58 protein-coding genes (2 of these 58 cut by a window edge) are annotated in these 55,164 nt (G+C 59.0%); 34 read left to right on the top strand and 24 right to left on the bottom strand.

Annotation, left to right across the window (positions count from 1 at the left end; all coding sequences use genetic code 11):
* A protein-coding gene (gene trpB, locus HGP31_RS01075) for a tryptophan synthase subunit beta (RefSeq protein ID WP_020798081.1) crosses the window boundary here: on the bottom strand, window positions 1-755 show its 5' portion. The gene continues 481 nt to the left of window position 1, outside the view; the window shows 755 of its 1,236 coding nt (coding positions 1-755); it begins with the start codon at window positions 753-755; its stop codon lies off the left edge, out of view.
* Window positions 756-867: 112 nt separating this feature from the next.
* On the opposite strand from trpB, the gene HGP31_RS01070 reads away from it, so the two are divergent.
* Window positions 868-1,785: a LysR family transcriptional regulator gene (locus HGP31_RS01070; protein WP_020798080.1), complete on the top strand. Its 918-nt coding sequence runs from the start codon at window positions 868-870 to the stop codon at window positions 1,783-1,785.
* On the opposite strand, the gene HGP31_RS01065 is transcribed toward HGP31_RS01070, so the two are convergent.
* Window positions 1,758-2,084, bottom strand: coding sequence for an ElaB/YgaM/YqjD family protein (locus tag HGP31_RS01065; RefSeq protein ID WP_020798079.1), 327 nt, complete (start codon window positions 2,082-2,084; stop codon window positions 1,758-1,760). The genes HGP31_RS01070 and HGP31_RS01065 overlap by 28 nt on opposite strands.
* Before the next feature lie 157 nt (window positions 2,085-2,241).
* On the opposite strand from HGP31_RS01065, the gene HGP31_RS01060 reads away from it, so the two are divergent.
* Together HGP31_RS01060 and HGP31_RS01055 are read left to right on the top strand one after the other, a co-directional pair.
* A complete protein-coding gene (locus tag HGP31_RS01060; RefSeq protein WP_007940746.1) occupies window positions 2,242-2,457 on the top strand; it encodes a dodecin in 216 nt (71 codons plus the stop codon).
* A 123-nt stretch (window positions 2,458-2,580) separates the two neighbouring features.
* Window positions 2,581-2,805, top strand: coding sequence for a DUF1161 domain-containing protein (locus HGP31_RS01055; RefSeq protein ID WP_020798078.1), 225 nt, complete (start codon window positions 2,581-2,583; stop codon window positions 2,803-2,805).
* A 78-nt stretch (window positions 2,806-2,883) separates the two neighbouring features.
* Here HGP31_RS01055 and HGP31_RS01050 read toward each other — a convergent pair whose 3' ends face one another.
* Entirely contained in the window at window positions 2,884-3,885 is a 1,002-nt protein-coding gene (locus HGP31_RS01050; protein ID WP_168757039.1) for an LLM class flavin-dependent oxidoreductase, read from the bottom strand.
* 237 nt (window positions 3,886-4,122) lie between these two features.
* On the opposite strand from HGP31_RS01050, the gene HGP31_RS01045 reads away from it, so the two are divergent.
* Complete coding sequence (locus HGP31_RS01045) at window positions 4,123-4,554, top strand: OsmC family protein (protein ID WP_020798076.1); 432 nt, start codon at window positions 4,123-4,125, stop codon at window positions 4,552-4,554.
* A gap of 163 nt (window positions 4,555-4,717) precedes the next feature.
* Window positions 4,718-4,951: a DUF1161 domain-containing protein gene (locus HGP31_RS01040; RefSeq protein WP_020798074.1), complete on the top strand. Its 234-nt coding sequence runs from the start codon at window positions 4,718-4,720 to the stop codon at window positions 4,949-4,951.
* Between the two features lie 6 nt (window positions 4,952-4,957).
* On the opposite strand, the gene HGP31_RS01035 is transcribed toward HGP31_RS01040, so the two are convergent.
* Both HGP31_RS01035 and HGP31_RS01030 read right to left on the bottom strand, forming a co-directional pair.
* Window positions 4,958-5,377, bottom strand: a complete 420-nt coding sequence (locus HGP31_RS01035; protein ID WP_033038895.1) for a PA0061/PA0062 family lipoprotein — start codon at window positions 5,375-5,377, stop codon at window positions 4,958-4,960.
* A 40-nt stretch (window positions 5,378-5,417) separates the two neighbouring features.
* Window positions 5,418-5,840, bottom strand: a complete 423-nt coding sequence (locus HGP31_RS01030; RefSeq protein ID WP_033038893.1) for a PA0061/PA0062 family lipoprotein — start codon at window positions 5,838-5,840, stop codon at window positions 5,418-5,420.
* Window positions 5,841-5,900: 60 nt separating this feature from the next.
* Here HGP31_RS01030 and HGP31_RS01025 point away from each other — a divergent pair, with 60 nt between their 5' ends.
* On the top strand, window positions 5,901-6,968 hold the full coding sequence (locus HGP31_RS01025; protein ID WP_033038890.1) for an aminopeptidase: 1,068 nt from the start codon (window positions 5,901-5,903) through the stop codon (window positions 6,966-6,968).
* Between the two features lie 166 nt (window positions 6,969-7,134).
* Here HGP31_RS01025 and HGP31_RS01020 read toward each other — a convergent pair whose 3' ends face one another.
* Complete coding sequence (locus HGP31_RS01020) at window positions 7,135-7,785, bottom strand: HAD family hydrolase (RefSeq protein WP_020798070.1); 651 nt, start codon at window positions 7,783-7,785, stop codon at window positions 7,135-7,137.
* Between the two features lie 28 nt (window positions 7,786-7,813).
* The gene (locus HGP31_RS01015; protein ID WP_008064772.1) at window positions 7,814-8,359 is read right to left on the bottom strand and encodes a gamma carbonic anhydrase family protein; all 546 of its coding nucleotides are present in this window, start codon (window positions 8,357-8,359) and stop codon (window positions 7,814-7,816) included.
* A gap of 89 nt (window positions 8,360-8,448) precedes the next feature.
* Between HGP31_RS01015 and prlC the strand changes: the two genes are divergently transcribed.
* A complete protein-coding gene (gene prlC / locus HGP31_RS01010; protein ID WP_240963516.1) occupies window positions 8,449-10,500 on the top strand; it encodes an oligopeptidase A in 2,052 nt (683 codons plus the stop codon).
* The gene (locus tag HGP31_RS01005; protein WP_008064765.1) at window positions 10,497-10,784 is read left to right on the top strand and encodes a YheV family putative zinc ribbon protein; all 288 of its coding nucleotides are present in this window, start codon (window positions 10,497-10,499) and stop codon (window positions 10,782-10,784) included. Before prlC ends, HGP31_RS01005 begins: the two co-directional genes overlap by 4 nt.
* A gap of 53 nt (window positions 10,785-10,837) precedes the next feature.
* On the opposite strand, the gene HGP31_RS01000 is transcribed toward HGP31_RS01005, so the two are convergent.
* Entirely contained in the window at window positions 10,838-11,143 is a 306-nt protein-coding gene (locus tag HGP31_RS01000) for a hypothetical protein (protein WP_020798067.1), read from the bottom strand.
* A 190-nt stretch (window positions 11,144-11,333) separates the two neighbouring features.
* On the opposite strand from HGP31_RS01000, the gene HGP31_RS00995 reads away from it, so the two are divergent.
* The 3 genes from HGP31_RS00995 (at window position 11,334) to HGP31_RS00985 (ending at window position 14,981) form a co-directional block, all read left to right on the top strand.
* Window positions 11,334-12,392, top strand: a complete 1,059-nt coding sequence (locus HGP31_RS00995; protein ID WP_033038882.1) for a PA0069 family radical SAM protein — start codon at window positions 11,334-11,336, stop codon at window positions 12,390-12,392.
* A gap of 240 nt (window positions 12,393-12,632) precedes the next feature.
* A complete protein-coding gene (locus HGP31_RS00990) occupies window positions 12,633-13,364 on the top strand; it encodes a carbonic anhydrase (RefSeq protein ID WP_020798065.1) in 732 nt (243 codons plus the stop codon).
* A 90-nt stretch (window positions 13,365-13,454) separates the two neighbouring features.
* Window positions 13,455-14,981 carry a SulP family inorganic anion transporter gene (locus HGP31_RS00985; protein ID WP_033038880.1) on the top strand — a complete coding sequence of 509 codons (1,527 nt, stop codon included), beginning with the start codon at window positions 13,455-13,457 and terminating at the stop codon, window positions 14,979-14,981.
* 124 nt (window positions 14,982-15,105) lie between these two features.
* Here the strand turns inward: HGP31_RS00985 and HGP31_RS00980 are convergent, their stop codons facing one another.
* A complete protein-coding gene (locus HGP31_RS00980; protein WP_020798063.1) occupies window positions 15,106-15,756 on the bottom strand; it encodes a hypothetical protein in 651 nt (216 codons plus the stop codon).
* 369 nt (window positions 15,757-16,125) lie between these two features.
* Here HGP31_RS00980 and coxB point away from each other — a divergent pair, with 369 nt between their 5' ends.
* From coxB to HGP31_RS00960, 4 genes are all read left to right on the top strand, one after another.
* A complete protein-coding gene (gene coxB, locus HGP31_RS00975; RefSeq protein WP_020798062.1) occupies window positions 16,126-17,253 on the top strand; it encodes a cytochrome c oxidase subunit II in 1,128 nt (375 codons plus the stop codon).
* A gap of 82 nt (window positions 17,254-17,335) precedes the next feature.
* Entirely contained in the window at window positions 17,336-18,934 is a 1,599-nt protein-coding gene (gene ctaD / locus HGP31_RS00970; RefSeq protein ID WP_020798060.1) for a cytochrome c oxidase subunit I, read from the top strand.
* 131 nt (window positions 18,935-19,065) lie between these two features.
* Window positions 19,066-19,617, top strand: a complete 552-nt coding sequence (locus HGP31_RS00965) for a cytochrome c oxidase assembly protein (RefSeq protein WP_033038877.1) — start codon at window positions 19,066-19,068, stop codon at window positions 19,615-19,617.
* Window positions 19,618-19,642: 25 nt separating this feature from the next.
* The gene (locus HGP31_RS00960; protein ID WP_020798057.1) at window positions 19,643-20,530 is read left to right on the top strand and encodes a cytochrome c oxidase subunit 3; all 888 of its coding nucleotides are present in this window, start codon (window positions 19,643-19,645) and stop codon (window positions 20,528-20,530) included.
* Window positions 20,531-20,626: 96 nt separating this feature from the next.
* On the opposite strand, the gene HGP31_RS00955 is transcribed toward HGP31_RS00960, so the two are convergent.
* On the bottom strand, window positions 20,627-20,830 hold the full coding sequence (locus HGP31_RS00955; protein WP_083349954.1) for a twin transmembrane helix small protein: 204 nt from the start codon (window positions 20,828-20,830) through the stop codon (window positions 20,627-20,629).
* Between the two features lie 70 nt (window positions 20,831-20,900).
* Between HGP31_RS00955 and HGP31_RS00950 the strand changes: the two genes are divergently transcribed.
* The 5 genes from HGP31_RS00950 to HGP31_RS00930 are packed head-to-tail and all read left to right on the top strand — an operon-like array spanning window position 20,901 to window position 24,803.
* Entirely contained in the window at window positions 20,901-21,641 is a 741-nt protein-coding gene (locus HGP31_RS00950) for an SURF1 family protein (protein WP_020798056.1), read from the top strand.
* On the top strand, window positions 21,607-22,200 hold the full coding sequence (locus HGP31_RS00945) for a hypothetical protein (protein ID WP_020798055.1): 594 nt from the start codon (window positions 21,607-21,609) through the stop codon (window positions 22,198-22,200). Before HGP31_RS00950 ends, HGP31_RS00945 begins: the two co-directional genes overlap by 35 nt.
* A 10-nt stretch (window positions 22,201-22,210) precedes the next feature.
* Window positions 22,211-23,284 (top strand): COX15/CtaA family protein, encoded by a 1,074-nt coding sequence (locus tag HGP31_RS00940; RefSeq protein WP_020798054.1) that lies wholly within the window; start codon window positions 22,211-22,213, stop codon window positions 23,282-23,284.
* Entirely contained in the window at window positions 23,272-24,171 is a 900-nt protein-coding gene (gene cyoE / locus HGP31_RS00935; RefSeq protein WP_020798053.1) for a heme o synthase, read from the top strand. The genes HGP31_RS00940 and cyoE overlap by 13 nt, the downstream gene beginning before the upstream one ends.
* Window positions 24,168-24,803: an SCO family protein gene (locus tag HGP31_RS00930; protein WP_020798052.1), complete on the top strand. Its 636-nt coding sequence runs from the start codon at window positions 24,168-24,170 to the stop codon at window positions 24,801-24,803. Before cyoE ends, HGP31_RS00930 begins: the two co-directional genes overlap by 4 nt.
* An 85-nt stretch (window positions 24,804-24,888) precedes the next feature.
* On the opposite strand, the gene HGP31_RS00925 is transcribed toward HGP31_RS00930, so the two are convergent.
* The 3 genes from HGP31_RS00925 to HGP31_RS00915 all read right to left on the bottom strand — a co-directional run bounded on the left by HGP31_RS00925 (window position 24,889) and on the right by HGP31_RS00915 (window position 27,434).
* Window positions 24,889-25,662: a MetQ/NlpA family ABC transporter substrate-binding protein gene (locus tag HGP31_RS00925; protein ID WP_168757037.1), complete on the bottom strand. Its 774-nt coding sequence runs from the start codon at window positions 25,660-25,662 to the stop codon at window positions 24,889-24,891.
* A 90-nt stretch (window positions 25,663-25,752) separates the two neighbouring features.
* Entirely contained in the window at window positions 25,753-26,427 is a 675-nt protein-coding gene (locus tag HGP31_RS00920; protein ID WP_008002212.1) for a methionine ABC transporter permease, read from the bottom strand.
* Complete coding sequence (locus HGP31_RS00915; protein ID WP_033038874.1) at window positions 26,427-27,434, bottom strand: methionine ABC transporter ATP-binding protein; 1,008 nt, start codon at window positions 27,432-27,434, stop codon at window positions 26,427-26,429. The genes HGP31_RS00920 and HGP31_RS00915 overlap by 1 nt, the downstream gene beginning before the upstream one ends.
* Window positions 27,435-27,623: 189 nt before the next feature.
* Here HGP31_RS00915 and katE point away from each other — a divergent pair, with 189 nt between their 5' ends.
* Window positions 27,624-29,783 (top strand): catalase HPII, encoded by a 2,160-nt coding sequence (katE, locus tag HGP31_RS00910; RefSeq protein WP_277352214.1) that lies wholly within the window; start codon window positions 27,624-27,626, stop codon window positions 29,781-29,783.
* A 120-nt stretch (window positions 29,784-29,903) separates the two neighbouring features.
* Here katE and HGP31_RS00905 read toward each other — a convergent pair whose 3' ends face one another.
* From HGP31_RS00905 to zur, 4 genes are read right to left on the bottom strand one after another with little or no spacing between them, the layout of a single operon-like run.
* Entirely contained in the window at window positions 29,904-30,623 is a 720-nt protein-coding gene (locus tag HGP31_RS00905) for a PA5502 family lipoprotein (RefSeq protein ID WP_151143780.1), read from the bottom strand.
* Window positions 30,624-30,660: 37 nt separating this feature from the next.
* The gene (gene znuB / locus HGP31_RS00900) at window positions 30,661-31,449 is read right to left on the bottom strand and encodes a zinc ABC transporter permease subunit ZnuB (RefSeq protein ID WP_020798047.1); all 789 of its coding nucleotides are present in this window, start codon (window positions 31,447-31,449) and stop codon (window positions 30,661-30,663) included.
* On the bottom strand, window positions 31,442-32,227 hold the full coding sequence (gene znuC, locus HGP31_RS00895; protein WP_020798046.1) for a zinc ABC transporter ATP-binding protein ZnuC: 786 nt from the start codon (window positions 32,225-32,227) through the stop codon (window positions 31,442-31,444). The genes znuB and znuC overlap by 8 nt, the downstream gene beginning before the upstream one ends.
* The gene (gene zur, locus HGP31_RS00890; protein ID WP_033038868.1) at window positions 32,227-32,709 is read right to left on the bottom strand and encodes a zinc uptake transcriptional repressor Zur; all 483 of its coding nucleotides are present in this window, start codon (window positions 32,707-32,709) and stop codon (window positions 32,227-32,229) included. The genes znuC and zur overlap by 1 nt, the downstream gene beginning before the upstream one ends.
* A gap of 66 nt (window positions 32,710-32,775) precedes the next feature.
* Between zur and HGP31_RS00885 the strand changes: the two genes are divergently transcribed.
* Window positions 32,776-33,696, top strand: coding sequence for a zinc ABC transporter substrate-binding protein (locus tag HGP31_RS00885; protein ID WP_151143778.1), 921 nt, complete (start codon window positions 32,776-32,778; stop codon window positions 33,694-33,696).
* A gap of 123 nt (window positions 33,697-33,819) precedes the next feature.
* On the opposite strand, the gene HGP31_RS00880 is transcribed toward HGP31_RS00885, so the two are convergent.
* Complete coding sequence (locus HGP31_RS00880; RefSeq protein WP_033038864.1) at window positions 33,820-34,770, bottom strand: homoserine kinase; 951 nt, start codon at window positions 34,768-34,770, stop codon at window positions 33,820-33,822.
* Window positions 34,771-34,829: 59 nt separating this feature from the next.
* Entirely contained in the window at window positions 34,830-35,120 is a 291-nt protein-coding gene (locus HGP31_RS00875) for a DUF2782 domain-containing protein (protein WP_110748477.1), read from the bottom strand.
* 74 nt (window positions 35,121-35,194) lie between these two features.
* Between HGP31_RS00875 and polA the strand changes: the two genes are divergently transcribed.
* Window positions 35,195-38,014, top strand: coding sequence for a DNA polymerase I (gene polA, locus HGP31_RS00870; RefSeq protein WP_168757036.1), 2,820 nt, complete (start codon window positions 35,195-35,197; stop codon window positions 38,012-38,014).
* Between the two features lie 332 nt (window positions 38,015-38,346).
* On the opposite strand, the gene yihA is transcribed toward polA, so the two are convergent.
* Window positions 38,347-38,991 carry a ribosome biogenesis GTP-binding protein YihA/YsxC gene (gene yihA / locus HGP31_RS00865; RefSeq protein ID WP_020798038.1) on the bottom strand — a complete coding sequence of 215 codons (645 nt, stop codon included), beginning with the start codon at window positions 38,989-38,991 and terminating at the stop codon, window positions 38,347-38,349.
* 191 nt (window positions 38,992-39,182) lie between these two features.
* On the opposite strand from yihA, the gene HGP31_RS00860 reads away from it, so the two are divergent.
* The 7 genes from HGP31_RS00860 to HGP31_RS00830 all read left to right on the top strand — a co-directional run bounded on the left by HGP31_RS00860 (window position 39,183) and on the right by HGP31_RS00830 (window position 46,436).
* Window positions 39,183-39,473, top strand: a complete 291-nt coding sequence (locus HGP31_RS00860; protein WP_168757035.1) for a c-type cytochrome — start codon at window positions 39,183-39,185, stop codon at window positions 39,471-39,473.
* A 43-nt stretch (window positions 39,474-39,516) separates the two neighbouring features.
* On the top strand, window positions 39,517-40,146 hold the full coding sequence (locus tag HGP31_RS00855; RefSeq protein WP_033038853.1) for a c-type cytochrome: 630 nt from the start codon (window positions 39,517-39,519) through the stop codon (window positions 40,144-40,146).
* 199 nt (window positions 40,147-40,345) lie between these two features.
* A complete protein-coding gene (locus HGP31_RS00850; protein ID WP_020798035.1) occupies window positions 40,346-40,987 on the top strand; it encodes a thiol:disulfide interchange protein DsbA/DsbL in 642 nt (213 codons plus the stop codon).
* A gap of 14 nt (window positions 40,988-41,001) precedes the next feature.
* Window positions 41,002-41,880: an endonuclease/exonuclease/phosphatase family protein gene (locus HGP31_RS00845; protein WP_020798034.1), complete on the top strand. Its 879-nt coding sequence runs from the start codon at window positions 41,002-41,004 to the stop codon at window positions 41,878-41,880.
* A complete protein-coding gene (locus tag HGP31_RS00840) occupies window positions 41,877-43,868 on the top strand; it encodes a GGDEF domain-containing protein (protein ID WP_151143774.1) in 1,992 nt (663 codons plus the stop codon). The genes HGP31_RS00845 and HGP31_RS00840 overlap by 4 nt, the downstream gene beginning before the upstream one ends.
* A gap of 102 nt (window positions 43,869-43,970) precedes the next feature.
* A complete protein-coding gene (locus HGP31_RS00835; RefSeq protein WP_033038845.1) occupies window positions 43,971-44,750 on the top strand; it encodes an N-acetylmuramoyl-L-alanine amidase in 780 nt (259 codons plus the stop codon).
* A 75-nt stretch (window positions 44,751-44,825) separates the two neighbouring features.
* Window positions 44,826-46,436 carry an EAL domain-containing protein gene (locus tag HGP31_RS00830; RefSeq protein ID WP_020798031.1) on the top strand — a complete coding sequence of 537 codons (1,611 nt, stop codon included), beginning with the start codon at window positions 44,826-44,828 and terminating at the stop codon, window positions 46,434-46,436.
* 7 nt (window positions 46,437-46,443) lie between these two features.
* Here HGP31_RS00830 and HGP31_RS00825 read toward each other — a convergent pair whose 3' ends face one another.
* Together HGP31_RS00825 and algB are read right to left on the bottom strand one after the other, a co-directional pair.
* Window positions 46,444-48,228: a KinB sensor domain-containing domain gene (locus tag HGP31_RS00825; protein ID WP_168757034.1), complete on the bottom strand. Its 1,785-nt coding sequence runs from the start codon at window positions 48,226-48,228 to the stop codon at window positions 46,444-46,446.
* Window positions 48,229-48,238: 10 nt separating this feature from the next.
* Window positions 48,239-49,585, bottom strand: coding sequence for a sigma-54-dependent response regulator transcription factor AlgB (gene algB / locus HGP31_RS00820; protein WP_020798029.1), 1,347 nt, complete (start codon window positions 49,583-49,585; stop codon window positions 48,239-48,241).
* Window positions 49,586-50,019: 434 nt separating this feature from the next.
* Here algB and HGP31_RS00815 point away from each other — a divergent pair, with 434 nt between their 5' ends.
* The 4 genes from HGP31_RS00815 (at window position 50,020) to HGP31_RS00800 (ending at window position 53,857) form a co-directional block, all read left to right on the top strand.
* Window positions 50,020-50,307 (top strand): hypothetical protein, encoded by a 288-nt coding sequence (locus tag HGP31_RS00815; protein ID WP_083349947.1) that lies wholly within the window; start codon window positions 50,020-50,022, stop codon window positions 50,305-50,307.
* A 71-nt stretch (window positions 50,308-50,378) separates the two neighbouring features.
* Window positions 50,379-50,543, top strand: coding sequence for a DUF1328 domain-containing protein (locus HGP31_RS00810; RefSeq protein ID WP_020798027.1), 165 nt, complete (start codon window positions 50,379-50,381; stop codon window positions 50,541-50,543).
* Between the two features lie 662 nt (window positions 50,544-51,205).
* Complete coding sequence (gene gltP, locus HGP31_RS00805) at window positions 51,206-52,537, top strand: glutamate/aspartate:proton symporter GltP (protein ID WP_020798026.1); 1,332 nt, start codon at window positions 51,206-51,208, stop codon at window positions 52,535-52,537.
* Between the two features lie 90 nt (window positions 52,538-52,627).
* Window positions 52,628-53,857, top strand: coding sequence for a nucleoside recognition domain-containing protein (locus HGP31_RS00800; protein WP_033045657.1), 1,230 nt, complete (start codon window positions 52,628-52,630; stop codon window positions 53,855-53,857).
* Window positions 53,858-53,985: 128 nt separating this feature from the next.
* Here HGP31_RS00800 and HGP31_RS00795 read toward each other — a convergent pair whose 3' ends face one another.
* Both HGP31_RS00795 and HGP31_RS00790 read right to left on the bottom strand, forming a co-directional pair.
* Window positions 53,986-54,612: an ABC-type transport auxiliary lipoprotein family protein gene (locus tag HGP31_RS00795; RefSeq protein ID WP_168757033.1), complete on the bottom strand. Its 627-nt coding sequence runs from the start codon at window positions 54,610-54,612 to the stop codon at window positions 53,986-53,988.
* Window positions 54,609-55,164, bottom strand: the 3' portion of a protein-coding gene (locus tag HGP31_RS00790; protein WP_020798023.1) for an MlaD family protein. The gene runs 383 nt beyond the window's last position; 556 of the gene's 939 nt are visible here — the last part of the coding sequence; its start codon lies off the right edge, out of view — the gene reads right to left on this strand; the stop codon is at window positions 54,609-54,611. Before HGP31_RS00790 ends, HGP31_RS00795 begins: the two co-directional genes overlap by 4 nt.

The following is a 55,164-nucleotide window of genomic DNA, read 5'->3' as shown; positions in this document are numbered from 1 at the left end:
AACGGGTGGAACAGGCCCATGGCATTGGAACCGCCACCGATGCACGCCACCAGGCTGTCCGGCAGGCGGCCTTCCTGGGCTTGCAGCTGGTCACGGGTTTCCTTGCCGATAACGGCCTGGAAGTCGCGGACCATTGCCGGATAAGGGTGTGGACCGGCGACGGTGCCGATCAGGTAGAAGGTGCTGTCGACGTTGGTCACCCAGTCGCGCAGGGCTTCGTTCATCGCATCCTTCAGGGTGCCGGTGCCGGCCACGACCGGGATCACTTCAGCGCCCAACAGCTTCATGCGGAACACGTTGGCCTGCTGGCGTTCGATGTCGGTGGTGCCCATGTAGATCACGCAGTCCAGGCCAAAACGCGCAGCCACGGTGGCGGTCGCCACCCCGTGCATGCCAGCGCCGGTTTCGGCAATGATACGTTTCTTGCCCATGCGTCGCGCCAAAAGGATCTGGCCGATGCAGTTGTTGATCTTGTGCGCGCCAGTGTGGTTCAGCTCTTCGCGCTTGAGATAAATCTTCGCGCCGCCACAGAATTCGGTCAGACGTTCGGCGAAATAGAGCGGGCTCGGACGACCGACGTAGTCGCGCTGGAAGTACGCCAGCTCTTCCTTGAATGCCGGATCTTCCTTGGCCGCTTCGTATTCGCGGGCCAGGTCAAGGATCAGTGGCATCAGGGTTTCAGCGACGTAACGGCCGCCAAACGCGCCGAACAGGCCGTTGGCGTCAGGGCCGTTGCGCAGATTAGTCTGGGTCATGGGGCGCTCCAATTGAATGCGTGATATGACAATGGGCTTAACTCTACCCCTGACGCCAGGCTCTGAAAACCGATAAGATCGCCACAACCTGTCAGGAAAACTCACAGATATCATGAGCCACGATCTGCCACCCCTGAACGCCTTGCGCGCCTTCGAAGCCACTGCCCGCCTGAACAGCGTCAGCCAGGCTGCCGAGCAGCTGCATGTCACCCACGGTGCTGTCAGTCGCCAACTGAAGGTGCTTGAAGAACACCTCGGGGTGAGCCTGTTCACCAAGGAAGGCCGTGGCCTGAAACTCACAGATGCCGGCATGCGTTTACGCGATGCCAGCGCCGACGCCTTCGAACGCCTGCGCACGGTGTGCGCCGAGCTCACGCAAAGCACTGCCGATGCACCGTTCGTCCTGGGCTGCTCAGGAAGCCTGCTGGCACGCTGGTTCATACCGCGCCTGGGCCGACTGAACGCTGATCTGCCTGATTTGCGCCTGCACCTGTCAGCCGGCGAAGGCGATCTCGATCCCCGTCGCCCCGGCCTGGATGCCCTGCTCGTATTTGCCGAACCGCCCTGGCCCGCTGATATGCAGGTCTTCGAACTGGCCAGCGAACGGATCGGCCCGGTCATGAGCCCACGGTTCGCCGGTTATGAGCACCTGGAAACAGCGCCGGCTGCAGCGCTGCTCACTGAACCCTTGCTGCATACCACTTCGCGACCGCAAGCCTGGCCCAGTTGGGCGCAGCAAAGCGGCCTCGACGCCAAAGCGTTGAAGTACGGCCAAGGTTTCGAGCATTTGTATTATTTGCTGGAAGCGGCCGTAGCCGGACTGGGTGTTGCGATTGCTCCCGAGCCGCTGGTGGCCGAGGACCTGAAGGCGGGTCGCCTGGTCGCCCCTTGGGGATTTTGCGAAACACCCGCTCAACTGGCCCTGTGGCTACCCAAGCGCGCCGCGGACGGGCGCGCCAGGCAACTGGCGCAATGGCTCAAGACTGAGCTGCGCCAGACAGATCATTCCCCGCGCTTAAACAGCAAATAGGCCGCCAACAGGCCCAGCGCACCAACGGCAACACCAGCAGTCGTCCAAGGGTGTTCCTGCGCGTAATCCCGAGTGGCAATTCCGGTTTCACGGGTTTTGACCTTGACCTCTTCATAGGCATCCGAGAGCAGATGGCGTGAATGCCTCAGAGCGTTCTCGGCATTGCCTTTAAGCACCTTGAGGGTTTTACGCGACTCGTCCGAGGCGTCGTCCTTCAGGCTTTCCAAGGATTTGAGCAGACTCTCGATCTCCGCTTCCATGCTTTGCAATGAGGCTTTACGTAACGAGCTGTTGGCCATGGTGGCTCTCCTGCATTGTTGATGAGTGGCGTGTGTTGGTTGGGACTTCAGGGACTCGAGAAAGTGCAGTAAATGTGAGTATCAATGTCGCAACGACCGAAGGAAGTAAGACAGAAAATCACTGCTAGGCTGTATTTCACACCCTAAGGAGAACGCCATGACTGACCATCACACCTATAAGAAAGTCGAACTCGTCGGCTCGTCCACCAGTAGTATTGAAGACGCGATCAACAACGCACTGGCCGAGGCCAACAAAAGTCTCAAGTACATGGAATGGTTCGAAGTCACTGAGACCCGTGGCCATATCAAGGATGGCAAGGCTGCGCACTTCCAGGTGACACTCAAGGTCGGGTTCCGGATTGCCAGTAGCTGACGTTGGTTCTAGTCTGTTGAACTTGAGCGCTGGCCGAATGCCATAAGGAATGGCAGTGCGCTAGATGCGTTTCCGGCCAATGGCTGGATGCCTTTTTTTGATCCGACCAGAGAAATGCGACTGATGAAGAAATTTATTTTGGCGGTAGGCTTGTTGAGCCTGGTGGGTACTGCCTTTGCTGATAACGGCAAAAATTGCGAAGAATTGAAAGCCGAAATCGCAGCAAAGCTCGACGCCAAGGGCATTTCCGGCTATTCGCTGGAAATTGTCGACAAAGGCAATGCGTCTGGCGGGAAAATCGTCGGCACCTGCGAGAAGGGCAGCAAGGAAATAGTCTATAAGCGGTAGCACCATAAAACGGTAGCCCCAACCGATTGCCAGCAAAAAGCCGACGCCATCGCGTCAGCTTTTTTGCGGTCAACGTGTTCAGCCCTTCATGACTTGCGCCAGCAGCTCATAGGAATGCAGCCGATCCGCATGTTCGTACAGGTCGCAGGTAAAAATCAGCTCGTCGGCTTGGGTCTGCTCGATCAGCACGTCCAGCTTGGCGCGGATTTTTTGCGGGCTGCCGATCATCGCCAATCCCAGGAAATCGCTGACCGCCTCTTTCTCATGAGGCAACCACAGCCCGTCCATCGTCTTCACCGGCGGGCGCTGCACCAGGCTCTGACCACGCATCAGCGCAAGAATACGCTGGAATACCGAGGTCGCCAGATAATCGGCGTGTTCATCCGTGTCGGCGGCGACCAAAGGCACGCCAAGCATTACGTATGGCTTGTCCAGCACGGCGGAAGGCTTGAAGTGATTGCGGTAGACGCGAATGGCCTCATGCATGAAGCGCGGAGCAAAATGTGACGCGAACGCATAAGGCAAACCGCGCTCCCCTGCCAGCTGCGCACTGAAAAGGCTTGAGCCCAGCAACCAGATCGGCACATTCGTGCCGGTACCCGGCATTGCGATGACGCGCTGGTCCGGGGTACGCGGCCCGAGATAACGCACCAGTTCGGCCACATCTTCCGGGAAGTCGTCGGCACTGCCGGAACGTTCGCGACGCAGCGCACGGGCCGTCATCTGGTCGGAACCGGGCGCACGGCCAAGCCCCAGGTCGATGCGCCCTGGATACAGACTTTCCAGCGTGCCGAATTGTTCGGCGATGACCAGCGGTGCATGGTTTGGCAGCATTACCCCACCGGACCCGACACGGATGGTCGACGTACCACCGGCCAGATAACCAAGCAGCACGGAGGTTGCAGAACTGGCAATACCGTCCATGTTGTGATGTTCAGCCACCCAAAAGCGGTTATAGCCGAACTTCTCGACGTGCTGCGCCAGGTCCAGCGAGTTGCGCAACGACTGGGCGGCGCTGCCGTTTTCGCGCACGGGCACCAGGTCGAGGGTCGAGAACTTGATATCGGACAGTCGTTTCATAATCCTGCTTCTCCAATTGAGGGCGCAGGTTTTTTTACAAACGAAAACCTGCCGAATCCATAAGCGTGTTTCATGCAATGAGGGCATATACCCGAGTTTCAATAGCAAGGCGAAATTTAGCGACAAAAAACCGAACGATCAGATGCGCTGAACTTTGCTCCCCGGTCTACCCTCAGAACCCTAACGACCGAAACCACAACGGCGCGACGCTTCGCGCCGGATCTTGAGGAGACAGGCATGGCTATCACCAAGAAAGCATCGGCCCATTGGGAAGGTGATCTGAAAACCGGCATCGGCTCGATTTCCACCGAAACCGGTGTGCTCAGGGACGCGCCCTATGGCTTCAAGGCCCGCTTTGAGGGCGGAAAGGGCACAAATCCGGAGGAGTTGATCGGTGCGGCCCATGCGGGCTGTTTCTCCATGGCGTTTTCGATGATTCTCGGTGAGGCCGGCCTCAAGGCCGACAGCATCGATACCAACGCCGAAGTGACCCTGGACCAGGTAGAAGGTGGTTTCGCGATCACGGCCGTGAAATTGATCCTCAAGGCAAAAATCCCCGGCGCGAGCCAGGCGCAGTTCGATGAGTTGAGCAACAAGGCCAAAGAGGGTTGTCCGGTCTCCAAGGTGCTGAATGCGAAAATCAGCCTGGATGCGACGCTGGTCAACTAAGTTCGCATGATCGCAGCCTTCGGCAACTCTTGATCCTGTAGGAGTTGCCGCAGGCTGCGATCTTTTTTGATTTGAAACAGATTTGCCCGGTAAAACTGTGGTCGAATAAATGACAGCAGCACAAACGCATGACCTATGCGCGCTGCCTCAAGGAGCTTCAACCATGAAACGTTTTACCTTGGCGATTATCTGCTGCGCCCTGGCCACTTCGGCCCTGGCGGCACCCAAACCTTGTGAAGAGCTCAAGGCCGAAATCGAAGCCAAGATCCAGGCCCGAGGCGTGACGTCCTACACCTTGGAAATCGTTACCAACGACGAAGTGCACGATCAGAACATGGTCGTTGGCTCCTGCGACGGCGGCACCAAGAAAATCATCTACCAGAAGAATGACCGCTGACCTGAATCAAGGCACACAGTTGATCTGGCTCGCTTCGGCGACGATCTCGCGCCTGGCGTTATACAGGCGCGCTTCAGGGGTGAACGCCATGGAACGGGCTTGTAACAGATAACGCTGACCGGCTTCGAAATGATCGTATTTAACGATTATGTAGCATAGCCGCTCCGTAGTACCGCCGAACAAGTCCGAGCTCCCGCCTGGCACTTCAAAATCGAAGCGCACGGTCAGCTCGTGGCTACCGGGAGTGACCTGGAAAAAACGCCCGTCACGCAAGCGCTGGTTATCCAGTCGCTCCGCCATCAGCAATTTATCGTTAGGAAATGGCGTAGAGAAGTCTACCCACGCCATGTGCGGATTGGCCGCCGGCATAGGCGTCGAACAGCCGGCCACGGCACTTGCAGCCAGTAACAGCATCAACCTGCGCATGATAAATATCCCTATGTCAGGATATTCAGGATAGCGCCGATCAGGATCGTTGACAGCCCGCTGGTGTGCCCTGGCCAATCACTTTTCGCTGTTGATCATACAGCTTGGCCCATGGCCGGAAACCAATATTCCCCGCCTGCAGTTGATAGCGCTCGCCTGCATTGAAGTCGTTGAATTTCACATTCATCTGACAGTCTCGCCACAGCGGTTGCGCATCGGGACCGATATTGGTGGGCTGGACGGGGAACTGGTAGCGAACGGTCAACTCATGGCTGCCGGGTTGAACCTCGAAATAGCGCTTGTCGGTTGCCGCTTTGTTGTCCACTTCAAACGCCAGCAGGGCCGTGTCTTCCTGATGTGACTCCAGATCGATCCAGGCTTGCGTCGGATCATGGCGAGGTAATCCGAATCCAGCACATCCGGCCAGCATCAGCAGGCCTCCCGTCAGCATCAACTTGCGCATAGCGGAGCTCCAGTCAAGCGGGATAGTCTTGCGAGCAGACTTTCCAGGGATTTTTTTATTTTGATCAGGCCGCGTCGAAGCCTTGGGTTACTTGATCGCGTTTTACGCATTTTGTTTCCGGGTGTGCTGTTTTTGTTACTCAACGGTTGTTCCAGCGTCAGCTACTACAGCCAGTTGGCCAGTGGTCAACTGCAATTGCTGCGGGCCCGGGAACCCGTTGCCCGCGTCATTGCCGACCCACAGCGCGATCAGAAATTGCGCGCGCACCTGGTCCAATCACAAAAGGCCAGGACCTTTGCCAGCCAGCAACTACACCTGCCGGATAATCAGAGTTACCGCCTGTATGCCGACATTGGCCGTCCCTACGTGGTCTGGAACGTGTTTGTCACACCGGAATTTTCCCTGAAGCCACAAAACCACTGCTTCCCCGTCGCCGGTTGCGTGGCTTATCGCGGCTATTACAGCCAGAGTGCGGCTCGCGGTGAGGCGGCGCTGCAGCGCATGCAAGGCATGGACGTGTCCATCGGTGGAGTAGAGGCCTATTCGACCCTGGGGTGGTTCAACGATCCGATCATGAACTCAATGATGGGCTGGGGCGATGAACGACTGGCCACGCTGATCTTTCATGAACTCGCGCATCAGCGTGTTTATGTGAAGGATGACACTGAGTTCAACGAGTCATTCGCCACCTTTGTCGAGCAGGAAGGCACCCGCCAATGGCGGGCTTACCGTAGCCTTCCACCCGTAAACAGAACACAGGAGAAACAACGGGGCCAATTCATTCAGCTGATTCTGGACACCCGCACCCGGCTTGAAAAGCTATACACCCTGCCGCTGCCGCCCGAACAAATGCGCCAGCGTAAAGCTGAGGCGTTCGAACAGTTGCGCGCCGAATACCGCCAGATGCGTGATGAACAATGGGCCGGGGACAAACGCTACGACGCTTGGATTAATGCGCCGATGAACAATGCACGATTGCTGCCGTTCGGTCTGTATGACCAATGGGTGCCGGCGTTTGCGGCGTTGTTCAGGCAAGTAGGTGGGGATTGGGTGAAGTTTTATGCACAGGTCGAAAAGTTGGGTGCGTTGCCGGTTGAACAGCGTAAAGCGGCGTTGAAGGCGTTGTAGGAGCCAGGCTTGCCGGCGAACCAGGCGCCGCGGTTGTACCTGTTGCACCGCGTTATCGTTCTTCGCGGGCAAGCCTCGCTCCTACAGGCGAATTGGGCGCCGCGCTGTGTCTGTTGCCCCGCGTCATCGTTTTTCGCCGCCAAGTCGGATCGCCGCCCGCTCGCTCCTACTCGCGCAAAAACGCCTGATGCATCTCGTCCAACGTTTCAAAATGATAAGTCGGTGCTTCGGCACTCAACTCCTCCCGACTGCCAAACCCATAACCCACCGCTGCCGCATCCAGCCCGTTACTGCGCGCGCCGATCAGGTCGTGCTTACGGTCGCCGATCATCAGGGTACTCGCCGGGTCGAGGCCTTCTTCGGCCATCAGGTGGGCGATCAGTTCGACCTTGTTGGTCCGGGTGCCGTCCAGTTCGCTGCCATAGATCACCTTGAAGTGTTTGGCGAAGTCGAAATGGCGAGCGATTTCCCGGGCGAAAACCCAGGGTTTAGAGGTCGCGATGTACAGCTGTCGTCCTTGCCCACCCAGGGTTTCGAGCAGCGGTGTAACACCGTCGAATACGCGGTTTTCATAAAGCCCGGTAACCTTGAAGCGTTCCCGATAGAAGTTCACCGCCTCCCAGGCCCTGGGCTCGTCAAAGCTATAAAACTGCATGAAAGCCTGTAACAAGGGCGGACCGATGAAGTGTTCGAGTTTGGTCAGGTCGGGTTCATCGATGCCCAGCTTACCCAGGGCAAACTGGATCGAACGGGTGATGCCTTCGCGCGGGTCGGTCAGGGTGCCATCAAGGTCAAACAGAACGGTTTGGTAATGCATGAAGATTCCTGGGCGATAGCGAGACATTTCAGATCTGGTCGTAGCCTTCGGCCAGATGCAAATCCTTGAGCTTCACGTAGTTCGCCGCGCTGTAGGTGAAAAAGGCTTGTTCCTTGTCAGTCAGTGGCCGGATCTGTTTCACCGGGCTGCCCACATACAGGAAACCGCTTTCCAGGCGTTTACCCGGAGGTACCAGGCTTCCGGCACCAATAATAACGTCGTCGGCGACCACCGCGCCGTCCATGACGATGCTGCCCATGCCGATCAGGACCCGGCTGCCCACAGTGCAGCCATGCAGCATGACTTTGTGGGCGATGGTCACGTCGTCGCCAATAAGTAACGGGAAACCATCCGGATTGAACGGCCCGGCATGGGTGATGTGCAGCACGCAGCCATCCTGCACGCTGGTACGCGCGCCAATGCGGATGCGGTGCATGTCGCCACGGATCACCGTCAATGGCCATACCGAGCTGTCTTCGCCGATTTCAACATCGCCGATCACCACCGCCGAACTGTCGACAAAAGCGCCTTTGCCGAGCAACGGCGTGTGGTTCTGGTACTTGCGAAGGGACACGATAGGTTCTCTCTCTGTCGCTGATAGCTGCGGTGAGTGTCGATTGTAATTAAGATGGCTGCATGTTTCTTCCAGCCAAGGTGCCAACCGTGAGCGTGAACAACCCTCTTTTGCAGTCCTACGACCTGCCGCCGTTCTCCGCGATCCGTGCCGAGCATGTGCAACCGGCCATTGAACAGATCCTGGCTGACAACCGCGCCGCCATTATCGAGATCCTCAAGACCCAGGGCAAACAACCGACCTGGGCCGGCTTGGTGCTGGCCATGGACGAGCTCAATGACCGCCTGGGTGCGGCGTGGAGTCCGGTCAGCCATTTGAATGCCGTGTGCAACAGTGCCGAACTGCGTGAAGCCTATGAGGCTTGCCTGCCTGCATTGAGCGCCTACTCCACGGAAATGGGCCAGAACCGTGAACTGTTCCAGGCGTATGAGGCCTTGGCCAACAGTCCGGAAGCCGCCGGTTTCGACGTAGCGCAGAAAACTATCCTGGAACACGCCCTGCGCGATTTTCGTCTGTCGGGTATCGACCTGCCGGAATCCGAGCAGAAGCGCTACGCCCAAGTGCAGAGCAAACTGTCGGAGCTGGGTAGCCGCTTCTCCAACCAATTGCTGGATGCCACCCAGGCCTGGACCAAGCACATCACCGACGAAGCTGCCCTCGCCGGCCTGACCGATTCGGCCAAGGTGCAAATGGCCGCCGCCGCGCAAGCCAAGGACCTCGATGGCTGGCTGATCACCCTGGAATTCCCGAGCTACTACGCGGTAATGACCTACGCCCACGATCGCGCACTGCGTGAAGAAGTCTACGCTGCGTACTGCACCCGCGCCTCGGACCAGGGCCCGAATGCCGGCCAGAACGACAACGGCCCGGTCATGCAGGAAATCCTTGACCTGCGTCAGGAGCTGGCCAAGCTCCTGGGGTTCGCCAGTTTCTCGGAACTGAGCCTGGCCACCAAAATGGCGGAATCCAGCGATCAGGTGCTGAGCTTCCTGCGCGACCTGGCCAAGCGCAGCAAGCCGTTCGCCGCCCAGGACCTGGAACAGCTCAAGGCCTATGCGGCCGAACAGGGCTGCCCGGACCTGCAAAGCTGGGACAGCGGCTTCTATGGCGAAAAACTTCGCGAACAACGTTACAGCGTTGCCCAGGAAGCCCTGCGTGCCTACTTCCCGATCGATAAAGTACTGGGCGGCCTGTTTGCCATCGTGCAACGCCTGTACGGCATCGAAATCGCCGAGCAGCAAGGCTTCGACACCTGGCACCCGGATGTGCGCCTGTTCGAAATCAAGGAAAACGGCCAGCACGTCGGCCGCTTCTTCTTCGACCTCTACGCCCGCGCCAACAAACGCGGTGGTGCCTGGATGGACGGTGCCCGCGATCGTCGCCGCACCGCCGAAGGGATGCTGCAAAGCCCGGTGGCCAACCTGGTGTGCAACTTCACTCCGGCCGACAGCGGCAAGCCTGCGCTGCTGACCCACGATGAAGTCACCACTCTGTTCCACGAGTTCGGTCATGGCTTGCATCACCTGCTGACCCGCGTCGAACACGCCGGGGTGTCCGGCATCAACGGTGTGGCCTGGGACGCGGTCGAGCTGCCAAGCCAATTCATGGAAAACTGGTGCTGGGAGCCCGAGGGGCTTGCGCTGATCTCCGGTCACTATGAAACCGGCGAACCACTGCCCCAGGACCTGCTACAGAAAATGCTGGCGGCGAAAAACTTCCAGTCCGGCCTGATGATGGTTCGCCAACTGGAGTTCTCGCTGTTCGACTTCGAACTGCACGCCACCCATGGTGACGGTCGCAGCGTATTGCAAGTGCTTGAAGGCGTGCGCGACGAAGTGTCGGTGATGCGTCCTCCGGCCTACAACCGCTTCCCTAACAGCTTCGCGCACATCTTCGCCGGTGGTTACGCGGCGGGTTACTACAGCTACAAATGGGCTGAAGTGCTCTCGGCCGATGCTTTCTCCAAATTCGAGGAAGAGGGCGTGCTCAATGCCGACACCGGCCGGGCATTCCGCGAAGCGATCCTCGCGCGCGGCGGTTCTCAAGAGCCGATGGTGCTGTTCGTCGATTTCCGTGGTCGTGAGCCGTCGATTGACGCACTCTTGCGCCACAGCGGCCTGAGCGAGGGCGCAGCAGCATGAGTGAGAGCCCCGTGATTACCAAACGACGCTTTATCGCCGGCGCGGTTTGTCCAGCCTGCAGCGAGCCGGACAAGTTGATGATGTGGAGCGAAGACGACGTACCGCATCGCGAATGCGTGGCTTGCGGTTACTCCGATACGCTGAATGAACAAGGCCTGTCCGTTCCCAAGGAACTGGGTACCCGGGTCAACACTTCCGCACTCAAGCCTGCGGACACCAAGGTTCAGGCCGTGCAGTTTTTTCCGAATCCGAAGCTGAAGAAAAAGCCTGACGAGCAACACTGAGAGGAAAGCGACACCTCTCACGGCGCAACGCCGTGAGAGGTATTGAGATTCCGTCAAGGCATGGAAATGCTGACGTAGGCTTTGGCCAGCGCCAGCAGTTTCATCATGTCCTCGGCATCAATATCGCCGTCACCATCGACATCTTTTTTGAGGTTACGGATCTTGAATGATTGTCCCCCATCATTTGAGGAGGCGATGAGGGTGGTGGCGTCCAGCAAAGCGGTGCTCGTCGCGAAATTTTTCGTATCCCAAGTCTCTTCTTTCAATGCGAACTGCATCGATACAAGCACTTCATTTGGATCGACGACAGTCGGACCAAGTTTCTGCAAAAAAATACCGCGGCGATTAAACATCGACATAATTAAATCCTTTTAATTAATACTCCAATCAATGCATGGAGCGACCATAACAATACCGGTCGCTGGAGCGTTTCAACCAGACGCGATGTGTATCGTTCAGTGACTTTCGAAACCAAGAGCTGCCCAACGGCACTGGTCACTCGAATCTTTCACGTATACTGTATGGGCATACAGCATGCGAGCCATTCCCATGAACGCGCCATTGCCTCCACGCGGTCGCGGCACCGCCACCAACCCGCATAACCGCTTCGCCCCCCATCGCTCGGTGGCCGAGGACGACGGTTGGTACCAGGAAGCGCCGATGACCCAAGGCACCGAGGTGTCCATCGAGACCGCGAAAACCATCATCACCCGCAATAATTCACCGGACCTGCCCTTCGATCGCTCGATCAACCCTTATCGTGGCTGCGAGCACGGTTGCATCTACTGTTATGCACGGCCCAGTCACGCCTATTGGGACATGTCGCCAGGTCTGGATTTCGAGACGAAGCTGATCGCCAAGACCAATGCAGCGGACATATTGGAAGAACAGCTTTCCAAACGTGGCTATCAATGCGCACCGATTAACCTGGGTTCCAACACCGATCCTTACCAGCCCATCGAGCGCGACTACAAGATCACCCGCCAAACCCTCGAAGTGCTGCTGCGCTATCGTCATCCGGTAACCATCGTGACTAAAGGCTCGTTGATTCTGCGCGATCTGGACCTGCTGGCCGAACTCGCCCGTCAACGGCTGGTGGCGGTGATGATCAGCCTGACCACGTTGGACGACGAGCTCAAGCGCATCCTCGAGCCCCGCGCGGCGGCCCCCAAGGCCCGGCTGCGGGCGATCAGGGTGTTGCGCGAAGCGGGAGTTCCTGTGGGCGTTCTGTGCTCACCCATGATTCCGATGATCAACGACAGCGAAATCGAAAACCTGCTCACAGAAGCCCATGCCGCTGGAGCACAAAGCGCGGCTTACATGATGCTGCGGTTGCCCCTGGAAGTCGCGCCCCTGTTCGAAGAGTGGCTGGCGGCCCACTATCCGCAACGTGCGGCCCATGTCCTCAGCCTGATTCGCCAGAGCCGTGGCGGCGAGTTGTACGACAGTCGCTTTGGCGCACGCATGCGTGGTGAAGGCCCCTTTGCCGATTTGTTGGCACAACGTTTTGCCAAAGCCATTAAACGCCTGGGGCTCAACCATCGGGAAGGTTTCAACCTGGACTGCGATGCCTTCTGTCCCCCGGGTCGCCAAATGTCGTTGATTTGAGGACAATTAGCCTATGGTTGAGTACGAGGATCGCCCTCAACTTTTTCGCCAGTCACGTTTTTTGTGACCTGGAACACAGGTTCTAGAGCGGTCTTTTCAGTTTGAGTTAAGATTCGACGGCTACCTTGTTCATCGAGTGACTGACGGGTCGATCGACGACCTGGATGTTTTTTTAGACAGCCACTGGCTTCACACCGGACAAAACGGGAATATCCCTGACTCCGCCAAAGAGGATGAATCATGAGTGACAAGGATAAACAGCCGTTGGCTGCGTCGGCTTCTGCCCAACCCGGGGCGGAAAGCGCCGATGCAGCGCTGAAGCATATCGTTGACGGCTTTTTGCATTTTCATCATGAGATCTTTCCACAACAGGAAGAACTCTTCAAAAAACTCGCCACGGCCCAGCAGCCACGGGCGATGTTCATTACCTGCGCTGACTCGCGCATCGTCCCCGAGCTCATCACCCACAGCTCGCCGGGCGACCTGTTCGTCACTCGCAATGTCGGCAACGTCGTACCACCGTACGGCCAGATGAACGGTGGTGTGTCCACCGCCATCGAGTACGCAGTGCTGGCACTGGGCGTGCAGCACATCATCATCTGCGGCCACTCCGATTGCGGAGCGATGCGTGCGGTACTCAATCCCGACAGCCTGGAAAAAATGCCTACGGTCAAAGCCTGGCTGCGGCATGCGGAAGTCGCGAAAACCATGGTGCACGACAACTGCAACTGCGCCGACGAAAACGAACGCATGCACGTCCTCACCGATGAAAATGTCATCGCCCAGTTGCAACACTTGCGGACCCATCCCTCGGTCGCCTCGCGCATGGCGAACGGTCAACTGTTCATCCATGGCTGGGTCTATGACATCGAAACCAGCGAAATCAAAGCTTACGACGCGGATCAGGGTCGTTTCCTGCCGCTCGACGGCAGCCATCCGATTCCGGTGGCGACGCCCAAAGCGCGCTTCTAAATCCTCCTAACCATCTGTGTGGTTTGATGCCGGCCGCTGTTGCAGCGGTCCGGCCTTGCCATGCCTGAAGAAAACTTCGGGAGAATCATCATGCGTGCTGCGCAACTTAAAACAGTGCTGCCACGGGAGCTTTTGGCTTCGGTGGTGGTGTTTCTGGTCGCCCTGCCATTGTGCATGGGCATTGCCATTGCTTCGGGACTGCCACCAGCCAAAGGCCTGATCACGGGGATCATCGGTGGACTGGTAGTCGGTTGGCTGGCCGGCTCGCCATTGCAAGTCAGTGGTCCTGCGGCAGGTCTGGCGGTGCTGGTGTTCGAACTGGTACGCCAGCATGGCGTGGTCATGCTCGGGCCGATCCTGCTGTTGGCGGGCTTTTTACAGTTGGTCGCTGGTCGCTTGAAACTCGGCTGCTGGTTTCGCGTGACAGCACCTGCCGTTGTCTACGGCATGCTCGCCGGGATCGGGGTGCTGATCGTCCTGTCACAGCTGCACGTGATGCTGGACGCCACGCCCAAGCCCTCGGGGCTGGATAACCTGGCAGCCTTCCCGGCCGCCGTGGCTCAGGCTTTGCCATCCTTTGGCTGGCAGGCCGGTTTGCTTGGGTTGGGAACGATCGCAGTCATGTGGTTGTGGGAAAAGCTGCGTCCCCATTCCCTGCGCTTCGTTCCCGGCGCGCTACTGGGGGTTGGGATCGCCACCGTCGTCAGCCTGGCCTTGGCGCTGCAAGTCAAACGGGTGGAAGTACCCGCAAACCTGTCCGAAGCCATCGATTGGCTTAAACCTGCCGACTTGCTGAACCTGGCTGACCCTGCGTTGCTGATTGCCGCATTCGCGGTCGCATTCATTGCCAGCGCCGAAACCTTGCTATCCGCTGCCGCAGTCGACCGCATGCACAGTGGTCAACGCTCGGACTTCGACCGCGAGCTGTCCGCCCAAGGCGTTGGCAACATGCTTTGCGGAATGCTCGGCGCGTTGCCGATGACCGGAGTGATCGTACGCAGCTCGGCCAATGTCCAGGCCGGTGCCAGCACGCGTTACTCGACGATTTTCCATGGATTATGGCTGCTGGCGTTCGTAATGTTGTTGTCGAGCGTGCTGCAAAGCATTCCCGTGGCGAGCCTGGCCGGTGTGTTGGTTTACACCGGTTTCAAACTGGTGGATCTCAAGGCTTTTCGCGGTTTGGGTCGATACGGTCGAATGCCGATGTTCACCTACGCCACGACAGCGCTGGCGATCATCTTCACCGACTTGCTGACGGGCGTGCTGGTCGGCTTCGGCTTGACCTTGGTGAAGCTGGCGCTGAAAGCCTCACGACTGAAAATAAGCCTGATCGACCTTCCGCAGGACGGCGAAATGGAGCTGCGTCTGGTGGGGGCGGCGACCTTTCTCAAGGTGCCGGCGTTGACCCGGGTACTGGGTAGCATTCCGGCAGGTGCGACGGTGCATGTGCCACTCAATAACCTGAGCTACATCGACCATTCGTGCCTGGAATTGCTGGAGGAATGGGGACGGGCGAATGCGGCCAAGGGCTCGAAATTGTTGATCGAGTCGCGCGGGTTGAAGCGAAGGCTGGAGGGCCGGGTGCGGACCAATATCGGAATTGGTGCGGCTGGCTGAATAACCCACCTGTAGGAGCGAGCCTGCTCGCGATGGACCAAAGAACACCGCGGGGTGTCAGAATACCCGCGGAATCGTTGTCGACCATCGCGAGCATGCTCGCTCCTACAAGGGTAATGCGAACCTACGCCACCGGCTGTTCCAGCTCCAGGCCCACACCCAGGCGGCGGGACATGCACGGCCAGCGCTTCCATGCGGCGCCGGTGTCCGGGCTGCTGAGTTTCTCGCGGTAGGCTTCGACCGACTCCAGCGCAAAGCTTTCGTCGTTGAGCATCTCGTCCACAGCGTGATGCACCGCCTCGTCCAGTTGGTTGGCGAACTCCTCACCGATCAACTGGTGAGCAATCAGGTTGGCGACAGTCATGTCCAAGGGGATCAGTGGCTGGCCAAGATGCTTGATGTACAGGTCGTTGACCTCTTCGACGAACCGGTGCGCCAGATAGGCTTCGTCCAGCAGGCTGTCGAGCCCGACGTGCCCGGCCATGATCGCCGGCGGCTGGAGGAAGTACTGTTCGGCGATTTTCAGCACCGGTTTTACCTGCGATTCGATACCCGCTTCCCTGGCGACTTCATTGGCTGCATCCAGCAGATCAGGTACTTCCTCAATGTAGGCGGCGACAAAACGTGTCAGGACGCCGTTGGCATCCGCCTCCGGTAATTGGATCGCGCGGTGTAGGTGAGGCAGTTGGTTTTCCAGCTGACGCGTCAGCAGGCCGCTCTCGGCTTCGTGTTGTTGTGCTTTTTGGATCTGCTCGCGCAATGCGGCGGTGTTCATGAAAACTCCAGGAAACAAGGCAATGAAATAGGGAAGACATAACTTAGCTGGCATACGAAAAATGCTAAGACGCATTTGTCATAATTATTTCATCCTTGAGACGCCTCCGTTATATCGGTTTGCCACCACTCGTCTGCATCCTTCTCCATTCGTGCCCTGCAAAGCAAGTTAATGCTGTTTCAGATGATTTACGCCAGCACATTGCGAGGTGGGAGTCGCTGTCTATACTCGGGTTGGAATGGAGTTAGCTGATGACGCCCGACTGCAATGCAGCAAGGCCCGGCGATTCAAGTTCGTAGTCTGATGCAGCCGCTCCCTTGCCGCAGGTGAAAGCCGGCGGGATAACAAGAACGATAAGGGGAACCCGCAATGATGCGACATCCACATGTCTGGATGGGCCTCCTGTTGTGGTCGATTTTCAGTCAGGCACAAGCGGCCTGGACTGTGAATATGGCGCCTGGAGCGACTGAAATCAGTCACGCTGTGTTTGACCTGCACATGACCATTTTCTGGATCTGTGTAGTGATCGGCATCATCGTCTTTGGCGCCATGTTCTGGTCGATGATCTTGCACCGCCGCTCTACCGGGCAGGTGGCGGCAAAATTTCACGAAAGTACCACCGTCGAAATTCTCTGGACCATCGTGCCCTTCATTATTCTGGTGGCCATGGCGGTTCCGGCGACTGCCACCCTGATCAAGATGTACGACGCCAGTGAGCCGGATATCGATATCCAGGTCACCGGCTATCAGTGGAAATGGCATTACAAGTACCTGGGCCAGGACGTTGAGTTCTTCAGCAACCTGGCCACTCCCGCCGATCAGATCCACAACAAGGAAGCCAAGAGCGAGCATTACCTGCTCGAGGTCGACAAGCCCCTGGTGCTTCCGATCGGCGCCAAGGTGCGCTTCCTGGTGACCTCTGCCGACGTGATTCACTCCTGGTGGGTGCCGGCCTTCGCGGTCAAGCGCGATGCGATCCCGGGGTTCGTCAACGAAGCCTGGACCCGTGTCGAAAAGCCCGGTGTCTACCGCGGCCAATGCGCCGAGCTGTGCGGCAAGGATCATGGGTTCATGCCGATCGTGGTTGAGGTCAAGGACAAGCCCGATTACGAAAAGTGGCTGGCTGAACGCAAGGCAGAGGCTGCACAACTCAAGGAGCTGACCAGTAAGGAATGGACCCTCGACGAGCTCAAAGAGCGCGGCGACAAGGTCTATCACACCGCCTGCGTGGCCTGTCACCAGGCCGAAGGCCAGGGCCTGCCGCCCATGTTCCCGGCTCTCAAGGGCTCGAAAATCGCCACCGGCCCCATCAAGGATCACCTGAGCATTGTCTTCCACGGCAAGCCTGGCACCGCCATGGCGGCGTTCGGCAAGCAACTGTCGGAAGTCGATATCGCAGCGGTCGTGACCTACGAGCGTAACGCCTGGGGCAACAACAAGGGCGACATGGTCACCCCCAAAGAAGTGCTGGAGCTGAAACAGGCGGAAAGCAAATGACCCAGTCTATTGCGCACCCAAGGAACCCGTCGGGGCAGCACGCCCCGACCTGCCCAGCCCATCTGCTTGCAGGAGACAGGACATGACTGTTGTAGTCGATGACCATGTTCAGACCGGCACCGCACACGAACATGCCCACGGCCCTGCCAAAGGCCTGATGCGCTGGGTGCTGACGACCAACCACAAGGACATCGGTACGCTGTACCTGTGGTTTGCGTTTTCCATGTTCCTGCTCGGCGGCTCGTTCGCGATGGTGATTCGCGCCGAACTGTTCCAGCCGGGGTTGCAGATCGTCCAGCCGGAATTCTTCAACCAGATGACCACCATGCACGGCCTGGTGATGGTCTTCGGTGCGGTGATGCCGGCCTTCGTCGGCCTCGCCAACTGGATGGTTCCGCTGATGATCGGCGCACCCGACATGGCGCTGCCGCGGATGAACAACTTCAGCTTCTGGCTGTTGCCAGCGGCATTCATCCTGCTGGTTTCGACCCTGTTCACCCCAGGAGGCGGACCCAACTTCGGCTGGACGTTCTACGCGCCGCTGTCGACGACGTACGCGCCGGAAAGCGTGACCTTCTTCATCTTCGCCATCCACTTGATGGGGATCAGTTCGATCATGGGTGCGATCAACGTGATCGCCACCATCCTCAACCTGCGCGCCCCCGGCATGACGCTGATGAAAATGCCGCTGTTCGTCTGGACCTGGCTGATCACCGCGTTCCTGCTGATCGCGGTAATGCCGGTACTGGCCGGTTGCGTGACGATGATGCTGATGGACATCCACTTCGGTACCAGCTTCTTCAGCGCCGCCGGTGGCGGTGACCCGGTGCTGTTCCAGCATGTGTTCTGGTTCTTTGGCCACCCCGAGGTGTACATCATGATCCTGCCGGCCTTTGGTGCCGTCAGCTCGATCATTCCGGCCTTCTCGCGCAAGCCGCTGTTCGGCTACACCTCGATGGTCTACGCCACGGCGAGTATCGCGTTCCTGTCGTTCATCGTCTGGGCGCACCACATGTTCGTGGTCGGTATCCCGCTGGTGGGTGAGCTGTTCTTCATGTATGCCACGTTGTTGATCGCGGTACCCACCGGGGTCAAGGTGTTCAACTGGGCCAGTACCATGTGGCAAGGCTCGCTGACCTTCGAGACGCCGATGCTATTCGCGGTGGCGTTCGTGATCCTGTTCTCCATCGGCGGTTTCTCCGGACTGATGCTGGCCATCGCCCCGGCGGATTTCCAGTACCAGGATACGTATTTTGTGGTCGCGCACTTCCACTACGTGCTGGTGCCGGGTGCAATCTTCGGGATCTTCGCCTCGGCCTATTACTGGATGCCGAAGTGGACCGGCCACATGTACGACGAAACCCTCGGCAAGCTGCATTTCTGGCTGTCGTTCATCGGCATGAACTTGGCTTTCTTCCCAATGCACTTCGTCGGGCTTGCGGGCATGCCTCGACGGATTCCGGACTACAACCTGCAATTCGCCGACTTCAACATGGTGTCGTCGATCGGCGCCTTCATGTTCGGTGCAACGCAGATTTTCTTCCTGTTCATCGTGATCAAGACCATTCGCGGTGGCCCGCCAGCACCGGCCAAACCGTGGGATGGGGCCGAAGGCCTGGAATGGAGCGTTCCCTCACCGGCGCCGTATCACACCTTCACCACGCCGCCGGAAGTGAAATGAAATGAGCGCCATGGCCTTTGTGGGAGCGAGCCTGCTCGCGAAAAACGATGACGCGGTCTACCTGCCAAACCGTGGCGTCTGCTTCGCGAGCAGGCTCGCTCCCACAGGGCTCTCGGCGCAGGTGAGAAATCATGGCTGACTCGATTTCGATGAAGAAACTGGTCACCCGCCTGTTACTGGTGGTGGTAGCGATGTTTGTCTTCGGTTTTGCCCTGGTGCCGATCTACGACGTGATGTGCAAGGCATTCGGCATCAACGGCAAGACCGCCGGGCAGTATGAGGGTGAGCAAACGGTCGATACCTCGCGACAGGTTCGCGTGCAGTTCCTGTCGACCAACTCCGCCGACATGTCCTGGGATTTCTATCCCAAGCATGATGAATTGACGGCCAACCCCGGGGCAGTGAACGAGATGATCTTCATCGCGCACAACCCTACCGATCGCCCGATGAGCGCCCAGGCGGTGCCGAGCATCGCGCCCAGCGCGGCGGCGGCGTACTTCCACAAGACCGAATGCTTCTGCTTCACCCAACAAGTGCTGCAGCCCGGTCAACGAATCGAGATGCCGGTACGTTTCATCGTTGACCGTGACATGCCCAAGGATGTGAAGCACCTGACGCTATCCTACACGCTGTTCGATATCACCGCCCGACATCCACCGGTCGCAGTAAATACTGGCGGTTGAGCGTGCCCGATAAGGAGAACAATAAATGGCAACTCATGAACATTATTACGTTCCGGCCCAGAGCAAATGGCCGATCATCGCTACGGTCGGGATGTTCGTCACGGTGCTCGGCCTGGCCATCTGGTTCAACGATCTGAAAGCGGCGCGGCCGGAATCCCACGGCCCGCTGATCTTTTTCGTCGGTGGCCTGTTGCTGGCCTACATGCTCTTTGGCTGGTTCGGTACGGTGATCAAGGAAAGTCGCGGCGGCTTGTACAGCGCGCAGATGGATCGCTCGTTCCGCTGGGGCATGAGCTGGTTCATTTTCTCAGAGGTGATGTTCTTCATCGCCTTTTTCGGCGCACTGTTTTATGTGCGCCATGTATCCGGTCCCGCCCTGGGTGGCGAAGGCACCAAGGGCCTCGCTCACATGCTGTGGCCTGCCTTCGAGTGGACCTGGCCACTGCTGAACAACCCCGATTCCAAGCTGTTCCCACCACCGAAGGAGGTCATCAGCCCCTGGGGATTGCCGCTGCTCAATACCGTGATACTGGTGACCTCCAGCGTCACGGTGACTATCGCCCACCATGCCTTGAAGAAGGGCCATCGCGGCGCGCTGAAAATCTGGCTGGCGCTCACGGTGCTGCTGGGCGTTGCGTTCCTCGGCTTTCAGGCCGAAGAGTACATGCACGCCTATAACGAACTGGGCTTGACCCTGGGTTCGGGCATCTACGGCGCCACGTTCTTCATGCTCACCGGATTCCACGGCGCCCACGTGACGATCGGCACCATCATCCTGTTCGTGATGCTGATGCGGGTCATGCGTGGGCACTTCGACAGCGAACATCAGTTCGGCTTCGAGGCAGCGAGTTGGTACTGGCACTTCGTGGATGTGGTGTGGATCGGGCTGTTTGTTTTCGTCTATGTGCTGTAGGAGCGAGCATGCTCGCGATGGTATCCAACGATAACGCGGGGAACCTGATACCCCGCGATGCTTTCGAGTTTTTCGCGAGCATGCTCGCTCCTACGGTTACCAGGGTGCGCGAGATACAAGCTGGCCGCTGAAAAAGCCCCAGGCGATCAAGCCGACGGTAATGGCGGCCAGTGCTACACGAACACTCAAGGCAATGACGAGGCGGTTCGAGCTGCTGTCGTCCTTGACCAGAAAAAACAGGCCGCTGAACAGGCTGACAACCGTGGCAATCAGCATCAGGACGATGGCTGCTTTGAGCATGGTGGGACTCCGGGGGACAAGCGATGCATCTGAGTATAGCTATCGCGACGACCGACTTTCTGGCGATGCCATGAAGCGCTTTCGGCCGGGCATCATTCCGACATTGGTGGTTGCGCTGTTGCTGCCCCTGCTGGTGTCGCTTGGGTTCTGGCAATTGAGCCGGGGTGCGGAGAAAAGCGCGCTACTGCAAACCTATACTGAACGCCGGGCTGCAGAACCGATGGCCAGCACCGAGCTGCAACACACGGCAGACCCGGCCTTCAGACGGATTCACCTGCATGGCCAGTTCGATGCCGCGCACAGCCTGTTGCTGGATAACCGTCAGCGTGGCGGAAAAGTCGGGGTCGAGCTGCTGCAACCGTTTCAGGATCAGGCAACTGGGCTGTGGCTGCTGGTCAATCGCGGCTGGCTGCCTTGGCCCGACCGCCGGACGCCGCCGCGATTCACTACACCGACCGATGCCTTGAGTCTCGATGCATGGGTCTACGTTTCACCCGGCGCGACCTTCCAGCTCCACGCCGACCCAAGCACCAGCACTTGGCCAAAACTACTCACGGCCATTGACCCGAATGCACTCTGGGCAGCCCTGGGCCGTGAAGGCTTTGCCTACGAATTACGCGCAGAAACCGGGCCCGCGACGTACCAGGCCGATTGGCCGGTAGTGGCCATGGGGCCGGAAAAACACATCGCTTATGCCGTGCAGTGGTTCGCCATGTCGATCGCCCTGTTCGGTCTTTACCTCTACCTCGGCTGGCACAACGCAAAGGAGAAACACCATGGGAGCGGCCATGAATCCACCCAGCATGTCTGAGGCCAAAACGCCGGTGAACCGGCGCAAGGGACGGTTGCAGTTACTGCTGATTGTGCTCGGGGTGGTCGGTCCGATGATCCTGGCCACCGGCATGTACAAACTGAATTTCTGGGTGCCGGAAGGCCGCAGCTATCACGGCGAACTGATCGGCAACGGACAGAGCCGCGCCGACCTTGGCGTACGGGCGCAGGAAAACCGCTGGCAGTTGCTGGTGACGGCACCGAAAGAGTGCTCGGTGGACTGCCAGCAACTGGTTTATCTGGCGCGCCAAATCCAGATCGGCCTGGGTCGCGATGCCGGTCGCGCCAGTCACGCACTGGCGGCGACACAGCCGCTGAGCAGTGATTACGAGACTAAACTTCAACGCGAGTACCCGCAGTTGCAGCGCTATCCACTGGATTTGCCGACCTACACCAAAGGAGCTCAGAGTAATGACTCTCCACACCTGTGGATCATCGATCCCCACGGCAATCTGGTCTTGCGCTACGACCCGTCAGTCAAGGGCAAGGATCTGCTCAATGACCTGCGGCACCTGCTGAAACTGTCGAACATCGGATAAGGGCATCGTCATGGCCAAGCCTGGATTTCGCCTCGCGCTGTTTGCCACCTTTCTGGCACTGATTGTGGTGTTGCTCGGTGCCTATACCCGCCTGACCCACGCAGGCTTGGGCTGTCCGGACTGGCCTGGCTGCTACGGTTTTATCAGCGTGCCCAAAAGCGAAGCACAACTGGCCCATGCCGAATTGCATTTTCCGGACACGCCTGTAGAAGCCCATAAAGGCTGGAACGAGATGATCCATCGCTACTTCGCCGGCACGCTGGGGCTGCTGATATCGGTGTTGGCCGGTAGGGCCTGGGTCCATCGCCGGCATCCAGGGCAACCGGTGAAGCTGCCGTTGTTCCTGCTGGCAGTGGTGTTTGCCCAAGCCGCGTTCGGCATGTGGACGGTGACACTCAAGCTCTGGCCGCAAGTCGTCACCGGACATCTGCTTGGCGGCTTTGCGACCCTGAGCCTGCTGTTTCTGCTGACCTTGCGCCTGTCCGGCGTACTGCCCGCATTGACGGTGCCGCGACGCCTGCAGTACTGGGCGACGGCGGGGCTGTTGCTGGTCATCGGGCAAATCGCCTTGGGTGGCTGGGTCAGCTCCAACTACGCCGCTGTGGCCTGCATCGACTTTCCGACGTGCCACGGGCAATGGCTGCCGCCTGCGGACTTCGCCAATGGCTTTCACCTGACCCAGCACATCGGCCCGAACTACCTCGGCGGGCAACTGGACAGCGACGCCCGCACCGCGATTCACCTGACACACCGGATCGGCGCGTTGTTGGTGACCCTGGTGTTACTTGGCCTCGCCTGGCAACTGAAAGTCGTTGGCATGACGCGACTCGCCGGGTTGGTGCTGATCGCCCTCGCGGCGCAAATCACCCTGGGCATCAGCAACGTGCTGTTGCACCTGCCGCTACCGATTGCCGTCGCCCATAACGCCGGGGGCGCAGCGCTGTTGCTGACGATGGTGTTGGTCAATTACCACGCCCGGACCAGCCTGGTTCGGGTCAAGCAGCCGACACGCTGGCGTTTCAGCCCGCGTAAACATTCAGCCGGGCCCATAACAATAAAAGGAGAGACGCCATGGCGATTCTGATCGGCGAACGTCACAGCCAGGCAATCTGGCGTGACTACCTGGAGCTGACCAAACCAAAAGTGGTGGTGCTGATGCTCATCACTTCACTGGTAGGGATGTTCCTCGCAACGCGCGCCGGAGTGCCGTGGACCGTGCTGGTGTTCGGCAACCTGGGCATTGCCTTGTGTGCGGGCGGTGCGGCAGCGGTCAACCACGTGGTGGACCGCAGGATCGATGCGGTCATGGCTCGCACCCACAAACGGCCACTGGCCGAAGGCCGGGTGTCTCCGGCCGCCGCGCTGACTTTTGCCCTGGTGCTGGCACTGCTTGGCCAGGCCTTGTTGCTGGCCTTCACCAATCCGCTGACAGCATGGCTGACCCTTGCCTCCCTGCTCGGCTACGCAGTGGTCTACACCGGTTTCCTCAAGCGTGCGACGCCGCAGAATATCGTCATCGGAGGCCTGGCCGGGGCCGCTCCGCCGCTGCTCGGCTGGACCGCCGCCACCGGCCACGTCAGCGCCGAACCGCTGCTGTTGGTGCTGATCATCTTCGCCTGGACCCCGCCACACTTCTGGGCCCTTGCGATCCATCGCAAGGAGGAATATGCCAAGGCTGACATCCCAATGCTGCCGGTGACCCACGGCGAGCACTACACCAAGATCCACATCCTGCTTTACACCTGCGCGCTGCTGGCCGTCAGCCTGATGCCCTACGTGATCCACATGAGCGGCTTGCTCTACCTGGTCTGCGCCATCGGTCTTGGCGCCAGATTCCTGCAATGGGCCGTGGTGCTGTACCGTGGCACTCGGCCGCACGCGGCGATCAACACCTTCAAGTACTCTATTTACTACTTGTTCCTGCTGTTCATCGCCCTGCTCGTTGACCACTACTTATTGTTGAACCTATGACCCGAACCCAGAAAACCGTCTTCATCCTTGTCGCCCTGATCGCGCTGGTCCTGGGCCTGACCATTAACAAAGTGCTCTCCGGCAAAGGCCAGGGCGACCCGACGGCACTGATCGACGCGGGGATCATTCTCCTGCCGCAAAGCCGCAACCTGCCGGATGTGAAGATGACTGATCAGGACGGCAAGCCGGTGGCCATCAACGAGCTCAAAGGCAAGTGGAGCCTGCTGTTCTTCGGCTACACCTTCTGCCCGGATATCTGCCCGACCACCCTCGCCCAACTGCGCCAGATCAAGAGTGAATTGCCGCCGGAGGCTGTGGATAAGTTGCAGATCGTGCTGGTCAGTGTCGATCCGCACCGCGATACGCCCAAGCAGCTCAAGCAGTACCTGGGCTACTTCGATCCGCAGTTTGTCGGCCTAACGGCGACGTCGACCGAGGATCTGCAAAAGATCGCTAATGCCGTGAGCATCCCGTTCATTCCGGCCGATACAAGCAAGCCGAACTACACGGTCGACCACAGCGGTAACCTCGCGGTCATTGGCCCGGACGGAACCCAGCGCGGCTTCATTCGGGCGCCGTTGAACAATGTGAAGCTGGTGGCGCAATTGCCGGTGATGCTCAACCGCAAATAACCACCATACCGCTCCTACGGGAACGATATTTCAGGCACAAAAAAGGGGACGCTTATGGCGTCCCCTTTTTCGTTGCGTCAGCCAATCAGAACGCAGGCACCACCGCGCCTTTGTACTTCTCGAGAATGAAGGCCTTCACTTCCGGGCTGTGCAGGGCAGCAACCAGCTTCTTCATCGCTTCACTGTCCTTGTCGTCCGGACGGGCAACCAGGATGTTCACATAAGGCGAGTCGCTACCTTCAATGACCAGCGCGTCCTTGGACGGATCGAGCTTGGCTTCCAGCGCGTAGTTGGTGTTGATCAGCGCCAGGTCGACCCGGGTCAGCACGCGCGGGATGGTCGCGGCTTCCAGCTCACGGAATTTCAGGTTCTTCGGGTTCTCGGTAATGTCCTTGACCGTCGACAGGATGTTGTTCGAATCCTGCAACTTGATCACACCGGCCTTGGCGAGCAGCAGCAGCGCGCGGCCACCATTGGTGGCGTCGTTCGGGATCACCACGGTGGCGGTGCTTGGCAGCTCTTCCAGGGTCTTGTACTTGCTGGAGTAAGCACCCAGTGGTTCCAGGTGCACGCCGGCCACCGAGACCAGGTTGGTGCCCTTGGCCTTGTTGAACTCATCCAGGTACGGCTGGTGCTGGAAGAAGTTGGCGTCCAGGCGTTTTTCCGCGACCTGCACGTTCGGCTGGATGTAATCGGTGAAGACTTTAACCTTGAGGTCCACGCCTTGCTGGGCCAGGGCCGGTTTAACGAACTCGAGGATTTCCGCGTGCGGAACCGGAGTCGCGGCGACTGTCAGGGTGTCGGCGGCGTGGGCGGAAAAGGCTGCAACAGCAGCGAATGCGACGAGTAGTTTTTTCATTCAGCTAACTCCTTTTGGGTACCCGCTTGAGGCGCCAGTCTTCGGCGCCTCAAGCGAATGGCCGGCTCATTTGTCATGTACGAGAACGTTTTATTTCCGAGAGAAATGCACAACCAGCTTGTCGCCAACGGTTTGCAGGACCTGCACCAGCACCAGCAGCAGCACCACCGTCACCACCATCACGTCAGTCTGGAAACGCTGGTAGCCGAACCGGATCGCCAGGTCACCCAGACCACCGGCACCGACCACACCGGCCATTGCCGTGTAGGACACCAGTGTAATGGCCGTCACCGTAATCGCCGCGAAAATGCCCGGGCGGGCTTCGGGCAGCAAGGCATTGGTGATGATCTGCCGCGTCGTCGCGCCCATGGCCTGGGTCGCTTCGATGATGCCGCGATCCACTTCGCGCAGAGCGGTTTCCACCAGCCGCGCGAAAAACGGCGTGGCACCGACCACCAGCGGCGGGATCGCGCCGGCGACCCCCAGGGAAGTGCCAGTGATCAACACGGTGAACGGAATCATCACGATCAACAGAATGATGAAGGGCAGCGAACGCAGGATGTTCACCACCAGAGACAACATCGCGTAGACGCCTTTGGCTTCCAGCAACTGACGCGGGCTGCAGAGGAACAACAGCACACCCAGCGGCAGGCCCAGCAACACGGTGAACAGCAGCGAACCACCGAGCATCAGCAGCGTATCACCGGTGGCCAGCCAGATTTCGAACCAGTCGATGTTGGCGAAGAAACTAGTCAGGGCTTCCATTAGCGCAGCACCTCCATGTGAACGTCGGCCGCGGTGAAGCGGGCAAAAGCCGCTTCCATGTCACCACCGGTCACGGCCAGGGTCAGTTGCCCGTAAGGGACGTCCTTGATGCGATCGATCCGACCGGCCAGGATGCTGTAGTCCACACCGGTCTCCCGAGCGACGGTTCCCAGTAGGGGCGCGTAGGTCGCTTCGCCCTGGAAGGTCAGACGCACGATGCGGCCTGGCACGTGTGCGAAGTCGTCACGCTGTTCGCTTTCGTCGATGTGCTCGTCTTCTTGCACGAAACGCTTGGTCGTCGGGTGTTTCGGATGCAGGAACACCTCGGCCACCGAACCTTGCTCGACAATCACGCCAGCGTCCATGACGCCGACCTGGTCGCAGACTCGGCGGATCACGTCCATTTCATGGGTGATCAGCACGATGGTCAACTTCAGCTCACGATTGATCTCAGCCAATAATTGCAGGACCGACGCCGTGGTCTGCGGGTCCAGTGCACTGGTGGCTTCGTCGCACAGCAGGATTTTCGGCTTGGTCGCCAAGGCGCGGGCAATGCCGACACGCTGCTTCTGGCCGCCGGACAACTGCGCTGGATACTTGTTGGCGTGATCGGACAAACCGACCCGGGCCAACAACTCGGCCACGCGCAGATCGATCTCGCGGCGGGACAATTCACCGGCCAGCGTCAGCGGCAGCGCAACGTTGTCGGCAACGGTCTTGGACGCCAGCAGGTTGAAGTGCTGGAAAATCATTCCGACCTGCTGACGGAAACGGCGCAGTCCGTTGGCATCGAGCGCAGTGACTTCTTCGCCGTCCACGATGATCTTGCCGCCGCTAGAGTTTTCCAGGCGATTGATCAGACGCAGCAGGGTACTTTTTCCCGCACCGGAATGGCCGATCAGACCAAAGACCTGACCATTCTCTATCGTCAGACTGGTCGGATGCAGGGCGGGGATATCCTTACCGGCGACGCGGTAGGTTTTATGGACGTTTTGAAACTCGATCACGTAGCGAACCTTGTGGGGCGCGTTGGAAAAGGATCAGCGGTTAGCCGGGCGCGCATTTTAGCCTGTCCGTATAGCAGTTCTTAGCATTTATTTCGTATTCAACCAGTCATTTGGCAATAACGCGATCAAAGGTCAGATAAAAGGAACGGCTCGAAACGTCATCAGTCACTAATTAGGCCACTCGAAACAATCCCCGAGGAGTCATGCCTGATGAGCACCAAGAAGCCTGCCGCCCCCAAGAGCGCACTGGCCGGGACCGATACCCTGGACCGCAGCAACACCAATACCAAGCTCGATAGCCTGGAAAAATTCCGTTCCGACGCCACCGGTCAGGCCTTGCGTACCAATCAGGGCGTGAAGGTGGCGGACAATCAGAACACCTTGAAAGCCGGCGCCCGAGGGCCATCGTTGCTGGAAGACTTCATCATGCGTGAAAAAATCACGCACTTTGACCATGAGCGCATCCCCGAGCGTATCGTGCATGCCCGAGGCACGGGTGCCCATGGTTTCTTCCAGACTTACGAGAACCACTCAGTACTGACCAAGGCCGGTTTCCTGCAAGACCCGGCGCAGAAAACGCCGGTGTTCGTGCGTTTTTCCACCGTGCAGGGGCCCCGTGGTTCAGGCGATACCGTGCGGGACGTACGTGGTTTCGCTGTGAAGTTTTTCACCAATGAAGGCAACTTCGACCTGGTGGGCAATAACATGCCGGTGTTTTTCATCCAGGACGCCATCAAATTTCCCGACTTTGTCCATGCAGTAAAACCCGAGCCTCACAATGAAATCCCTACTGGCGGCTCGGCCCACGATACGTTTTGGGACTTTGTCTCACTGCAACCTGAATCAGCCCATATGGTGATCTGGGCCATGTCCGACCGGGCAATTCCGAAAAGCCTGCGCAGCATGCAAGGTTTCGGCGTGCACACCTTCCGGTTGATCAACGCCGAAGGTAAATCGCGTTTCGTCAAATTCCACTGGCGCCCCGCCGCCGGGACCTGCTCGCTGGTGTGGGATGAAGCGCAGAAACTGGCGGGTAAAGACACCGATTATCACCGCCGCGATCTCTGGGAAGCCATCGAGATGGGTGACTACCCGGAATGGGAACTCGGCGTGCAGATTATTGAGGAGGAAAACGAACACGCCTTCGATTTCGACATCCTCGACCCCACCAAGCTGATTCCTGAAGAGCTCGTGCCCATTACGCCACTGGGGAAAATGACGCTCAACCGCAACCCGGACAATTTCTTCGCCGAAACCGAGCAGGTTGCATTCTGCCCGGGGCATATCGTGCCCGGGATCGACTTCTCCAATGATCCGTTGCTGCAAGGTCGGCTGTTTTCCTACACCGATACGCAGATCAGCCGACTTGGTGGACCGAATTTTCATGAAATCCCGATCAACCGTCCAGTAACACCACTCCACAACGGCCAGCGTGATGCATTACACCGCACCACCATCGACAAGGGGCGTGCGTCCTACGAACCCAACTCCATCGACGGCGGATGGCCGAAAGAAACACCTCCTGCCGCCCAGGACGGCGGTTTCGAAAGTTATGCGGAGCGCATCGACGCCAACAAGATCCGGCAGCGCAGCGAGTCGTTCAGCGACCACTTCTCCCAGGCACGGCTGTTTTTCCACAGCATGAGCAAGCATGAGCAAGAACACATCATCGCGGCATACAGCTTTGAGTTGGGCAAGGTTGAGCGTGAGTTCATCCGGGCCAGGCAAGTGAATGAAATCCTGGCCAACATCGATCTGGAGCTGGCCAAACGGGTGGCACAGAACCTCGGGCTTGCGGCGCCGAAAGCGGGGACCGTCGATGTACCGAAAACGTCCCCGGACCGCTCGCCGGCCCTGAGCCAGGCCAACCTGCTGCCAGGCGACATCAAAACCCGGAAGGTAGCGATCCTGGCGGCCGACGGCGTGGACGGGGCAGCAATCGATGCCATGAAGAAAGCGCTGGAAGCTGAAGGGGCGCATGCCAAATTGCTCGGCCCGACCTCGGCCCCGGTGAAAACCTCCGATGGCAAGTCGTTGCCGGTAGATGCGTCCATGGAAGGCTCGCCTTCAGTAACATTCGACGCTGTGTTCGTGCCTGGAGGCGCGGCATCGATCAAGGCGCTGAGCACTGACGGTGTGGCGTTGCATTACGTACTGGAGGCTTACAAGCATTTGAAAGCGATTGCGTTGCACGGTGAGGCGAAGCAGTTGCTGGATGTGTTGAAACTGGAGGTTGATGCGGGGTTGGTCATAGGGGCGGATAGCAAGTTGGCCAAGCCATTCTTTGCCGCGATTGGACAGCATCGGGTTTGGGACAGGGAGCCGAAGGCTAAAGCGATTCCGGCCTAGAAAGCTTTATCGTCGGATAGGATGCCATCGCGGGCAAGCCCGCTCCTACAGTGGACAAGTTGGCCAAAAAATGTGCGGCCGACCCGAAACCCTGTGGGAGCGGGCTTGCCCGCGATGCTTTCAAGGTGCTTTGCGGGGACTCAATACCATCTGCGCCGGAACGCTGCGCAGAATCTGCCGATCCAGCTTCAGATCAAACTGCGGATCGAGCTTCTGCACGCGCTTGATCAACAAATTGGCCAGCCAAGGATAATCATCGGTACGCGGAACCTGAAGGCTCACATCGCACTGAAAATTCACCACATCGGCGGCAATAGCATCCAATTGACGACGCATTTTCCCCATATCGGTGATTTTCAGCTTCACCGTCGTGCTTTCAGCCTCAGGGTCAATGACCTTGGCCTTGCGCTTGGCTTCGGCGGACTTGAGGTCTGCTTCGGCCTTTTCCAGCTCAGCCTTGCGGGCTTGTGCGATGGCACCGTTGACACCACCGGTCAGCGCAGGCGCTTTAGGCATCAAGACCCGAGCCCGGGCCAATGCGGTGGCAGCAGCGTTTACATCGCCCTTTTGCAGGACGATCTGACTACGCAGCAGATAGGCTTCGGCCAGTTGACGCTGGTATTGCTCTAGGGACTGATCGTTGGGGGACTCGGCCTGCAACGCTGCCAATTGATTCTCGGCTGTGGCCAGCTCGCTGCTGGCCAGGCTTTGTTCCAGCTGTGCAATGGCCGTGGCCCGCGCATCCGGGGCCTCGGTGGCTGCCGGTGGCGTGCTTTGGCAAGCGCCCAGCAGCAAAGAAAATGCGACAAGGAGCAGATAACGGGAGGCGAACGACTTCATTCCTGCGACTCTCTATTTGCGCAAAAAACGAGCAAGTCTACACCCCTCGACGGGGCAGAACAAAACTCAGCAGAAACAGCGCGGCGGCCGCCACTACAATCGACGGGCCCGCCGGGGTGTCCTTGAACCAGGACAACGCCAACCCGCCACACACGGCGAGCACGCCCAGCAGGCTGGCGCCCAGTGCCATCTGCTCCGGTGAGCGGGCGTGACGTTGTGCCGCGGCGGCCGGAATGATCAACAACGATGTGATCAGCAACACACCGACGATTTTCATCGCCACGGCAATCACTACGGCGATCAACAGCATCAGCGCCAAGCGCAATCCCGCCACCGGCAGCCCTTCGACCCTCGCCAACTCTTCGTGCACCGTGATTGCCAGCAATGGCCGCCACAATGTCACCAACAACGCCAGCACCGCAGCGCTACCCCCGAGGATCCATGCCAGATCGGTCGGGCTGATCGCCAGCAAGTCACCGAACAGATAGGCCATCAGGTCGATCCGCACTTCGTGCATGAAGCTTAGTACCACCAGGCCCAAAGAGAGGGTGCTGGGTGCGAGAATTCCCAAAAGCGTGTCGGAGGCCAACGGCTGGCGCTGTTGCAAGGTCACCAGCAACACTGCCAACAGCAAGCAGCCGACGGTGACGGCCACAGTCGGGCTGACATCCAGCAAAAAGCCCAGCGCCACGCCCAGCAATGCCGCGTGGGACAGGGTGTCGCCGAAATAGGCCATGCGCCGCCAGACCACGAAGGAGCCCAACGGGCCCGCCACAACTGCCAGAGCCAATCCTGCAAGCAGGGCGTAGAGCAGAAAATCAGCCATGCTTGCAGCTATCTCCGTGAACATGGGTATGACCCGATGTGGGCGCCTTGACCACCGAGCCGTGCAGATCGTGGGCGTGGTCGTGGTGGTGGTGATAAATCGCCAGGCTTTGTGCGTTTTTGCCGAAAAGTTCGACAAATGCCGGATCGCCGCTGACCTGCTCGGGGTGGCCAGAGCAGCAGACATGGCGATTCAGGCAAACTACCTGGTCGGTGGTGCTCATCACCAGGTGCAAATCGTGGGAAACCATCAACACACCGCAGCCGTGACGGTCTCGCAGGCGGGTGATCAGGCTATAGAGTTCAGCTTGGCCGGCCACGTCGACGCCTTGTACCGGTTCGTCGAGCACCAGCAGCTCAGGCTCACGCAACAAGGCCCGGGCCAACAGGACACGTTGCATCTCACCGCCGGAAACACTTTGCACGGGGCTGTCGATCACCTGCTCGGCGCCGACTTCCTTGAGCGCGGCCAACGCCATCGCGCGGTCCACACCCGGCACCAAGCGCAAGAAGCGCAGCACCGAGAGCGGCAGGGTCGGGTCGACATGCAGCTTTTGCGGCATGTAGCCGACCCGCAGTTTCGGCTTGCGCCAGACGCTGCCACTGTCGGGCTTTAGCAGACCGAGCACGGCGCGCACCAGCGTGGTCTTGCCGGCGCCATTGGGGCCGATCAGGGTCACGATCTGCCCCGGCTCGACGCTCAGTTCGATGTTATCCAGCACCGGTTGCCCGGCAAACGTGACGGCAACCTGCTCGAGGCGGATCAGCGCGTTGCTCATCAAGCCCCCTGGCAGCCCGAACAGAGACCTATCACTTCAACGGTCTGGCCTTCGACGACAAACCCGACGTCCCTGGCACTGGCGATGATCGCGTCGCTGATGGACTTCTGTTCGAGTTCGATGGCGGCGTGGCATTCACGGCAGATCAGGAACTGACCCTGGTGGGCGTGCGTCGGGTGATTACAGCCGATGAAGGCGTTGAGCGAGGAGATACGGTGTACCAGGCCGTTTTCCAGCAGGAAATCCAGAGCGCGGTAAACCGTTGGGGGTGCGGCCCGGCGCCCGTCCTGCTCACTGAGGACCGCAAGAATGTCATAGGCCCCCAGTGGCTTATGGCTTTGCCACACCAGTTCCAGCACCCGCCGACGCAACGCGGTCAGGCGCAAACCCTGGCGCGCGCACAGGGCGTCGGCCTCAGACAGTGCGCTGTGAACGCAATGAGAGTGGTCGTGAGGACGGCTGGCTATCGGTGTTTTAGGCATGAGCGGCGACGAGTATTGTGAGAGACGTTATTATGTTACCCGTTCTCGCCTCTTCGAGTGGTCATCGTGTCCCGACTTTTTTCCATCTTTGTCGCAATTTTCACAAGTTTTCTGCTGATCGGCTCAGCGCAAGCCGAAGTCAAGGTCCTCACCAGCATCAAGCCGCTACAGCTGATCGCCGCTGCCGTACAGGACGGCGTGGCGATCCCGGAAGTCTTGTTGCCACCCGGCGCCTCGCCGCATAACTATGCCTTGCGCCCATCCGACGTACGGAAGGTGCAATCGGTGGATCTGCTGTACTGGATCGGGCCGGACATGGAAGGTTTCATGCCTCGGGTGCTCAATGGTCGTACGCTGCCGAGCGTTGCGGTGCAGGACCTTCCTGGCCTGAAATTGCGACATTTCGCCCAAGACAACCACTCCCACGCTGAAGAAGCGGACGAACATGACCATGACCATCGCCCGGGCAGCCTGGATGCGCATTTGTGGCTATCGCCGGCCAACGCCCGGGTTATCGCAGCGAAGATGGCGGCGGATCTGAGTGCAGCCGACTCGGTCAACGCGGCACGCTACCAGAGCAACCTGAAGGCATTTGACGAGCGCCTCGATGCGCTGGATGCACGCCTGAAGAAACGCCTGGGGGGTATTGAAGGCAAACCTTACTTCGTGTTCCACGAAGCGTTCGACTACTTCGAAGACGCCTACGGCCTGAAGCACGCCGGTGTGTTCAGTGTCGCCGCCGAAGTACAACCCGGCGCCCAGCATGTGGCGGCGATGCGCGCGCGGTTGCAGGAAGTCGGCAAGACCTGTGTATTCAGCGAACCACCACTGCGCCCGCGCCTGGCGGAAACCCTGGTGGCCGGGCTCCCGGTGAAACTGGCGGAGCTGGATGCGCTGGGCGGGTATACGCCGGCGACCGCCCAGGGGTATGAGCAGATTTTGGAGAAGTTGGGGAATGATTTGGCGGGGTGCCTGGAGTCGTTGTAACAACCCAGCTCTCTGTAGGAGCGAGCATGCTCGCGAAGAAATCCCCAGCACCGCGGGGTGTCAGGCACCCCGCGTCATCGTTAACCACCATCGCGACGGTGCGACGATTCGACATGCTCGCTCCTACAGGGCGAAAGGCAGCGGCGTATTGACCGTCTGCCGCTGGGCTAGCCGCAGCTCAAACTCCATCGGATCGTGAATCAACACGTCCTGCCCGGCAAACGACTCCGCCGCGATCAAGCGCGACAACCAGAAACGCACGCACGCCACCCGCAACATGGTCGGCCACAGCTCGGCCTCGGCCGCGGTGAATGGACGCAACGCGGCATAAGCCCCCAGCAACGCCCGCGCCCGTGGGCCGTCGATCAAGCCGTCATCGTCCGAACACCAGTCGTTCAAGGCGATCGCCACGTCGTAGAGCATCGGCCCCGAGCAGGCGTTGTAGAAATCGATCAGACCGGTCAGGTGCGTGCCTTCGAACATCGCATTATCGCGGAACAGGTCGGCGTGGATATTGGCGCGTGGCAACGCCAGAATTTTCTCTTTCTGCTGTGTGATTTCTTCAAGCGCCCGCTCCAGCAAAGCTTTCTGCCCGGCATTGAGGTGCGAGAGAAATTGCGTGCCCTCTTCCAGCATCCAGTCCAGGCCACGATCGGTCTTGCGCTTGATCATCTTGGCCTGGGTCGCCAGGTGCAGGTGAGCAAGCAACTCGCCTACTTGCGCGCAATGCTGTGCGTTGGCTTGCTTGATGTGCTTGCCGGCCAGGCGCGGTTGCAGCAGCGCAGGCTTGCCGGCCAGCTCGCGCAACGCGACACCGTCGGTAGTGCGCAGCGCGTAAGGCACCGGCAGGTCGGCTTCGTGCAGCACGTCGAGCAATTCGATGAAGAACGGCATCTCCTGGACCGGGCCGCGCTCGACCAGGGTCAGGACGAATTCGCCCTGCTCCAGGCTAATAAAGAAATTGGTGTTTTCGCTACCGGCGGCAATCCCCTGGAAATCAAGCAGGCGGCCTAGGCCATAAGGGGCGAGAAAAGCTTCCAGCTCGGGCCGAGCCAGGGGGGTAAACACAGACATGATTAAAACTGCCAGTAGGAGGCGCCGCCCTTGAGCCAACGCCGATTGAAATTAAGAAACTACTTCCACTCGAAGATCTTCCACGACGGTATCAGCATATCCGGCTGATCCGAGCGGATGAAGTTACCGTCCGATCCATCGGCGCGCACCAGAAAATAGGGCTTACCCACTGACGGCGTAACTTTGATGGCGTAAAGAAAACCATTCTGACGGTACTCCTGAATCGTTTTGTCGCCTTCCGTGCGAATGGTCACTTCCGGATCTGGCGATGGCGCATCGTCCGCCGCCATTACGGCCAGCGGTGTAATTGCAAACAAGCCAGCCAGCAACAGGCGATTTAGTGTGCGCATGATAACCTTGTCCCTTTGTCGTCAACGGTCCCGCTATTCTAGCGCCGGACCCGCCGAAAAGGTTGATCCTGCTCATGAGCCAAGCCCCCCTCGTCCTGGTGGACGGTTCTTCTTACCTGTACCGCGCCTTTCACGCGTTGCCACCGCTGACCACGTCCAAAGGCCTGCCCACCGGCGCGGTCAAGGGCGTGCTGAACATGCTCAAGAGTCTGCGCAAGCAGTACCCGGACAGTCCCTTCGCCGTGGTATTCGATGCCAAGGGTGGGACATTTCGCGATGACATGTACGCCGAATACAAGGCCAACCGGCCGAGCATGCCCGACGACATGCGCGTGCAGATCGAGCCCCTGCATCAAAGCGTGATCGCCCTGGGCTTCCCGCTGCTGTGCGTAGAAGGCGTCGAGGCCGATGACGTGATCGGCACGCTGGCCCGCAGCAGCGCGGCGGCCGATCGCCCGGTGATCATCTCCACCGGGGACAAGGACATGGCGCAGTTGGTCGACGGCCACATTACCTTGGTCAATACCATGACCGGTAGCAGCATGGACGTAGAGGGCGTGAAGGAAAAATTCGGCGTCGCTCCCGAGCAGATCATCGATTATCTGGCACTCATGGGCGATTCGTCCGACAACATCCCAGGCGTTCCGGGCATCGGTCCAAAGACCGCTTCCGGCCTGCTGGTGGGTGTGAATGGTGGCTTGACCGAGCTCTACGCGCAGCTCGACATCGTCCCAACCCTGCCGATCCGCGGCGCCAAGACCCTGCCGGCCAAACTCGAAGAGCACAGGGAGATGGCGTTCCTCTCCTACCAATTGGCGACCATCAAGGTCGATGTGCCGCTGGACATTGGCCTCGACGACTTGCAGATGGGCCCGGAAGATCCGGCCAAGCTCTACGAGCTCTACACCCTGCTGGAATTCAAAAGCTGGCTGAACGATCTTGATCGGGACGCCAAGCGTCTTGAATTGAGCGGTGCTGCCTCTGAGCCTGCTCCGATAGTCGACCTGTTCAGTGCCGCCGACGCCGGAGCTGAAGCTGAAGTGCCGGCGACAACGTCAGAAACCCGCTATGAAACCGTCCTCGATCAAGCGCGATTCGACGTTTGGCTGGATAAACTGAAAAACGCCAAGCTGTTCGCCTTCGACACCGAAACCACCGGCATCGACGCACAGCAGGCACAACTGGTGGGCCTGTCTTTTGCGGTGCAAGCCAACGAAGCGGCCTACATCCCGTTGACCCACTCGTACATCGGCGTACCCGAGCAACTGGATCGCGACACCGTCCTGCGCGCCCTCAAGCCGATCCTGGAAGACCCGAACAAACTCAAGGTCGGCCAGCACGCCAAGTTCGACATGAACATTCTCGCCAACTGCGCCATCGGTGGCGATCAGGCCAACGGCATCACCGTGCGCGGCGTCGCTTTCGACACCATGCTCGAATCCTATGTGCTCAATTCCACAGCCACCCGCCATGACATGGACAGCCTGGCGCTGAAATACCTGGATCACACCACCGTGAGTTTCCAGGACATTGCCGGCAAAGGCGTCAAGCAACTGACGTTCGATCAAATTGCGCTGGAGCAGGCCGGGCCTTACGCCGCCGAGGACGCGGACATCACCCTGCGCCTGCACCAGGCCTTGTTCGACAAGCTGTCCGCCATCCCGACTCTGGCCAGCGTGCTTACGAACATCGAAATGCCCCTGGTGCCTGTGCTCGCACGTATCGAACGCCAAGGCGCATTCGTAGATGCCGCCCTGCTGGGCGTGCAGAGCATCGAACTGGGCGATAAGATGGTGGCGCTGGAGCGTGAAGCCTTCGAGATTGCCGGAGAGGAATTCAACCTGGGCTCACCCAAGCAGCTCGGCGTCATCCTTTACGAGAAACTCGGGTTGCCGGTGCTGAAAAAGACCGCCAAGGGCCAACCATCGACCGCCGAAGAAGTGCTGGCCAAGCTGGCCGAGGACGACTATCGACTGCCCAAGGTGCTGATGGAATACCGCTCCATGAGCAAGCTCAAAAGCACCTACACCGACCGTCTGCCGGAACAGATCAATCCACGCACCGGGCGCATCCACACCTCCTATCACCAGGCCGTGGCGTCCACCGGGCGTCTCTCATCCAGCGACCCGAATCTGCAGAACATCCCGGTGCGCACCGCGGAAGGCCGGCGTATCCGCCAGGCCTTTGTCGCCCCGGCCGGCTACAAGCTGCTGGCTGCCGACTATTCGCAGATTGAACTGCGGATCATGGCGCACCTGTCTCGCGATGAAGGCCTGATGAATGCCTTCCGCAATAACCTGGACGTGCACACCGCCACCGCTGCCGAAGTGTTCAAGGTCGAGCTGAACCAGGTCACCTCCGACCAGCGTCGCAGCGCCAAGGCGATCAACTTCGGCCTGATCTATGGCATGGGTGCGCAAAAACTCGGCAAGGACATCGGCGTTGATACCAAGACCGCCAAGGCGTACATCGACACCTACTTCGCCCGTTATCCCGGTGTGCGCGAATACATGGATCGCACCCGCGTGCAGGCCGCGGATCAAGGCTACGTGGAAACGTTCTTCGGGCGACGGCTGTACTTGCCGGAGATCAATTCCAACAAGCCGCAGGAGCGTGCCGCAGCCGAACGCACGGCCATCAACGCGCCGATGCAAGGCACGGCAGCCGACATCATCAAGAAAGCCATGGTGGCCGTGGATGGATGGCTGACCTCCTCCGGCCTGGACGCCAAGGTCATTCTGCAGGTCCACGATGAATTGGTACTGGAAGTGCGCGAGGACCTTGTCGATCAAGTCAGCAACGAGATTCGCCTGCACATGAGCGGTGCGGCGAAACTGGATGTGCCATTGCTGGTGGAAGTCGGGGTAGGCAATAACTGGGATGAGGCGCACTGAGTGCAAAACGCTGCTGCGGCATGATGCCGCGGCAGACCCCAACCTGCGCTGCTTAGTCCAAAAAGTGATTGGGTTTATTCCAAAGCTTCTGAAAATAAACTGAACTAATCTCGCCAAGGCCACTCAGATTTACTGAATGGCTGGTGAAGCCCTTCGATGCTCCTATGTTGTGTTAAGTGTTGGCAGATATCTGGACCCCGCCCTAGCGGTCTAGAACTTGAACCCCGGAACTTCCCCCTCCCCATAGAAGTCCGGGGTTTTTTTTGCCTGAAAACTGCCTGATGCGGTCACGCCACGCTGGCCTGACCGCTCCTGAGACAGTTTTTTCACGCTTATCCAGTTACTTCGTCAGCGCCTTTGTCCGGCAGTTCCATCCAGTTCGCCAATACAGTGTAGGCGTCTTCCAGGCCCATGCGCTTAGGGGCCGAAAACAACTGGATCGTCACAGCATCGCCCCAACCCTTGCGAATTTCCGATTGCACCTTGAGCAATGTGTTCTTGGCCGCGCCGTAGGTCAGCTTGTCCGCCTTGGTCAGCAAAATGTGCATCGGCATGCCGGCTGCGACGGCCCAATCGAGCATCAACAGGTCGAAGTCGGTCATCGGGTGGCGGATGTCCATCATCAGGATCAGACCTTTCAAGCTCTCACGACCGCCCAGGTAAGCTTCCAGGTGACGCTGCCAGTGTTGCTTGAGCGGGATCGGTACTTTTGCATAACCGTAGCCCGGCAGGTCGACCAGACGGCGTTCATCGTCTAGCTTGAAGAAGTTCAACAGTTGCGTGCGCCCCGGTGTTTTCGAGGTGCGCGCCAGGCTGGCATGCGTCAGGGTGTTCAGGGCACTGGACTTGCCGGCGTTGGAACGCCCGGCGAAGGCGACTTCAAAGCCCTCGTCATCCGGACATTGGTCGACTTTGGCGGCGCTGAGCATGAAGGTGGACTGTTGGCACAGACCGAGGATGGGATTCTTGAGTTGCATGGGATTTCCGATGTGGGCGGCGCCAGGAATGGGCGCGGCAAGCAGTGTCGCTTCCGTTTCAGTGACGCCAGTATATAATGCCGCAGATTTTGTGTGCGCTTTGTCCCGATGCAGGATGAAGTTCACGAGAGCGACAGACCTTGATTGCGCACTAGAACGCAGATCGCTCTCAACCCTGAAAAGGTCGTTTTATGACGAAATGGCTGCTAGTTACCGGAGTCTTGATGCCGCTTTACAGCGCTCAGGCTACACAGGATCCGGAAACTGTGTACAACCGTGTTTGTGGTGCCTGTCATTCCGGCCAACTACCCATGGCGCCCCGCAAGGGCGATCAGGAAGCTTGGAAGCCGAGGTTGGCGAAAGGTATGGAGACGCTGGTGCAACACGTGACCCAGGGTTTCAAGGCGATGCCGCCGCGTGGTTTGTGCATGGACTGCAGTGCCGAGGATTACCAAGCCATCATCCAATGGATGAGCGAGTAAACCCGGTCCATAACTTAACCCTTAGCCGTAGTTGGATTAGCTGATGAACAAATTGATCGTGAGTCTGCTGTTGACCGTGGGGATCTCCGGCATTGCCCATGCTGCAGGTGAGCCAGTCAAACCTGGTGACGCCGCCGCAGGCCAGGCAAAAGCCGCCGTATGTGGCGCCTGTCATGGCCCGGATGGCAACAGCATGGCGCCTAACTTTCCAAAACTGGCAGGCCAGGGTGAACGCTACCTGACCAAGCAGTTGCACGATATCAAGTCGGGCAAGCGCACCGTCCTGGAAATGACCGGCCTGCTGACCAACCTGAGCGACCAGGATCTGGCGGACATCGCCGCCTACTTCGCCAGCCAGAAGGGCAGCGTCGGTGCCGCCGACCCGAAAATCGTGGCTCGCGGTGAAGCACTGTTCCGTGGCGGCGACCTGGCCAAGGGCCTGCCATCGTGCACCGGCTGCCACTCGCCAAATGGCGCGGGCAACGCGGCCGCCGGCTTCCCACACCTGGGTGGCCAGCACGCTCAATATATCGCCAAGCAACTGACTGACTTCCGCAAGGAAGAAGGCGGTCGCAATAACGACGGCGATACCAAACCGATGCAGAGCATTGCCAAAAAGCTGAGCGACGAAGACATCGCCGCAGTGTCCAGCTATATCCAGGGCCTGCACTAAGACCGATGGATCGGGCGTTGCGCAAGGCATAGAACCCTTGCAGCGTTAACGCTCGATTAATCCGTCACAGCAAGTATAAAAAGGGTGGCTTTGGCCGCCCTTTTTTGTGGCCGCTGCCGTTACACTACAGAACTCAAGCCCGCCATGACCTGTCTGAAATCAGGTCTCGCGAGGCGAAAAAATTGTCCAGGAGTAAAGCATGCGTAATCTGATCATCAGCGCCGTTTTTGCCGCTGCCAGCCTGTTCGGCATGACTGCCCAAGCCGCTGAAGCCCCCGCTGCACCTTATGTCGAGCTGAGCAACCCGGTGCCGGTCGCCGTGCCCGGCAAGATCGAAGTGGTGGAGCTGTTCTGGTACGGTTGCCCGCACTGCTACGCCTTTGAACCCGTGATCAACCCATGGGTTGAAAAACTGCCTTCGGACGTGAATTTCGTACGTATTCCGGCCATGTTCGGCGGCCCATGGGATGCACACGGCCAGATGTTCCTGACCCTCGAAGCCATGGGCGTCGAGCACAAGGTCCATGCTGCAGTGTTCGAAGCCATCCAGAAAGAACACAAGAAGCTGACCGACAAGAACGATATGGCGGACTTCCTGGCTACCCAGGGCGTCGACAAGGACAAGTTCCTCGCCACGTTTGACTCCTTCGCCATCAAGGGCCAGATCAACAAGGCGCGAGAGCTGGCGAAAAAATATGAAATCACCGGGGTTCCGACCATGATCGTCAACGGCAAATATCGTTTTGACGTAGGTTCCGCCGGCGGCGCTGAACAAGCCCTGCAACTGGCCGATAAACTGGTCGATCAAGAGCGAGCGGCTAACAAGGCTGCCGCCAACTGAGCGAGGCGCCCGCCATGCGCCGCTGGGGAACCGAACGCATCGTTGGCCTGCATGATCCGCGGGTCAACGAACATCACCTGGAATCGACAGGCCTGCCCGCCGACAGCCGTCTGCGCTTGCTCAGCTTCAATATCCAGGTGGGTATCAGCACCGAGCGGTATCGGCATTACCTGACCCGGGGCTGGCAACATCTGTTGCCGCACACCGGGCGTGCCGACAATCTGCAAAAGATCGGCAATCTGCTGGGTGACTTCGACCTGGTCGCCCTTCAGGAAGCCGATGGTGGCAGCCTGCGTTCAGGCTACGTCAACCAGGTCGAACACCTGGCCCAGCTCGGCGCCTTTCCCTACTGGTATCAACAACTCAATCGCAATCTCGGACGCCTCGGCCAGCACAGCAACGGTGTGCTCAGTCGCCTGCGGCCTTGGGCGATCGAGGATCATCCACTGCCAGGGCCGAAGGGTCGCGGAGCGATTCTGGTGCGCTTCGGCGAAGGTCCGGAAGCGCTGGTGGTGGTCATGATGCACCTGGCACTGGGCGCACGAGCCCGCAGCATGCAATTGGCTTACATTCGCGAAGTCATTGGCGGTTACAAGCACCAGGTGCTGATGGGCGACATGAACACCCACGCCAGTGACCTGCTGCAACACTCTCCATTGCGCGACCTCGGGCTGCTGGCCCCGCAAATGGAAGCGACGTTCCCCAGCTGGCGCCCGCAGCGCTGCCTGGACCATATTCTACTGAGCCCGAGCCTGACCCTTGAAAAGGTCGAGGTGCTGGCACAACCCATTTCCGATCACCTGCCGGTCGCGGTAGAGATTCGTCTGCCGGGTTCGCTCACGGCCGATGCATTGCCCGCGTTGAGTCCTGCCCCCCGCGGATCCCATGAATGAGCGACGAAGCACAACGCTGGAAAGAGAAGTACCTGCAAAGCATCGAACAACAGGAAAAGCTCGAACGTCGCTGGGATGCCAGGCTAGACCTGTTGCGCCGGGGACTGGTGCGCAGCACGCTGGCAGCGGAAGGCACCGACCGCGCCGTTGACCAATGCATGAAGGAGATGCGCGAAGTCGTGCGCACCGACGACATGGACGCCGGACTCGCCGCCCTGCTGCCTCGCCTGGAAAAAGCCGTACTCGACTCCGAGCAGCGTCGGGAAACCCGGGTCAACCAGACCAGCGCCGCACTCACCGCCCTGGTCACGCAGCTGCAAACATTACCGCTACCCCGGGAAGTGAGCCGCCCCCTCAAGCACTTCGCCAAACAACTGGACAGTCGCGTCAGCCAGGCACGCGAGATCCCGCTACTGCTCGGCGAGCTGAGCGGACTGCAGGGCAAGGCCCTGAGCCAGCTGGAAAGTCCGGCGGAACCGGAACGACCGGGACTGCTGCAGCGGCTGTTCGGTCAGCGTGACACCGAAGAGGCGACCGTCCCCGCAGAACACGCTCTTATCGTGCAGACGGCCGAAACCGTTCCGGCGTCCGTGGTCGCAACCCGACCGGTCATTGCAGACACCGTGCCGCAGGTGCTGCAAGTAACGCCAGATACGACCCAGCCCATTGCTGTTGCGCCAGCCCTGGAGCCACAGCAAGCGCCGGCCCGGCCTGCGCAAGTCATGGCCGAAGCCGAATCGCTACAACCCGTGAGACTGTCCGAACCTGTCGGCACTCCCACCCTCCCAGCTGAAACGGCAGTCAATCCCGACGAATTGAGCCCGGCGGTACTGCTCGATACCCTGCCGCTGCCCTCGCCCATCGCCCAGGCACTGGCTGCGATCGATCCGCAGCAGCCCGAGCAAGACATGCTCTACGCCCTGCCCGACTCGCCCGAGCCGTCCTATAGCTCGGTGGCCAAACACATCGAAGATACCTTGCTGGGCTTGCTCGAGGATCTGACAGTACCGGAGCGTCATCGCCCCCAAGCCGAATCAATGCGTGAACGGCTGAAAAATGGCCTTAACTGGTACGAGTTGCTGCCGATTCTCGACGATCTGGCGACTTTGATGCTGGCAATCTCCGACGGTGGCCAACACGAATTCGAAGCTTATCTGCAGCGGCTCAACGAACGCCTGGAATCGTTCCAGAGCAACTTGCAGGCCGCCAGCGCCGGCCATGCCGACAGCCGATCCGCCGCACATGCGATGGACACGCAGATTCGCGAACAGGTCGACGGCTTGCAGAACAGCGTGCAGGAAGCGGCCGATCTGGATGATCTCAAGCACGTGCTGGAAAACCATCTGGAAGTCTTGCTCGGCACCATGGACCAGCACCGCCAGCAGCGCGATGAGCGCGAGCAGGAAGTGGCGGCCCGCCTGCAGAGCCTGGCCGAGCGGGTTGCCCATATGGAACAGGAAGCCCAGGGATTTCGCGAGCACCTCGAAGAGCAACGCCAGAAAGCCTTGATCGATCCGCTGACCGGACTGCCAAACCGCGCGGCCTGGAGCGAGCGCCTTGAGTATGAGATCGGCCAATGGCAGCAACACGGCAACACCCTGATGCTGGCCATGCTCGACCTCGATCACTTCAAGCGCATCAATGATAATTACGGGCACCTGGCGGGCGACAAAGTGCTGAAAATCATTGCCAGCGTGTTGCGTAAGCGCCTGCGCCCGACAGACTTCATTGCGCGATTTGGCGGCGAGGAATTTGTCCTGCTGATGCCATCCACCGTCCCGGCGAACGGCATGAAACTCCTGGAAACCCTGCGCGCCTCTATCGAAGCCTGCCCTTTTCACTTCAAGGGTGAACCGGTGACCATCACCCTCTCCATAGGCCTGGCGGCTTTCAGGGCCGGCGAGCATGGCGATGCGGTGCTCAAAAGAGCTGATCAGGCGCTGTACCGTGCAAAAAATGCCGGGCGCAACCGGGTGGAGCTGGGCTGAGCGCTTATCGCTCCATGTTGTTCAAATCGTTGCGATGGCCCAACACGCACAAGACAGTACGTTACACTGTTGCATTACTGTCTTTAGCGTGTTGGCTTCCCCATGAAATATCTTGCTCTCATCGTGTCGCTGATCCTGCTGGCCGGCTGCGCCAGCGGTCCCCGCTACGACACCAGCCATGCTTCGGCCAATCACGACAGCCGTATTCAGTTCGTCGTGCTCCACTACACCAATGCATCACAGGAGCGCTCGCTGCAACTGCTAACCCATGGCGAAGTTAGCAGCCACTACCTGATCGGCGACGACAAGAAGGCGACCATCTACAAGCTGATGGATGAAAACCTGCGGGCCTGGCACGCCGGAGAAAGCCAATGGCAAGGCCGGACCTGGATGAATTCCAGTTCCATCGGCATCGAAATCGTCAACCCGGGCTTCAAGGACACCCCGACCGGGCGCCTGTGGTATCCCTACTCCGAAGCGCAGATCGAGTCCCTGATCGTCCTGCTCAAGGACATTAGCCAGCGCTACGCAATCAGTCCTCGCAGCATTGTCGGGCATAGCGACATCGCCCCCTTGCGCAAGCTGGATCCGGGGCCCTTGTTTCCCTGGAAGCGCCTGGCTGAGCAAGGGTTGGGTATTTGGCCGAACGAACAAGCCGTAGCCCGTCAGCAGACCCGGTTCGAAACACAGCTGCCGAGCATCAGCTGGTATCAGGCACAACTGGCACGCGTCGGTTATGACACACCGCAAACGGGCGAACTGGACGTCGCCACCCGCCACGTGCTGGCGGCCTTCCAGATGCATTTCCGACCGTCGCGCTTCGACGGTACGCCGGATGCACAAACCGCCGCGCTGCTTCAGGTTTTAAATCAGACAAAATAATGACGATCGCCCGACGGTCAGCGCGTTTCTCAAATAGCAGCTATAACTCATTGGTAATTCGTCGGATATTACATAATGACTGTTGCTCGAGAGACACTTCGCAGCTGGTTCTATCGCCCTTGGTTTCTGGCGATGCTGGCTGCTGTCTTGAGCGCTACGTTGATGATGGCCGGCAGTTACTTCGTTGCCATTCACCAGGTTGAGCAAAACGAAAGCTGGGAAATGAACGCCCAGGGTGAACGTTTTCTTGCTCGTCTGGAGCAACTGTTCGGGCAATTGCGCGAAAGCCTTGACGACCTGGAAGCCCAGCCGTTGCGCAGCTGCGATGACGACATGATCGCGACTTTGCAGCAGGTCACCTTCAATTATCGCTTCGTCTATGAGGCAGCCTACATGGACGCCTCGCGAATCTGTTCCAATCGTCCGCGCCAGGAAGGTTTGTCATTGATACGCCCACCGGACATCAAGGGCCCCACCTACAGTTACTGGTTGAATACCACCACCGAACCCGATGAAAACCGTGCCGCGCTGATGCTCGGACGCGGCAATTTCCGGGTTGCGACATCTCGCGGCCATTTGACCGACATGGTCGACCTTTCGCCGGGAAGCAGCCTGCTGGTGGTACTTGACCATGGCACCCGGGCAATTCCGGTACTGGGCGTCTCGCAAGCCTGGCCACCGAGCCAATGGCCGCCAAAAACCCGCGATGCGCTGCAAGTCACCCAGACACGCTTGATTTACCGCATGCCCACCGACAACCCGGAATACCAACTGGTGCTGATCAGCCCGCGCAGTGGCACCCATATACCGCCCGTGTGGTGGTGGTTGCTGCCTGCCTGTCTGCTATTGGCTCTTTGCGTAGGTTTCCTGGTGTTTTTGCTGGTGCGCCAGCGCCAGTCACTTGACGCAGAGCTGACGGGAGCCATCCGCCGAGGTGAGTTGCAGGTGCTCTATCAGCCGATCTTTGACCTCGACAGCCGCAACTGCGTCGGGGCCGAAGCCTTGCTGCGCTGGCGAAGGCCGGACGGCACCCTGACCAGTCCCGACCTGTTTATCCCGATGGCAGAGAACACCGGGCAAATCCGCCAGATGACCGACTTTGTCCTGCAACGCCTGCTTGAGCAACTGGGGCAACTGCTGCGGGCCAACCCGCAGTTGTACATCTCGGTCAACCTGGCGGCCTGCGATGTCATGATCCCGCGGATCGGCCAAGTGATGGCTCGCTTGCTGACCCTGCACCGGGTCGCGGCGAAGCAGATTGCCTTTGAAGTCACCGAACGCGGATTGATCGATGTGGTTGTGGCCCGGGAAAACCTGCAAGCCTTGCGGGATGTAGGGCACCAGGTACTGATCGATGACTTTGGCACCGGCTACTGCAGTCTCGCGTATCTGCAGACCTTGCCGGTGGATTGCCTGAAAATCGACAAAGCGTTCATCGATGCGCTGGGCCATGACGCAGCGAGCAGCGGTGTTGCGCCGCATATTATTCACATGGCCCAGTCACTGCATTTGAAGGTGATTGCCGAAGGCATCGAACATGAAGCCCAGGCGGCGCTCCTCAGCAGTGAGGGGGTGAGATTCGGCCAGGGTTGGCTGTTTGCCCATGCATTAAGTGCGGTGCAGTTCATTGAGCTGATAACCCGAGGCCGCCGACTGGCCGGTCGACGCCTGGATGACGAAGCGTAAAAAGCGCTTACACCGTCAACGTCATATAAAACTGAGTCCCCTGCCCCGGTCTCGAGTAAACACCCATTCGTCCTCCATGCAGCTGCACAATTTCCTTGCACAACGCCAAACCGAGGCCGGCCCCGCCTTTCTTGCGGCCGACCTGGACAAACGGCTCGAAGATCCGGCCCTGTTGGCCATAGGCGATGCCTTCACCGTTATCTTCGACGCTGATGATGACCCGTTCCCCATGACGCCTGGCTTGCAGGCGTATCCGCCCGCCGGTGGCGGTATGACGCAGTGCATTATCGATCAGATTGTCGAGCACCCGGTCGAGTTGCGCCTGATCGGCTTGCAACCGTGGCAAGGGCCCCTGGACTTCTACCAACAGCTCGACACCCTTCTCTCGCGCCCCGTCGGTAAAGCGAATCTGCGCTTGCTCCAGCAAATCCTCGATGGAGCATGGCGCCAGGGTGAGTTTCTGCAAGCCGTTCTGGTAACGGGAGAAATTCAGCAAGTCATTGATCAGTTGCATCAGCCGCTGCATTTCTTCGTTTACCGTGTCCAGCAGGTCCGCCTCCCGGGACTCCGGTGGAAAATGCGAGCGCTCGCGAAACAGCCCAAATGCCATGTGCATGCCAGTCACGGGCGTGCGCAGTTCATGGGAGGCGCGCAAGACGAACTCGCTACGCACTCGTTCGAAAGCACGCTGTTCAGTCACATCGTGCAGCACCATCACTGCACCGAGAATATGCCCTTGGGTGTGGATGACCGGCGTCAGGCTATACGTCAGCAACCGCGTCTCGCCATCGACCTCGATGCTCAGGTCATCCGGCATACGTTCCAGCGTACCGCCACGCAGTACCAGTTGCAGTTGCTCATCGAGTTCGGGATGCTCCAGCGCCTCACCCAAGCCTCGCCCGAGCCGATCGGAGTCCCAGCCTAACTGGCGCTGCGCTACGGGGTTAAGGTGCTCCAGATTCCCCTGGCGATCAATCATCAGCAAGCCATCGTCGATACCGTCGAGCACCGCTTGTAAACGCTGCTGTCCCGCCAGCAACTCATCGACGTTAGTGGCCTGATGTTCACGCAAAGCCTCGGCCATGATCCCGAAGCGCCGGGTCAGCTGATTCAGCTCCACGGCCGAAGACACCGGCAGCGTGACGTCGAAATCACCCTGGCCAATACGATCCGCTGCCTGCGCCAGAGCCTCGATGGGCTCACCGAATCGCCGGGCGATGGCGTGTGCGGTAATGAAGCCGATGATCAACACCGCCAGCCCAACCAGGCCAAGCAGCCCGGCGATCAGCAGTGCACGCTCACGGGCTTTGCGTTCGACAGTGCTGATGTCATCCAGCGCCCGCTTGTGCTCCGTGATCAAGCCATTGCGCAATAGATTGAATTTTTCGGTCAGCTCATCGTTGCCACTGAGTACGCGCGTCGGGTCAGCGGACACTTCATACGCACCCATAAAGCTCAAATAATCGGCCTTGGCCTTTTTGAAGCCGTGGGTTTCATCTGAGGGTTCCTGGGCAATGCCTTCCTCCAGCAACTCAAGGTAACGCTGCTTGGACGCCTCGAGGGCGGCGGGATCGCTTTTTTCACTGAGCATGATGAGCAGCTGATCACCCAGCGTCTGTCGCAATTTGAGCCCCAGGTCCAGAGTGACGAAGTTGTTGCGCACCAACGCTTCCTGGCTCCCAGCCATCTGCAGCACACTGACAAGACCGAGCAGTAGCCCAAGCAGTGCGACAGTGATCAGTGCAGAAATGCTGAGGAAAAGCCGGGTCTGCAACTTCATCGCCGGTTTCATCGCCGCGAACTCACAGGTTGTACTGCTTGCGCTTGCGGTACAGCGTCGACGCATCGATTCCCAAGGTCTTGGCGGCTTGATCCAGCGTGCCTGCGGTGGCAAGGACGGCACCGATATGGGCCTTTTCCAGCTCATCCAGGCTTAACGGCGCACCAATACGCGGTGCGTTGTTGATCGGCGCTTCGGCCATGCCCAAGTGGCTGATCTCGACCCGCTCCTGCGGGCAAATAATGCTCGCACGCTCCACTACGTTACGCAGCTCGCGAATGTTCCCCGGCCAGCGGTAACCCAGGAGCGCTTCACGGGCCTCGTCGCTGAAACCCCGCGCCGGACGTGCATATTCCTTGACGAAACGGGCCAGAAACCGGTCTGCGAGGTTGAGAATGTCTTCCCGGCGTTCGCGCAGTGGTGGCAGGTGCAACGTAATGACATTGAGCCGATACAACAGGTCCTCGCGGAAGCGCCCGTCGCGGACCATGTCTTCCAGGTTCTGGTTGGTGGCCGCAAGAATGCGCACATCGGCCCGGCGCGTGACGGGGTCACCCACCCGCTCGTATTCCTTGTCTTGAATGAAGCGCAGCAACTTTGGTTGCAAAACCAAGGGAAAATCACCGATTTCGTCGAGAAACAAGGTTCCGCCATCAGCTTGGTTAACGCGCCCCAAGGTGCTTTCACTGGCACCGGTAAATGCACCCCGGCTGTGGCCGAATAACTCGCTTTCCATGAGCTCGGCCGTCAGCGACGGACAGTTGATGGTGATACAGGATTTTTTCGAGCGCTTGCTCCAGCCGTGAATCGCCTGGGACAACTCGCCTTTACCGGTGCCGGACTCCCCAAGGATCAGGATGTTGGCATCGGTATTGGCCACCTGGCGGGCGGTCTCGAGCACGACCTTCATGGCCGGGCTGTGAGAGTCCAGACCTTCCTTGGGTTTACGCATCTCACCTTCCAGAGCCTCCAGACGAGCCGACAATTGCCGCACTTCCAGCTGTTTGGCCGTGGCCAAGCGCAATTGATCGGGGCTGCACGGCTTGACCAGATAATCCGCGGCACCCGCCTGAATCGCATCAACGGCGGTGTCTACGGCCGAATGCGCGGTGACGATCACCACGCGCATCCATGGGGCCTGGATGCGCATCTGTGCCAGAACGTCCAGACCGTTGTCCTCCCCCAGGCGCAAATCGAGGAAGCACAGGTCGAAAACTTGACGTTGCAGCAAGGCTTCAGCTTGCGCAGCGCTGTTAGCGGTCGCAACGCTGTAGCCTTCATCTTCAAGGCAATAGCGGAAGGTTCGCAGGATGGCAGACTCATCATCTACCAGAAGAATGCGGCCTTGATGCTCAGTGGCGGATTCCATTTTCCTACGCTCCTTAAAGAATGATCTTGGTTAGTCCCGGAAAAATCGGGCAAGTTGCATGGTTTATTCTGATCCATTCCTGCCTTAGCAGGGTAGCTAACTCCTGTCCCCTCGCTGCAACGCCCGAAATTAGCTTACTGGAACGCAAAACCCCTTTATCAGAGATGCCTTGCGTCCATTTCTGACAGCCGCGCCCTCCTCTCAATTCAAAAAGATTGCGATGTGTTTGCCAAGAGTCGTGCATTACGCACGACCGGACGAGGGCTCATCGTGCAGGATGCGTCGACTTACATTCACACGACAAACATAACTTGTTGTTTTTAAAGGTTTTTTTAATAAAAAAAGCTGGCATGCAGGCTGCAATAACCTGATTAACGCAGGGCAAGAAACAAATGCCCTCAGTCTGATTTCCCCAGCGTGGGAGGAGCTTCAGGATGAATCGCCAACTTGCCGCCCAATTGCATTTCTCGCCACTGCATGTTCAGCAAGGCCTGTTTGCGGTACTTGCACTGGTGATCACCTTGATCGCCGGTCAACAGTTTCTTCTATGGGAACAGAGTCAGCAGCCAGAAGCCCCGCGCATTTCGTTTGAGCATCCGACCCAAACCCATTTCAGCGCGGCAGGCAGCGGTTTGGTAGATAACACCCCGATGAGAATGATGGACGTCGACCAGGCGCAACCGGCCAATGAGATGCCCCGTCAGGAACGCTGGGTGTTCTGAGCACATCAACTTGGTGCGCTCGACGCGCCGGGATAGCAACACCTCTTAATAGAAGCGTAAGGAGAATCATCATGTTGAGCTGGGCAATCACGTTCCTGATCATTGCCATTGTCGCCGCCGTCCTGGGCTTCGGTGGTATCGCGGGCACCGCCACGGGTATCGCCAAGATTCTCTTTGTCGTGTTCCTGGTGATGTTCATTGCATCTTTCTTCTTTAGCCGTCGCGGTCGTGGCTGAACAAAGTTCAAGACGCGAAAGAAGCACATCGCTTCTTTCCCACTGCGCCACCTGAGGAAGGAAAGGCGCATGACCAAGGGGTCGGGACGTTCTGCCTGCTTCAGGGGCGGAGTGACCTACGGGTACAGGGAGTGCCTGCGCAAGGGCCGGGTCAGGTAAAGCTGCCACGCAAGTTCGCCGGCCGAGTTGGGTTCGACGAGCTTGCGTAGTGCTTGAAGGTTGCAGCACCTGCGGGAAAAGTCCCCAAGGGCGTCATGAGCGACCGTACATCGAGAAAAATCGCCTTTCTTTTGCGCTCATATCTCTGCGCAGATCTGCTGAATTCCAATCATTTTGACACCCTTCCCCGCTGTTCAAAAAACATACAATCTGCTCTGTGATGGCCGGTTCACGGCACTTATGCCTGCCAATATGTCGTATTCGAACCGGTTGGGACGCGCGTTTCACTCAAAAAACCTCATGCCGATTCGGCATAGGGTAGGCGTTTACGGCATTAGACGTCGCTTCCTTGCATCGGAATAGTTGCGCCTTTTTTCGCCTGCCAGAGAGCCACTAACAAGCGCTCCGGGGCTCCTTATACGGGGGCAAGTGCACTAACGTTTTCGCCACAAGCGAAGCCGTTCATGCATCTGCCCGAGTCAAACTGAAGTAAGGGTAAAGATATGAAGAAGGCAAAGCTTAGCCTCGCCTGGCAGATCCTCATCGGTCTGGTATTGGGGATTGCAATCGGTGCGCTGCTCAACCATTTCAGTGCCGAAAAAGCCTGGTGGATCAGCAACGTCCTGCAACCGGCAGGCGATATCTTTATCCGTCTGATCAAGATGATCGTAATTCCGATCGTCATCTCTTCCCTGATCGTCGGCATTGCTGGCGTCGGTGACGCCAAGAAACTTGGGCGCATCGGCCTCAAGACCATCATCTACTTCGAGATCGTCACCACCATCGCCATTGTGGTGGGTCTGCTGCTGGCCAACCTGTTCCATCCAGGTGCCGGTATCGACATGAGCACCCTGGGCACTGTGGACATTTCCAAGTACCAGGCAACAGCTGCTGAGGTTCAGCATGAACATGCGTTCATCGAAACCATCCTCAACCTGATCCCGTCGAATATCTTCGCGGCCATGGCTCGCGGCGAAATGCTGCCGATCATTTTCTTCTCTGTGCTGTTCGGCCTCGGTTTGTCGAGCTTGCAGGCGGACCTGCGCGAACCGCTGGTGAAGATGTTCCAGGGCGTTTCGGAAAGCATGTTCAAGGTCACCCACATGATCATGAACTACGCACCGATCGGCGTATTCGCACTGATCGCGGTGACCGTGGCCAACTTCGGCTTCGCTTCCCTGCTGCCACTGGCAAAACTGGTCATCCTGGTTTACTTCGCCATCGCCTTCTTCGCCTTCGTGGTGCTGGGCCTGATCGCTCGACTGTTCGGCTTCTCGGTGCTCAAGCTGATGCGCATCTTCAAGGATGAGCTGGTACTGGCCTACTCCACCGCCAGCTCCGAAACCGTGCTGCCGCGTGTGATCGAAAAAATGGAAGCCTATGGCGCGCCCAAAGCCGTTTGCAGCTTCGTCGTGCCAACCGGTTACTCGTTCAACCTGGACGGTTCGACCCTGTACCAGAGCATTGCGGCCATCTTCATTGCCCAGCTCTATGGCATCGATCTGTCGATCAGCCAGCAATTGCTGCTGGTGCTGACCCTGATGGTCACCTCCAAGGGCATCGCCGGTGTACCTGGCGTGTCCTTCGTAGTCCTGCTCGCTACCCTGGGCAGCGTCGGCATCCCGCTCGAAGGCCTGGCATTCATCGCCGGTGTCGACCGTGTCATGGACATGGCACGTACCGCTCTGAACGTGATCGGCAATGCCCTGGCCGTGCTGGTCATCGCTCGTTGGGAAGGCATGTACGACGACGCCAAGGGCCAGCGCTACTGGAACTCCCTGCCGCACTGGCGCAGCAAGGAAAAGCTGCCAGCGGGTGAAACCTCCAGCAACTAATGTAATACCAGACAAACCCCGGAGAAATCCGGGGTTTGTCGTTTCTGGCCACCCCGCTATCATTCGCGCATCTTTTGGGGGATTTGACTGATGCTTAATGGCCTGTGGCTTGGCTTCTTCATCGTGGCTGCCGTGTCGGCGCTGGCGCAATGGTTGATCGGCGGCAACGCCGGGATCTTCGCGGCGATGGTGGAAAGCATCTTCGCCATGGCCAAGTTGTCCGTCGAAGTCATGGTCCTGCTGTTCGGTACCCTCACCCTGTGGTTGGGCTTTCTGCGGATCGCCGAGAAGGCCGGGATCGTCGAATGGCTGGCCAAGGCCCTCGGGCCGCTGTTCTTGCGCCTGATGCCGGAAGTCCCGCCTGGCCACCCCGCCATCGGTCTCATCACCCTGAACTTCGCCGCCAACGGCCTGGGCCTGGATAACGCCGCCACGCCCATCGGCCTCAAGGCCATGAAGGCGCTGCAGGAGCTCAATCCCAGCGATACGATTGCCAGTAACGCGCAGATCCTGTTCCTGGTGCTCAACGCCTCCTCCCTGACCCTGCTGCCGGTGACGATCTTCATGTACCGCGCCCAGCAAGGTGCGCCCGACCCGACACTGGTGTTCCTGCCGATCCTGCTCGCCACCAGTTGCTCGACCATTGTCGGTTTCCTGGCCGTAGCCTTCATGCAACGCCTGCGCGTCTGGGACCCGGTGGTGTTGGCGTACCTGATTCCCGGCGCCCTCGCCCTCGGCGGTTTCATGGCGCTTCTGGGAACGATGTCAGCGACCGCACTGGCGGGTTTGTCTTCGATCCTCGGCAACTTGACGCTATTTTGCTTGATCATGCTGTTTCTGGTGATTGGCGCGTTGCGCAAGGTCAAGGTCTACGAAGCGTTCGTCGAAGGCGCCAAGGAAGGCTTTGACGTGGCGAAGAACCTGCTGCCGTATCTCGTGGCGATGCTGTGCGCCGTAGGCGTGTTGCGGGCGTCCGGCGCCCTGGATTTCGGCCTGGACGGGATTCGTCACCTGGTGGAATGGGCCGGCTGGGACACGCGCTTCGTCGATGCGCTGCCAACGGCGATGGTCAAACCCTTCTCCGGCAGCGCCGCCCGGGCGATGCTGATCGAAACGATGAAAACATCGGGTGTGGACAGCTTCCCGGCACTGGTGGCGGCGACGGTTCAGGGCAGTACAGAAACCACGTTCTATGTGCTGGCGGTGTACTTTGGCGCAGTAGGCATCCAGCGAGCGCGGCATGCGGTGGGGTGTGCGTTACTGGCGGAATTGGCCGGTGTACTGGGCGCCATCGGGGTCTGCTACTGGTTCTTCGGCTAACCACAATCCCCTGTAGGAGCGAGCATGCTCGCGAAAAACGTCAACGATAACGCGGGGTGTCTGGTAACCAGCGTTGCTTTGGCGTCCATCGCGAGCATGCTCGCTCCTACAGGGGTTTTGCGCCAGGTTCATGGCCTTGGGGGCGGTGCGACTTTTTGCCCTTGCTCAACCGCCCACGCCACCACCTGCGTCGTCAGTTGATCGCTGGCCTGGCCAAATCCGGCCACCACCGCCGGCACCTTCACATCACTCAAAGGCTGGCGCACTTCAAAACGCTTGCTGGCGAGGATTCGCTGGTCATAACCACGCACCAGTAACGCGTCCAAGCGCACGATCACGCCGGCGTTGGTACCCTGATATTCGGTCTGAAACGCCTGCAAGCTGCCACCCAGCTCCAGATCCGCCTGAAAGTTGCTGTCATCGGTGCTAAGCAGCGTCACCCGACCATCACGCTGGAAACCATCGAGCAGGCGATTGCGCATCAGCACCGGCGCCGGGTCGCTCCAACGTGCGCCCTTATAGCTGCTGATCACGTCACCCTGGGGGATGACGGCGATGTTGGGGCTGTTCAACGCTTCACTGGCCTGGGGTTTGTTCAGGCGCAACGACCAGCGCTGCGGCGTGGCGTGAGCAGGCGCCACACTGCTTTGCGCCGAAGGCAATCGATAGAGTTCGAAGGGTTCGGGCTTGGGCAGGATCGAGCAGGCGCTGATCAACGTGAAGCTGGCGAGGAGGGCGAGGGCGGACAGCTTCATGGGGTGAATTCCTTGTTCTTGTCACTGCCCAGCAGGTAACCGCTGGGGTTGGCCTCAAGGCGTTGGGAGATGGAGCGCAACGAGGTCAGGGTTTCACGCAGCTCGCGTATTGCCGGGGCCAGGCCATTGAGGCCCTGCATGCCGCTGTTCAACGAGTCCTGATTGGTGCTGAGCAGCTTGTTGATCGTCGCGCTGCTCTGTTCCAGGGATTTCATGGCTTGTTCGGCGCTGCCGAACATCTGCTTGCCCTGATCATTGAGCAAGCCGTTGGCGCTGCGCATCAGCGTCGACGTCTGTTCCATCATGGTGCTGGCCTGTTTGCCGACCGCCGCCAGTTGCTGCATGGCCTGGCGGATATCGCCACGCTGGTCGGCGATGGTGCCGGTGGTGACTTCAAGATGCTCCAGGGTCTTGCTGATGCGCTCGATGTTTTCCGTGGAAAACATCAGGTTGGCGTTGTGCATCAGCATGTTCACCCCGGCCATGAGGTCGTTGCTGTCATTGAGCAATCGGGCGATGGGCGAGGGCGAAGCGACAATGGTCGGCAGTTTG

The organism is Pseudomonas umsongensis, from assembly GCF_012647205.1.
GTDB lineage: Bacteria > Pseudomonadota > Gammaproteobacteria > Pseudomonadales > Pseudomonadaceae > Aquipseudomonas > Aquipseudomonas umsongensis.
The sequence above is the reverse complement of the archived record's forward strand: the minus strand, read 5'-3'. Positions and strand labels throughout refer to the sequence as shown.

Excerpts from the sequence above, each read along its gene's own strand:
- HGP31_RS00815 (WP_083349947.1), top strand. The coding sequence starts at position 50,020 with ATGAATCGCCAACTTGCCGCCCAATTGCATTTCTCGCCACTGCATGTT.
- HGP31_RS01055 (WP_020798078.1), top strand. The coding sequence starts at position 2,581 with ATGAAGAAATTTATTTTGGCGGTAGGCTTGTTGAGCCTGGTGGGTACT.
- zur (WP_033038868.1), bottom strand. The coding sequence starts at position 32,709 with ATGCCTAAAACACCGATAGCCAGCCGTCCTCACGACCACTCTCATTGC.
- gltP (WP_020798026.1), top strand. The coding sequence starts at position 51,206 with ATGAAGAAGGCAAAGCTTAGCCTCGCCTGGCAGATCCTCATCGGTCTG.
- HGP31_RS00855 (WP_033038853.1), top strand. The coding sequence starts at position 39,517 with ATGAACAAATTGATCGTGAGTCTGCTGTTGACCGTGGGGATCTCCGGC.
- HGP31_RS00995 (WP_033038882.1), top strand. The coding sequence starts at position 11,334 with ATGAACGCGCCATTGCCTCCACGCGGTCGCGGCACCGCCACCAACCCG.
- HGP31_RS00985 (WP_033038880.1), top strand. The coding sequence starts at position 13,455 with ATGCGTGCTGCGCAACTTAAAACAGTGCTGCCACGGGAGCTTTTGGCT.
- HGP31_RS00960 (WP_020798057.1), top strand. The coding sequence starts at position 19,643 with ATGGCAACTCATGAACATTATTACGTTCCGGCCCAGAGCAAATGGCCG.
- HGP31_RS00880 (WP_033038864.1), bottom strand. The coding sequence starts at position 34,770 with ATGTCTGTGTTTACCCCCCTGGCTCGGCCCGAGCTGGAAGCTTTTCTC.
- HGP31_RS00850 (WP_020798035.1), top strand. The coding sequence starts at position 40,346 with ATGCGTAATCTGATCATCAGCGCCGTTTTTGCCGCTGCCAGCCTGTTC.
- HGP31_RS01060 (WP_007940746.1), top strand. The coding sequence starts at position 2,242 with ATGACTGACCATCACACCTATAAGAAAGTCGAACTCGTCGGCTCGTCC.
- HGP31_RS00825 (WP_168757034.1), bottom strand. The coding sequence starts at position 48,228 with ATGAAACCGGCGATGAAGTTGCAGACCCGGCTTTTCCTCAGCATTTCT.
- HGP31_RS01050 (WP_168757039.1), bottom strand. The coding sequence starts at position 3,885 with ATGAAACGACTGTCCGATATCAAGTTCTCGACCCTCGACCTGGTGCCC.
- znuC (WP_020798046.1), bottom strand. The coding sequence starts at position 32,227 with ATGAGCAACGCGCTGATCCGCCTCGAGCAGGTTGCCGTCACGTTTGCC.
- HGP31_RS01030 (WP_033038893.1), bottom strand. The coding sequence starts at position 5,840 with ATGCGCAAGTTGATGCTGACGGGAGGCCTGCTGATGCTGGCCGGATGT.
- HGP31_RS01065 (WP_020798079.1), bottom strand. The coding sequence starts at position 2,084 with ATGGCCAACAGCTCGTTACGTAAAGCCTCATTGCAAAGCATGGAAGCG.
- yihA (WP_020798038.1), bottom strand. The coding sequence starts at position 38,991 with ATGCAACTCAAGAATCCCATCCTCGGTCTGTGCCAACAGTCCACCTTC.
- HGP31_RS00925 (WP_168757037.1), bottom strand. The coding sequence starts at position 25,662 with ATGAAAAAACTACTCGTCGCATTCGCTGCTGTTGCAGCCTTTTCCGCC.
- HGP31_RS00845 (WP_020798034.1), top strand. The coding sequence starts at position 41,002 with ATGCGCCGCTGGGGAACCGAACGCATCGTTGGCCTGCATGATCCGCGG.
- algB (WP_020798029.1), bottom strand. The coding sequence starts at position 49,585 with ATGGAATCCGCCACTGAGCATCAAGGCCGCATTCTTCTGGTAGATGAT.
- HGP31_RS00990 (WP_020798065.1), top strand. The coding sequence starts at position 12,633 with ATGAGTGACAAGGATAAACAGCCGTTGGCTGCGTCGGCTTCTGCCCAA.
- HGP31_RS01020 (WP_020798070.1), bottom strand. The coding sequence starts at position 7,785 with ATGCATTACCAAACCGTTCTGTTTGACCTTGATGGCACCCTGACCGAC.
- HGP31_RS00840 (WP_151143774.1), top strand. The coding sequence starts at position 41,877 with ATGAGCGACGAAGCACAACGCTGGAAAGAGAAGTACCTGCAAAGCATC.
- ctaD (WP_020798060.1), top strand. The coding sequence starts at position 17,336 with ATGACTGTTGTAGTCGATGACCATGTTCAGACCGGCACCGCACACGAA.
- HGP31_RS01070 (WP_020798080.1), top strand. The coding sequence starts at position 868 with ATGAGCCACGATCTGCCACCCCTGAACGCCTTGCGCGCCTTCGAAGCC.
- HGP31_RS00835 (WP_033038845.1), top strand. The coding sequence starts at position 43,971 with ATGAAATATCTTGCTCTCATCGTGTCGCTGATCCTGCTGGCCGGCTGC.
- HGP31_RS00980 (WP_020798063.1), bottom strand. The coding sequence starts at position 15,756 with ATGAACACCGCCGCATTGCGCGAGCAGATCCAAAAAGCACAACAACAC.
- HGP31_RS00810 (WP_020798027.1), top strand. The coding sequence starts at position 50,379 with ATGTTGAGCTGGGCAATCACGTTCCTGATCATTGCCATTGTCGCCGCC.
- HGP31_RS00875 (WP_110748477.1), bottom strand. The coding sequence starts at position 35,120 with ATGCGCACACTAAATCGCCTGTTGCTGGCTGGCTTGTTTGCAATTACA.
- HGP31_RS01040 (WP_020798074.1), top strand. The coding sequence starts at position 4,718 with ATGAAACGTTTTACCTTGGCGATTATCTGCTGCGCCCTGGCCACTTCG.
- HGP31_RS01000 (WP_020798067.1), bottom strand. The coding sequence starts at position 11,143 with ATGTCGATGTTTAATCGCCGCGGTATTTTTTTGCAGAAACTTGGTCCG.
- HGP31_RS01035 (WP_033038895.1), bottom strand. The coding sequence starts at position 5,377 with ATGCGCAGGTTGATGCTGTTACTGGCTGCAAGTGCCGTGGCCGGCTGT.
- HGP31_RS00800 (WP_033045657.1), top strand. The coding sequence starts at position 52,628 with ATGCTTAATGGCCTGTGGCTTGGCTTCTTCATCGTGGCTGCCGTGTCG.
- HGP31_RS00860 (WP_168757035.1), top strand. The coding sequence starts at position 39,183 with ATGACGAAATGGCTGCTAGTTACCGGAGTCTTGATGCCGCTTTACAGC.
- znuB (WP_020798047.1), bottom strand. The coding sequence starts at position 31,449 with ATGGCTGATTTTCTGCTCTACGCCCTGCTTGCAGGATTGGCTCTGGCA.
- HGP31_RS00945 (WP_020798055.1), top strand. The coding sequence starts at position 21,607 with ATGGGAGCGGCCATGAATCCACCCAGCATGTCTGAGGCCAAAACGCCG.
- HGP31_RS01045 (WP_020798076.1), top strand. The coding sequence starts at position 4,123 with ATGGCTATCACCAAGAAAGCATCGGCCCATTGGGAAGGTGATCTGAAA.
- HGP31_RS00965 (WP_033038877.1), top strand. The coding sequence starts at position 19,066 with ATGGCTGACTCGATTTCGATGAAGAAACTGGTCACCCGCCTGTTACTG.
- polA (WP_168757036.1), top strand. The coding sequence starts at position 35,195 with ATGAGCCAAGCCCCCCTCGTCCTGGTGGACGGTTCTTCTTACCTGTAC.
- HGP31_RS01005 (WP_008064765.1), top strand. The coding sequence starts at position 10,497 with ATGAGTGAGAGCCCCGTGATTACCAAACGACGCTTTATCGCCGGCGCG.
- HGP31_RS00940 (WP_020798054.1), top strand. The coding sequence starts at position 22,211 with ATGGCCAAGCCTGGATTTCGCCTCGCGCTGTTTGCCACCTTTCTGGCA.
- HGP31_RS00905 (WP_151143780.1), bottom strand. The coding sequence starts at position 30,623 with ATGAAGTCGTTCGCCTCCCGTTATCTGCTCCTTGTCGCATTTTCTTTG.
- HGP31_RS00920 (WP_008002212.1), bottom strand. The coding sequence starts at position 26,427 with ATGGAAGCCCTGACTAGTTTCTTCGCCAACATCGACTGGTTCGAAATC.
- HGP31_RS00955 (WP_083349954.1), bottom strand. The coding sequence starts at position 20,830 with ATGCTCAAAGCAGCCATCGTCCTGATGCTGATTGCCACGGTTGTCAGC.
- HGP31_RS00830 (WP_020798031.1), top strand. The coding sequence starts at position 44,826 with ATGACTGTTGCTCGAGAGACACTTCGCAGCTGGTTCTATCGCCCTTGG.
- HGP31_RS00950 (WP_020798056.1), top strand. The coding sequence starts at position 20,901 with ATGAAGCGCTTTCGGCCGGGCATCATTCCGACATTGGTGGTTGCGCTG.
- HGP31_RS00795 (WP_168757033.1), bottom strand. The coding sequence starts at position 54,612 with ATGAAGCTGTCCGCCCTCGCCCTCCTCGCCAGCTTCACGTTGATCAGC.
- HGP31_RS00930 (WP_020798052.1), top strand. The coding sequence starts at position 24,168 with ATGACCCGAACCCAGAAAACCGTCTTCATCCTTGTCGCCCTGATCGCG.
- cyoE (WP_020798053.1), top strand. The coding sequence starts at position 23,272 with ATGGCGATTCTGATCGGCGAACGTCACAGCCAGGCAATCTGGCGTGAC.
- coxB (WP_020798062.1), top strand. The coding sequence starts at position 16,126 with ATGATGCGACATCCACATGTCTGGATGGGCCTCCTGTTGTGGTCGATT.